This is a genomic window from Cupriavidus sp. UYPR2.512, from assembly GCF_000379565.1.
Taxonomy (GTDB): Bacteria; Pseudomonadota; Gammaproteobacteria; order Burkholderiales; family Burkholderiaceae; genus Cupriavidus.
On the sequence record NZ_KB902853.1, the window covers coordinates 55986 to 112388 of the forward strand.

Below are 56403 nucleotides of genomic sequence, written 5' to 3' on the forward strand. Positions count from 1 at the left end.
CCGAAGAAATGGTGATTCGCACCATGGGCCCGGTCAGCTACGTCTGCGGCGGCGTCGCCGAGGACGAACGCCAGGCGCTGGCGGCCAAGGAGAAAGACTTCAATATCGGCATCCTGTTCACGCAGGGCGCCAACGGTGAATTCCTGTCCGACGTGGACGTCAAGCTGGTGCGGGACGAACAGGAAGTCGCCACCTTCCGCGCCGCCGGCCCGCGCTGCCTGATACGTGCGCCCGAAGGCAGCTACAATATCGAGGCCAGTTACAAGGGCCAGGCCAAGTCCGTCAAGGTCAGCACCGGTACCCGCAACGCCCAGCTACGCTGGTAGCGGCAAGGCTTCCGGTGCGCCGGCAGGCCGGCGACCGGAAACCCAGGATGCCATTGCGCCGTACCCGTCTTTCTTCCCATCCGCTGCGCCTGCAGCGCCTGCTTGCCCAGGCGCGGCTGCCGCTGCTCTGCGCCACCGCCGCGCTGCTGGCGGCCTGCGCCAGCTCCCCGCCTTCCCGCCACGCCGGCCTGCCGCGCACGCCGGGCAAGCCCATGATCGATCCCAGCGCCGGACTGGAAGAGATTTCCATCCAGGCGATGTCGCTGGTGGGCACACCCTATCGCTACGGCGGCAATACGCCGGACTCCGGCTTCGACTGCAGCGGGCTGGTGCGCTACGTGGTGTCGCGCGCGGCCAATGTAAGCCTGCCGCGCACGACCGAGGCAATGGGCGCCCGCGGCAGCTCGCTGGACCGCAGCGAGGTGGCGTCCGGCGACCTGGTGTTCTTCAACACCACCGGCCGCGCCAATTCGCACGTGGGCATCTACGTCGGCCAGAACCGCTTTGTCCATGCACCGTCGTCCGGCGGCACGGTCCGGCTCGAAGACATGGGCAAGCCTTACTGGGCCTCGCGCTACGACGGCGCGCGCCGCGTGGTCGCGGCGGTCAACCAGCCGACTGCGCCGCCAGCATCGGTGGCACCCCCGGCCGCGCCACCGCTGCCTGAGCCCACGCCGGCCCCGGCACCGCTTCCGGTCGACGACGATCCCATCGCGGCCTTCGCCAACCAGTGAAGCACCCCAACAAAAAGCCAGGCATCAGCCTGGCTTTTTGTTGGTACGGCGGCCCCTGCCTTACAGGATATGCCGCCCGATCCACCACGCGATCGCCGCCATGAAGGCCGACGCCGGGATCGTCAGCACCCAGGCCCAGACGATATTGCCGGCCACGCCCCAACGCACTGCCGACATCTTCTGCGCCGAGCCGACGCCGACGATGGCCCCCGTGATCGTATGCGTGGTCGATACCGGCACGCCCAGCGCCGAAGCGAAGAACAGCGTCATGGCCCCGCCCGTCTCGGCGCAGAAACCGCCGACCGGCTTGAGCTTGGTGATCTTCTGGCCCATGGTGCGCACGATGCGCCAGCCGCCAAACATTGTACCCATGCCGATCGCCACGTAGCAGCTGACGATGACCCAGGCCGGCGGCTCGCCGCCGGCCGCCACATGGCCGCTGGCAATCAGTAGCATCCAGATGATGCCGATGGTCTTCTGCGCGTCATTGCCGCCATGGCCCAGGCTGTACATCGAGGCCGAGACCAGTTGCAGCCGGCGGAACCAGCGGTCCACGCGCGACGGCGGCGTACGGAAGAAGGTCCAGCCCACGATCACCATCATCATCGAGCCGAGGATGAACCCCAGCAGCGGCGAAATCAGGATGAAGGCCACGGTCTTCAGCAGGCCGCTGCCCACCAGCGCGCCGGTGCCGGCCTTGGCCACCGCGGCACCCACCAGCCCGCCGATCAGCGCGTGCGAGGACGACGACGGGATGCCGTAGTACCAGGTGATGATGTTCCAGGCAATCGCCCCGACCAGGGCGCCGAATATCACGTAGTGATCGACGATCGCGACATCGATGGTGCCGGTCCCGACCGTGGCAGCCACCTTCAGGTGGAAGATAAAGATGGCAACGACGTTGCACATGGCGGCCATGGCCACCGCGTGGTGCGGCTTGAGCACGCCGGTGGACACCACCGTGGCGATCGAGTTGGCCGCGTCGTGGAAGCCGTTCATGAAGTCGAACAGCAGCGCGAGCGCCACCAGCAAGGCGATCACCCACAGGCTCATTTGTATGGTCTGCATGCCGATTGCCGCCTCAGGCGTTTTCCAGGACGATGCCTTCGATGATGTTGGCGACGTCCTCGCACTTGTCGGTGATCGTCTCGAGCTGTTCGTAGATGGCCTTCAGCTTGATCAGGCGCTTGACGTCGGTCTCGTCGCGGAACAGCTTGGACATCGCCGAGCGCATCACGCGGTCGGCTTCAGACTCAAGCTGGTCGATCTGCTGCGCGGTCTTCAGGATGGCGCTGGCGTTGCCCATGTCCTCGAGCAGGCCCACCGCGATCTTGACCTGGTCGCAGCACTGCACGCAGATGGCCGCCAGGCGCAGCGCCTCGTCGGTGAGGTTGGTGACGTCGTACAGCGAGATGGTCTCGGCCACGTCTTCCATCAGGTCCAGGATGTCGTCCATGGTCGTGATGAGCTTGTGGATCTCGTCGCGGTCCAGCGGCGTGATGAAGGTCTTGTGCAGCAGGTCGATGGTGTCGTGCGTGATCCGGTCGGCCTTCTTTTCGGTGGCCTGGACGCGGCGGGCATGTGCCTCGGCGTTGGGCAAATCGTTGACCAGTGCCTGGAGCTCATGGGCGGCGGTCACCGCGCAGTCGGCGTGCTGGTTGAAATATTCGAAGAACTTGCCCTCCGTGGGCATGAATCGGCCGAACATGGAATGTTCCTTGTGGCAGCGTGGTGACGCTGCTGATTGTGTTGCAGGATTGAGCGGGCGCGTTGCATGACAGTCGCGGGCAGCGGCTGTCATCAAAGCGCAATATTTTACAGGGTTACAGGGACATTGCCCGCGAATTTGGCGCAAAAGACGGCGCCGCACAGCCTATTGCAGGCTGGCTTGACTTCGTCAGGTGTCGTTGTCGAAGAAAGCCGGGCCGCCGCTGAAGTTGTCGAACTTCGTGAACTGCCCCAGGAAGGTCAGGCGCACCGTGCCGATCGGGCCGTTACGCTGCTTGCCGATAATGATTTCGGCCGTGCCCTTGTCCTGGGAGTCCGCGTTATAGACTTCATCGCGGTAGATGAACAGGATCACGTCGGCATCCTGTTCAATAGCGCCGGATTCGCGCAGGTCGGACATGACCGGGCGCTTGTTGGGGCGCTGTTCCAGGCTTCGGTTCAGCTGCGACAGCGCGATCACCGGGCAGTTGAGTTCCTTGGCCAGGCCCTTGAGCGAACGGGAAATTTCGGAAATTTCCGTGGCGCGGTTCTCGCCGCCGCCGGAACCCGACATCAGCTGCAGGTAATCGATGATGATCAGGCCAAGTTGCCCGCACTGGCGCGCCAGGCGCCGCGAACGGGCACGCAGCTCCATCGGGTTCAGCGCCGGCGTTTCATCGATGAACAACTGCGTGTCGTTCATGCGCTGGATCGCATGCGTCAGCCGCGGCCAGTCCTCATCCAGCAGGCGGCCAGTGCGCAGCCGGTGCTGGTCGAGGCGGCCTACCGAGCCGAGCATACGCATGGCCAGCTGGGTGCCCGCCATTTCCATCGAGAACACTGCCACCGGCAAGCCCTGCTCCACCGCCACGTGCTCGCCGATGTTCAGCGAGAACGCTGTCTTACCCATCGACGGGCGGCCGGCCACGATGACCAGGTCGCCCGGCTGCATGCCGCTGGTCATCTTGTCCAGGTCGATGAAGCCGGTCGGAACGCCGGTGACGTCGGTGGTGGAATCGCGGTGATACAGCTCGTCGATGCGCTCGACCACCTGGGTCAGCAGCGGCTGGATTTCCTGGAAACCCTTCTGGCCGCGCGAGCCTTCTTCGGCAATCGCAAAGACCTTGGACTCGGCCTCATCCAGCAGCTCGCGCACCTCTCGGCCCTTGGGCGCGAATGCGGCCGAGGCGATATCGTCGGCCGCCGTCACCAGCTTGCGCAGCACCGAGCGCTCGCGCACGATCTCCGCGTAGCGGCGGATGTTGGCCGCGCTGGGCGTGTTCTGCGCCAGCGAATTCAGGTAGGCCAGCCCGCCCACCTCCTCGGCCTTGCCGGCCACCTGCAGCATCTCATAGACCGTGATCACGTCGGCCGGCTTGGTCGCCGAGATCAGCCGGGCGATGCTCTGGAAGATCATCCGGTGGTCAAAACGGTAGAAATCCGCCTCGGAAATGAAGTCCGCAATGCGGTCCCAGGCGGCGTTGTCCAGCAGCAGGCCACCCAGCACCGATTGCTCGGCTTCGATGGAATGCGGCGGGACCTTGAGGTTCTCGAGTTGGGGGTCGGCGACGGGCGCGTTCATGGGGAGGGATTATAACGGCGGGCGGACGCACTTCGCCGGACATTTAGCGACGGCGCCTGCAAAGACAAGCAGGCAACAAAAAAGGCAGGAGCCAGGGCTCCTGCCTTTCTTGCTTGCGGTGCTTGCGGTGCTTCAGCCGGCGCAGCGCGCCGGCGAGGCGGCACGTCCTTAGACGCTTTCGCCCACGACCGACACGGTCACGTCGACCACGACGTCCGTGTGCAGCGCAACGCTGACCGGGTGGTCGCCCACCATCTTCAGCGGGCCGTTCGGCATGCGAACCTGGGCCTTTTCCAGCTTGAAGCCTTGGCCAGCCAGGGCTTCAGCGATGTCGGCGTTGGTCACGGAACCGAACAGGCGGCCGTCCACACCCGACTTCTGGCTGATCTGGACGGTCAGGCCGTTCAGCTTCTCGCCTTCGGCTTGCGCGGCAGCCAGCTTCTCGGCAGCGGCCTTTTCCAGCTCGGCGCGCTTGACTTCGAATTCGGCGATCGCGGTTTGCGTAGCGCGGCGGGCCTTCTTGCCCGGGATCAGGAAGTTACGGGCGTAACCGTCCTTCACCTTGACGATGTCACCCAGGTTGCCCAGGTTGACGACTTTTTCCAGCAGAATAATTTGCATCGTATTCTCTCCTTAACGGACCTAGGGCCTGATCAGTTCTTGTGCAGGTCGGTGTACGGCATCAGCGCGAGGAAACGCGCACGCTTGATGGCCGTATCCAGCTGACGCTGATAGTGAGCCTTGGTACCGGTCAGGCGGGCCGGCGTGATCTTGCCGTTGTCGCCGATGAAGTCCTTCAGGGTGTCCAGATCCTTGTAGTCGATCTGTTCCACGCCAGCCACGGTGAAGCGGCAGAAGCGCTTGCGCTTGAACAGCGGGTTCTGTTGCTGGAAGCGCTTCTTGTTCTTGTTGTCACGTTTGACGAATGCCATGATTCAATCCTTTTCGAATGCTTTACATCCAGTGATGTGAAAGACGAGAGCCTTGCTGTTGCGGTGCCTGCGGGCCAGGAATCCTTCGCAGTCGAGCAGCGTGCCGAGCGGTAACCGCTCCAGACGCTGGCCAACCTGTCCGATGCCCATCGCTGCGATTGCAAACTCGACCTGCCGCGGCGTTTGCGCCTCGACGGCCTCGCCGCTGTACTGCAGAATGCAGTTCACGACGGGGACCCCGGCCGGGGTATAGCGCAGGGCATCGCGTTCCGCCAGGGTGGCGGCAAGCCGAAGCTGGTTCAACGCGGGGCCTCTTGCTGGTTGCAATCCGTGCTGCCGTGGCCGACGCTGTCAGCCATGGCGCGCACCGCAGTCCGCACTCAGGCGGCCTGGCCTTCGGTGGTCGTTTGCGCGGCCTTGCGGGCTTCTTCGCGCTGCACTTCCTTCATCATCGGCGAAGGTGCGGTCTCGGCCTTCTTGGTCTGCACGATCAGGTGGCGCAGGACGGCATCGTTGAACTTGAACGCGTGTTCCAGTTCAGCCAGCGTTTCCTTGCCGCATTCGATGTTCAGACAAACGTAGTGAGCCTTGGCCAGCTTCTGGATCATGTAGGCCATCTGGCGACGGCCCCAGTCTTCCACGCGATGAACGTTGCCGTTCTGCGAGGTCACGAGCTGCTTGTAGCGCTCGATCATGGCCGGCACTTGTTCGCTCTGGTCCGGGTGGACGATGAAGACGATTTCGTAATGACGCATTGACGCTCCTTTTGGATTAGCCACCCGGGCGTCACGAGTCCGGTGTGGCAAGGTTGAATAGCCTTAAATTATAGCGCGCATGGCAGCAAGTGCGCAAGCCGCTGTTTACACAGGCAAATCAGGCGTTGGCAAACAAGGCCTGCAGCCTTGCCGGATCCTGCGCCAGCCCTGCATCGGCTGCCAGCGCCAGGACCAGCAGCACGCGCGCCTTATAGGGATTGAGGTCCGTTGCCGAGACAAAAGCCCCATCCGCCGGGCTTAGTTGGGGCGGAATCGCCACATGGCCGGCCCCGGTGCGGGAACTGCGCACCACGGCCACGCCCGCGGCAGCAGCATCGGCCAGCGCCTCGGCCAGCACCTCATGCACCGAGCCATTGCCGGCGGCAGCCACCACCAGTCCGGCAACGCCCGCACGGACCAGCGCATCCACAGCCACCCTGCCCGGCTGGGCGTAGCTCGGCACAATCTCCACCATCGGCCACGCCGCCGGCATCGGCCCGATCACCCACGCCGCGCGCGGCGCGCGGGCGAAGCGCACGTAGTCATCCTGCACGAAACCCAGCGGCCCGCAGGCCGAGACAAAGGCATCAACCGCCGATGTGTGGGCCTTGGCCACATCCCGCGCAGCGTGGATCTGCTGATTCAGCACCACCAGCACACCCTTGCCGCGCGCATCGGGGTGGGCGGCCACGCGCACCGCATCCAGCAGATTCAGCGGACCATCGGCCGACAGCGACGTCGACGGGCGCATTGCCGCCGTCATCACCACGGGCACCGGACACGATTGCGTCACGTGCAGCGCCATCGCGGTTTCCTCCAGCGTATCGGTGCCGTGCGTGATCACGATGCCGGCCACGTCGGGCTGCGCGGACCAGTGCTCAACCCGTGCCGCCAGCGTTTGCCAGAGCATGAAGGTCATGTCCTTGCTGTCGACCTGGGCCACCTGCTCGGCCTCGATGCGGGCCGCCGACTGCAGCGCGGGCACCGCTGCCAGCAACGACGACACCGGCACGGTCGCCGCCTGGTAGCGTGCGCTGCTGGCGGAGTTGCCGGCCGCGCCAGCGATGGTGCCGCCGGTGGCCAGTACGACGATGCGAGGCAATTGGGTCATGGGGCGTGCAAAGAATGTGGGAAGACGGGAATGCCGATTGTAACGGGCGCGCCCCGCCTCGCCGCCGGCCCGCGCTGGCGATCCATATTCCGTCGATGCGGCACGCCCCAAAAATTCTGCTTGCGCTCAGGCCGATACTGTATAAAATCACAGCATACTGTTTAAACATACAGTGCCTGGCCAGCCGGATACAGGATAAAGGATCGACCGATCCTTACCCGGAATCCCCGCGGCCCCGCACGGAACGGCGATCCCATGGCGACCCTGACACCCCGGCAGCAGCAGATTTTCGATCTGATCCGCAACACGATCCGCCGCACCGGCTTTCCGCCCACGCGCGCCGAAATCGCCGCTGAATTCGGCTTCTCCTCGCCCAATGCCGCAGAAGAACACCTGAGGGCGCTGGCACGCAAGGGCGTGATCGAACTGACCCCGGGCGCCTCACGTGGCATCCGCCTGAAAGTAGCACGCAGCGATTCGGAAATGCCCGACCAGTTTTCGTTGCCGATGGCCGGCGTGATGCAGCTGACGCTGCCGCTGGTGGGCCGCGTTGCTGCCGGCAGCCCGATACTCGCCGCCGAGCATATTGACCGCCAGTACCAGGTCGACGCCTCGGTCTTCGACGAACGCCCAGATTACCTGCTGCGCGTGCGCGGCCTGAGCATGCGCGATGCCGGCATCCTCGATGGCGACCTGCTGGCCGTGCGCCGCGCCAGCGAAGCCGCTAACGGCAAGATCGTGGTGGCGCGCCTGGGTGATGACGTGACCGTCAAGCGCCTGCAGCGGCGCGGTGGCCATATCGAACTGATCGCAGAAAACCCGGACTTCACCAACATCATCGTGGAGCCTGGCGAGGAGTTCTCGCTGGAAGGCATCGCCGTCGGGCTGATCCGATCTTCCGGCTTCTAGCCGGGCACCACAGGCCAACCGCCTGCGCGGGCCCACCCGCTTCCATTGCTTTGCAGACGCCGCCCGGCTTGCCGGGTGTTGACCCCGCTTTGCCTAAAAGAGGTGCCACCATGCCGCAAATCCACCAAGTCGCCGCCCGTCGCCCGGTCAAGCCCGTGCCGTTCCGCCAGAGCAAGGGCGTACGCGTCTACCAGGGTACGCAGCGCCGCACCATGGTCGGCAGCATGGCGGCGATCTGCCGCATGCTTGAACTCGAAACCGCCGAAAAACTGGCCGCCTGACCTGACCTCTCGGGCGCAGCCGGCGTAGCCCCGGGGCTGCCCTCAGCTACGCGCGCACGCCTTGGTTTCGGCTTCCAGCTCTTGCGGCGTCAGCTGCGGGAACCAGGTATCGCTCTTGCGCAGCTCCAGCGCCGTACCATCCGGCTTTGCCGTCAGCGAAATCAGATAGGCGTATTGGTATTCACCGCCAGACGTGGTCTGGCCGATGCGGATCTCAGTCTGGTTCCTCGCCGGATAGTTGACGACCGCGGCATCATCGCCCAGATTGTTGCGAAGGCATTTCGCAACATCACCCATCTTGGCGGGCGTGAACAAGCGCATAGGCGCACGCGCGCGAATGTCTTTTTCAGAAGTACCGGTGGCACACCCTGCCACCATGGCTGCCATCGCTACGCCAAGCACTGCTGCTCGAACAGACATACCACCCCCGGGAATGCAAAACGGCGCCCTCGCGAGGCGCCGTTCTGGAAAATGCTTTGGGGTGGCTGATGGGACTCGAACCCACGACGACAGGAATCACAATCCTGGACTCTACCAACTGAGCTACAGCCACCGTAGAGGTCATCAGCGCGTTTCATTGCTGATCGACGAAAACCAAGATTATACAAACAGTTTTCCGGGATGGCTAGTATCCCGCACAATTTTTTTTGAGAGGAAAGCTCAGGTCCGGGACGGGCTCCACTTTGCCTCAAGCAGCACTGCCTGCTTGATGGCTTCGACAGTCTCGGCTTCGGTATCGAACTGCCCCAACAGGCGGCGCGACTTGCCGTTCAGCACAGCTTCCTGCAAGGCCTTGCCAGCGGCTTCCGAAGTGCCGGGGTGCCAGCAGTAGCGTGCCGTCCATTTGCCGTCCTGCAGTTGCTCGGCAACCCAGACCACCCTGAAATCTTCATAGACAACGCCGAACGGCGGTTCGTTTTCCACGTTTGCTTTTTCCACGCTGCTCCCCTGCCGGCATCGGTCCGCACACCATGCCTTGTCTCGCCTGGGGCAATGCGAGGGATCGTATCACGGCCGCCGGCCAGGGCGCCCAGCCCGGCTGACACCTTAGCGCATGCCGTCGATCGCTCGCGGAAATATGCTGTGCACAGCCCCTACCTCTGCAGGGTTCATGCCGCAAATGCGCGAAGCGATACTTGTGCCTGAGGGACATTGACCCCCCTCGACCTTCCCGTCAGGCGGCCCGCCCCATCGGGCCGCCTGCCTCTTTTTGGCCACCCTGCCCTCTCATTGCCGTGGCGCCAGCACCTGGCGATGGAACCTCACGAGCATATGCGAGCCAAAACGACGTCATCGACAAAATCGACACGACAACGAGCGCAGGGAACGGGAATGCAAATTAAGTGTAGATGGCCTGCGCGAATTCTTGCGCTGACAGCATTGGCAGCCTTGCTCGGCGGATGCGCCGGCGGCGGGGTCGACGGCAGGGAATCCAGCATCACGACATATGGCACGCTGGACGTAGGCATCAGCCATACGCGCTAGTCTGCTGGCGTGACCGATGGAACTCTTTACGAGGGCAACCGTCTAATTTCCTCGTCTGGCGCATGCAAAGCGAGCGCGCAAAAAAAGAGTCCGCAGCGCGGACTCTTAAATTTAGCGATCTCAAATGCCCTGAAGGCGGTTGCACTGTAACTGTCATCCCGGGAATGCACCATTCGGGTAAACGAAGAGCAACAAGCCTGGCGTAGCAGCAGAAAGCGCCGACAAAAAAAAGCCCGCCGAAGCGGGCTAATAATCAGTTGAAGAAAGCCCTGTATTCGAGGGCAGGCACAGTGTATGAAAGTGCCCTGCCTCAGCGAATTAGGGGAATCCCTTTCCTGGCGCCAGTTTCCGGGCGATCAGGCATTTCAAGTGAGGCGCGCGGTACCCCCGCGCAGCCATGCACATTTACACGATTCGGAGTTAGAACGCGGCCTCGGCAGCGCGCGCACGGCCCACGCTCGCTTACGCGGCCAATGGCACTTGCGCCTGCGGCCGCAAGTGCGCGCGTGCCTCTTCGAACAGTGCATCGACATCGGCACGCGTGCGTACCGCATTCATGCGCTTGGCATCCGACAACACGCGGCGCCAGCCGCGCCCGCCCGCAATGCCACGATGCAGGCCAAGCATGTGGCGCGTGACCGCGCCCATATAGCCACCCCGCTCCACCAGATCGCCGATATAGCGCTGCATCGCCAGCTCGACATCGAGCCGCGACGGTGCCGGCGCACTCGCATCGCCATAGAAACGCGCATCCATTTCGGCCAATACATAGGGCTGATGGTATGCCTCGCGGCCGATCATCACGCCATCGACGTGCTCGAGATGGGCCGCCATCTCGTCATAGCTGACGATGCCGCCATTGATCAGGATCTCCAGGTCCGGAAACTCCCGCTTCAGCTGGTACGCCACCTCATAGCGCAGCGGCGGAATCTCACGGTTTTCTTTCGGGCTCAGGCCCTTCAGGATCGCATTGCGCGCGTGGACGATAAACGTGCCGCAACCCGCCTCGGCCACCCGGCCGACGAAATCCCGAACGAAATCATAGTGCTCGATCTTGTCGATGCCGATCCGATGCTTGACGGTGACCGGGATATCCACCGCATCGCGCATCGCCTTCACGCAGTCGGCCACCAGTTGCGGCTCGGCCATCAGGCAGGCGCCGAAGGCCCCGCGCTGCACGCGCTCGGACGGGCAGCCGCAGTTCAGGTTGATTTCCGCATAGCCCCATTGCTGGCCCAGCTTGGCCGCCATGGCAAGGTCGGCCGGCTCACTGCCGCCCAGCTGCAGCGCGACCGGGTGCTCCGCCGCATCGAAATCCAGATGGCGCGGGACGTCACCATGCAGCAGCGCGCCGGTGGTCACCATCTCGGTATACAGCCAGGTGTGGCGGCTGAGCTGGCGGTGGAACATGCGGCAATGGCGGTCGGTCCAGTCCATCATGGGAGCGACCGAAATGCGGCGGGGATTTACGTTCATGGAAATACGGCTGTTGGCGTGGCGGCGCGACCAGGAAGGGCCACTGGAAACCGGGGCACACGGCGTCGGCATATGGCGATCGCGGCACCCGGTAGCCGGGGACTGCACCTCTGGCGAAGCGGCCGGCCCACGGAAAAACGAGAGTATAGGCTACCGCGTCAAGGATCGCTGCGCCCCGCCCTGGCAGCCTCAGCGCGGCGCAGTCCGCTCGATCCAGCTGGCAAAAGCCGTCAGGTATTTGCCGAGAAAACCCTTGGTCGATTCATTGGTAATACCGCCCTCCCCGTCGACCAGCTTGTCGACGCCGCTGATATAGGCCTCAGGCTGCTGCAGCATGGGAACATTGAGGAACACCATCGACTGGCGCAAGTGTTGGTTGGCACCGAACCCGCCAACGGCGCCGGGCGATGCACTGACGATCCCACCGGGCTTGCCGTCCCAGACGCTGCTGCCATAGGGGCGCGAGCCCACGTCGATGGCGTTCTTCAGCGGTGCGGGCACGGACCGGTTGTATTCCGGCGTCACGAACAGCACCGCGTCGGCACGGCGGACGCGGTCGCGGAACGTGGTCCAGGGCTGAGGCGGCTTGTCTTCCAGGTCCTGGTTGTACAGCTGCAGTTCGCCGATCTCGACGATTTCCAGCCTGAGCTGCGGCGGCGCCAGTGCAATCAACGCCTTGGCCAGCTTCCGGCTGTATGCCTCCTTGCGCAGGCTCCCCACCAGTACAACGACATCACGAGGATTACTCATTGCGGCTCCTTTGACTGCGTGGACGGAATGACGCGGACGGCGCACGCGGCCAGGGTTGGCCTGGCCATGTGTGCCGGTCCAACCGTCACTCTACCCGAGTCGGTGCCGGCATGTCCTGCGCAGGGAACGTCAGACAGCCTTGCCCAGCGCCGCCAGCGGATGCTCCTCGGCGCGCCACGGACTATCGAAGAACGACAGCACCTTCTCGTGGCTGACATCATCAAGCCGCGCATGCTGCCAGCGCGGCTTGTGGTCCTTGTCGACAGCCAGTGCGCGGATGCCCTCCACACCGTCGCCCTTGCGGAACACGTAGTACATCATGTCCAGTTCCATGCGCAGTTCATCTTCCAGCGACATGCTGCGCGCGCGGCGGATCTGCTCCAGCGTCACGCACAGCATCAGCGGCGAGCGGCTGCGCAGCATGGCGGCGGTCTGCGCGGCCCAGTCACCCGGGGCGTCGCTGACAGCGGCAATGATGTCCGGCATGGTGTTGCCCGCGAACAGGCTGTCGATCTGCGCCGACAGCCCGCCCAGCGTGCTTTGCGCCGGCACGCAGTCATCGCGGTGCGCCGCAGTAAAACCATCGATGTGCGCCAGCACGGCGTCGCCGCTGGCAAACTGCTGCGTGCGCAGCGAATCGACCAGCTCGGCCAGCCGGTTGCCCGGCAGATAGGCGTCGGCCAGCCCGGCGTAGAGCGCGTCGGCGGCATGGATCACGGCGCCGGTCAGCCCCAGGTACTCGCCGATGTGGCCCGGCGTGCGCGCCAGGAACCAGCCGCCGCCCACATCCGGGAACAGGCCGATATTGGTTTCCGGCATCGCCATCTTGGTGCGATCGGTGACCAGGCGCAGCCGCGCACCTTGCGAGATACCCATGCCGCCGCCCATCACCACGCCGTCCATCAGTGCGATATAGGGCTTGGCGTAGCGATGGATCAGGAAGTTCAGCGCGTATTCCTCGACAAAGAACTGGTCGAGCAGCGGATCGCCTTCGTGCGCGGCCTTGTGGAAATAACGGATATCGCCACCAGCGCAGAATGCCTTGCCGCCGGCGCCGGCGGCGACCACCGCCACCACCTCGGGCGCGGCGGCCCAGGTCTGCAGCGCCTGGGTGATGGCGCGGATCATGTCGAGCGACAGGGCGTTGAGCGCCTGCGGGCGGTTCAGCGTCAGGTATCCGATGCCACCGCGGACCTCTGTCGTGACGAATTCAGTCATGTCGTACTCCTCCAATGCAACTCGCGATTTTACGCCAGTCGCATTGGCAAGCGCACCCCTGCGGGCAGCTTGCGGCGCATGCGCTGGCCCTGCGCATGCGCCCTGCACCGTCAGGCCAGCCGGAACGTCGCCACCAGCGAGGTCAGGCGCTGCGCCTGGTCTTCGAGCGCCACCGCCGCTGCTGCCGCCTGCTCCACCAGCGCCGCATTCTGCTGCGTCATGCTGTCCATCTGCGACACCGCCACGTTGACCTGCTCGATGCCATTTGACTGCTCGTCCGAGGCCGCGCTGATATCGCCGATGATGGCGCTGACGCGCTGCACCGCATCGACGATGTCCTGCATCGCCCGGCCGGCGTCATCGACCAGCCCCGAGCCTTCACGCACATTGGCCACTGAGGCGCCGATCAGCGCGCGGATCTCCTTCGATGCGCCGGCGCAGCGCTGCGCCAGGTCGCGCACATCGCCGGCCACCACGGCAAACCCCCGGCCGTGCTCGCCGGCACGCGCGGCTTCCACGGCCGCGTTCAGCGCCAGGATATTGGTCTGGAACGCCACCTTCTCGATCACGTCGATGATGTCGACGATCTTGCCCGAGCTGGCATCGATCGATTGCATGGTATTGACCACGCGCAGCACGGCCTCGCTGCCGCGCTCGGCCAGGATCGCGGCATCCGTTGCCAGCCCGCGGGCCTCGCGCGCGCTGTCGGCATTCTGGCGCACGGTACTGGTCAGTTCCTCCATGCTGGAGGCGGTTTCTTCCAGCGAGGCCGCCTGCTGCTCGGTACGCTGCGACAGGTCGGCGTTGCCGCTGGCGATCTGCTTGCTGGCCGAGGCGATCGCGTCCGCGCCGCCACGCACGTCGCCCACCATGGCCACCAGGCTGGCCTGCATCCGGCCCAGCATGCCGAGCATGCGCGCGGTCTCGTTGCGCGCTGACTCATCGGCCAGCACCTCGCCGCCGGCAGCCGCGACGCTCAGGTCGCCACCCGCGATTTTCTCGAAATGCCCGATCGCCGTCTCCAGCGGCTGGACGATCGAACGGCGCAGGCGCCATGCCACCACGGTGCTGAAGGCCAGGCCCACTGCCAGCACGCATGCCGACAGCGTGAACAGGTTGCGATAGCGTTGCTGCGACGCCTCGTAGACCTGCTTCGCGCTGGCCACCTGCAGCTTGTTCAGTTCGGTATTGACGGCGGTGAAGGCGATGTCGAACTGTGGGATGGTTTCAAGCACGGCCTTCATCACGCCATCGCGGTCGCCGGCATGCAGCGCGGCGATCATTGGCGCGACGCCCTGCTTGAAGAGCGCATCGCGCTTGGCGGTGACATCCTCCACCGCCCTGGCTTCATCAGCCGAGCGCGGCACGGCGAGATAGGCCTTCCAGGCTTTCTCGGAATCGCGCGCAAAGCCTTCCGCGGTCGCGGCGCGCGCCCTGGCATCGGCGGGGTCCGTGGCGAAGGTCGCCTGGTCCAGCAGTACACGCACGAGCAACTGGTTCGAACGCGCTTCGGCCAGGTTGACCGCGGCCGACAGCTGCTGCTCATAGATCTGGTGCGTCGCCTCGTTGCTGCGCGACATGCCGAGCCAGCCCACTGCGCCGACAACCAACAACAACAAGTTTGTGACGATAGTGAGGAACCACAATCTGGCTCCAATGGTAGTGTTTTTGAACATGAAGGCTCCGGGGGAAGAGGAATCAGGGAAATCGGGGGCGCACGCCGCGCCGCCACCCTGTTCAACTACGGCGCCCTGGCCGCGTCCTTTACCGGTATTGACCGCCTTCCCACGCGTGACAGAATTGCGTGGCAGTACAGCAATCCACCATGTGGCGGATGCGCCGCGATACCCCGCGCGGCGCCGTTTGGAGGAACCCCTCGTGGCAATTCCATGCGGAATATGCAAACTGGCGGGATGAACACTGAATCGGTCGATCCCGGACTCGTGCTGCTGGCCTTTGCGCCAGTGTTCCTGCTGACCATCGGCGCCGAGGCCTGGTACTGGGCCCGCCGCGACCCGACCGTCTACAGCCTGCGCGACACCGTATCCAACGCAGCGCTGGCGCTGATGCACCAGGCGTCGGATGCGTTCTTCCTCTGGCTGATGATCCGCACGGTCTACACGTGGTGCTACCAGCACGGCCTGCACGCCATGCCTGAGACCCTGTGGTCATTCGCGCTGTTATTGCTGCTGCAGGACTTTCTCTATTACTGGTTCCACCGCGCCAGCCACCGCGTGCGCTGGCTGTGGGCTTCGCACGTGACGCACCATTCATCGGAAGGCATGAATTTCTCGACGGCGTTCCGTCAGAGCCTGACGTATCCGCTCTCAGGCATGTGGCTGTTCTGGATTCCGCTGGCGTGGATCGGCTTCACGCCGGACTGGGTGATCCTGGCCGTAGGCGTGAACCTGGCCTTTCAGTTCTTTGTGCATACACGGCTGGGGCAACGCTGGCCGCTGATCGAGTCGCTACTGAATACGCCATCGGTTCATCGCGTCCACCATGCGAAGAACCCGCAGTACCTCGACCGCAACTACGCCGGGGTGCTGACGATCTGGGACCGCCTGTTTGGCACCTTCATCCCCGAGCACGAGGCACCGGTGTACGGCATCACGCGTCAGGTGTGTACCCATAACCCGCTGACGCTAACCTTTCACGAATGGCGCGACATGTTCGCCGATGCCTGGCGCGACCGCGACCCGCGCTATCTCTGGAAACCGCCCGAATGGCGCAGCCCGCGCGCGCCGGCGCTGGCGCCGCTGCCTGGCACGCAAGAAAAAAACCGCGCCCGGTAGGCGCGGTTTTTTTGGCTGGCGTCAGCGCTTATGCGCCTTCGCGCGAAGCACGCTTGCGCTCGTGCTCCTTCAGGTGACGCTTGCGCAGGCGGATGCTCTTGGGCGTGAGCTCGACCAGTTCGTCGTCGGCGATGAATTCCACCGCATACTCGAGCGACATCTGGATCGGCGGCACCAGGCGCACGGCTTCATCGGTACCCGAAGCGCGCACGTTGGTCAGCTGCTTGCCCTTGATCGGGTTGACCACCAGGTCATTGTCGCGGCTGTGGATGCCGATGATCATGCCTTCGTACAGCGCATCGCCCGGCTTGACGAACATGCGGCCGCGGTCCTGCAGCTTCCACAGGGCGTAGGCCACGGCGTCGCCGTCGTCCTGCGAGATCAGCACGCCGTTGTGGCGCTCGCCCAGGCCGCCTTCGCGCACCGGCGCGTAGTCGTCGAAGATATGGCTGATCAGGCCGGTGCCGCGCGTCAGCGTCAGGAACTCGCCCTGGAAGCCGATCAGGCCGCGGGCCGGGATGCGGTATTCCAGGCGGGTACGGCCCTTGCCGTCCGACGCCATGTCGAGCAGTTCACCCTTGCGGCGGCCCAGCTCTTCCATCACGCCGCCCTGGTGGCTGTCTTCGACGTCCACGGTCAGCAGTTCGTACGGCTCGTTCTTGACGCCGTCGATTTCCTTGAACACCACGCGCGGACGCGACACGGCCAGCTCGTAGCCTTCGCGGCGCATGTTTTCCAGCAGGATGGTCAGATGCAGTTCGCCGCGGCCCGACACTTCGAAGATGGTGTCGTCGCCGGTATCGGCCACGCGCAGCGCCACGTTCGACTTCAGTTCGCGGTCCAGGCGCTCGCGCAGCTGGCGGCTGGTCACGAACTTGCCTTCACGGCCGGCCAGCGGCGAGGTGTTGACGCAGAAGTTCATGGTCAGCGTCGGCTCGTCCACCTTCAGCATCGGCAGCGCGTCCTGGGCGTCCGGCGCGCACACGGTGCAGCCGATACCCAGTTCTTCGATGCCGTTGATCAGCACGATGTCGCCGGCTTCGGCCTCGGACACGATCTCGCGCTCCAGGCCCTGGAACTTCAGCACCTGGTTGATGCGGCCCTTGATCGGGTTGCCTTCCGGACCGAACTTGACCACCACGTCCTGCAGCGGACGGGCGCGGCCACGCGAGATGCGGCCCACGCCGATCTTGCCGACGTAGCTGGAGTAGTCCAGCGAGATGATCTGCAGCTGCAGCGGGCCGTCCCGATCGTCGTCACGCACCGGCACCTTGTCCAGCACGGTCTCGAACAGCGGCTTCATGTCGCCGTCGCGCACGTCTTCGGTCAGGCCGGCAAAGCCGTTCAGGCCCGAAGCATAGATCACCGGGAAGTCGAGCTGCTCGTCGGTGGCGCCCAGCTTGTCGAACAGGTCGAAGGTCTGGTTGATGACCCAGTCCGGACGCGCGCCCGGACGGTCGATCTTGTTGACCACCACGATCGGCTTCAGGCCCAGCGCCAGCGCCTTGCGCGTGACGAAGCGGGTCTGGGGCATCGGGCCTTCGACTGCGTCGACCAGCAGCAGCACGCCGTCGACCATCGACAGCACGCGCTCCACTTCACCGCCGAAGTCGGCGTGGCCCGGGGTGTCGACGATATTGATATGGGTGCCGTTGTATTCGACGGCACAGTTCTTCGCGAGAATCGTGATCCCGCGTTCCTTTTCCAGGTCGTTCGAGTCCATCACCCGTTCGGCGACTTGCTGGTTGTCGCGGAAGGTGCCTGCCTGGCGCAGGAGCTGGTCGACCAGGGTGGTCTTGCCATGATCGACGTGGGCGATGATGGCGATATTTCGGATGGCGCGGGTCATTGCTGCGTCTCGCTTTGGAGAATCTGAGGTAACCCAATATTCTAGCATGTTGCAGCGCAAGACGCGTTGATCGGAACCGTCACTTACCAAGGGAATATCATTGCAAAAAATGGAATAACCAATTTCCGTTCTTGCGCATCGTTAAACGTGAACATATATTTGCCTCAGCAAAGATTGCAAAGGCAAAGATGTCACGGCTCCCTTCCTCCGATCCGCCAGCCGAATCCACGGCCGGCCAGTTCGATCCCGCCCAGTACCAGATGTGCGACAGCGTCGGCTACCTGATGCAGCGCGCCAAGAACATGCTGGCGCACGGCGTCGAGCAGGAAGTCAGCAACCTGGACATCACGCAGGCGCAAGCCAGTTGCCTGATGATGCTGGCCACCGGCCGCGCCGCGACCGTCACCGATCTGGGCCGCGAACTGAATACCGACATGGGTTCGGTCACGCGCCTGCTCAGCCGCATGGAAAAGCGCGGCCTGATCGAGCGCCGGCGCCGTGACGCTGACCGCCGCGTGGTCGACCTGTCGGTGACGCCGCAAGGCCAGGAACTGGTTGAACAGCTGCCCGCCATCTTCTGCAAGGTACTTTCACACCACTTCCGCGGTTTTTCCGAGGACGAAATCCAACTGCTGCGCAGCATGCTGCGCCGGCTCATTGATAACAACAGCGGGTAGCGGGCTGTGCGCCGGCCTCCGGCACGCCAGATCGTCCGGTCAGTCCGGCCTCAACCTGACACCGTATCAGCCCGTAGAAACCGTAAGGCTCCGGCAACGGAGCAACACCATGACACAAGCCCTCCCCCCCCAATCCCCCCAGCGCGCCACCCCACGCGAGCTGGCGCGCCGTGCCAGCTCGCTTGCGCTGACTGCCATGGCCGCGGCGGTGCTGGCTGGTTGCGCGGCCCTTGGCAATTCGCACAGCACGCAGACCGTGGCCGACCCGGCTGCGATGGCCACCTCGCAGATCTTGCCCGACGAGCACGGCCAGTGGCCCTCGCAGGACTGGGTCGGGCAGTTCAAGGACCCCCAGCTGAGCGCCCTGGTCGATGAGGCGGTCAAGGACAACCCGAGCCTGCAGGCCGCGTTCGCCCGCGTGGAAGCCTCGCGCGCCATGGCCGATGCCACCCGCAGCGCGCTCTATCCGCACCTGGAGTTCGAAGGCAGCCTGATCCGCCAGCGCTTCTCCGAGAAGGACCTGTTCGAAGGCACCCCGCTGGCGGGATCGTGGCAGAACCAGTCGCGCCTGCAGGTGGGCCTCTCCTATGACTTCGATTTCTGGGGCAAGAACCGCGATGCGCTTGAAGCCGCGCTCTCCGACGACCGTGCCGCCGAGGCTGAAAGCCAGGCCTCGCGCCTGATCCTGGCCACCTCGATCGCCCGCAACTACGCCCGCCTGGCGGCGCTGTACGCCCAGCGCGACGTGGCCGAGCGTGCCATCGCCCAGCGCAGCGACCTCACCGAGCTGTCGCGCCAGCGCCTGGCCGCCGGCCTCGACACCCAGGTCGAGACCACGCAGGCGCGTGGCACGGTGGCTGCTTCGCGCACCGATCTGCAGCGCGTGGACGAGGAAATCGCCCTGGCGCGCAACCAGCTTGCAGCGCTGCTGGGCAAGGGCCCGGACCGCGGGCTGCAGATCCAGCGCCCGGTGCTGCTGGCGCAGGCCACGCCGACGCTTCCCGACAACCTGACCATCGGCCTGCTGGGCCGCCGGCCGGACCTGGTGGCGGCACGCTGGCGCGTGGAGGCGGCGTCCAAGGACATCAATGTCGCCAAAAAGGAGTTCCTGCCTGACGTCAGTCTGACCGCCTTCGCCGGCCTGGCGGCGCTGGATCCGTCCCACCTGCTGATGGGCATCAGCCGTACCTTTGGCATCGGCCCGACCATCCGCCTGCCGATCTTCGAAGGCGGCAAGCTGCGCGCCAACCTGAAGGGCAAGTACGCCGGCTACGACATTGCCGTGGCCAACTACAACCAGGCCCTGGTCGATGCGCTGCGCGAGACCGCCGACACCATGACCAGCATCCGCAGCGTCGACAAGCAGATCCAGACCCAGCGCGAAGCCCTGGACCTGGCCGAGCACGCCTATGCCCTGGCCACCACCCGCTACAAGGCCGGCCTGGGCACGCAGCTGACCGTACTGAATGCCGAAAGCAATGTGCTGCAGCAGCGCCGCCTGGCAACCGACCTGCAGGCGCGGCGGCTGGACCTGCAGATGGGCCTGATGAAGGCGCTCGGCGGCGGCTACCAGGAGCCTGCGGAAGGCCACGAGAGCGCCAGCCACGATCCTGCGCAGCAACAGCACAACACCCAGGCGGGCGCCCGCGGCTGATCCGCGCACCCAGTAATTGCAGACAAGATTCACCAGAGAACATCATGAGCAACAACCAGCAAGCGGCCGGCACCACCACCACCCAGCACCCTGCCCAGCAAGCGCCGGCCACCACCAACAACAACGGCAAGCGCAAGCGCATGCTGCTGTCGCTGACCGCGGCAATCGTGGTCGCCGGCATCGGCTATGGCGTTTACTGGGGCATGTACGCCCGCCACTTTGAAAACACCGACGACGCCTATGTCGCCGGCAACGTGGTCCAGGTCACGCCGCTGGTGGGCGGCACCGTGGTGTCGATCGCCGCCGACGACACGCAACTGGTCACCGCCGGCCAGCCGCTGATCCAGCTTGACCGCGCCGATTCGCAAGTGGCGCTCGAACAGGCCGAAGCCCAGCTGGCACAGGCCGTGCGCGAAGTGCGCACGCTGTACGTCAACAACGGCTCGCTCTCCGCCAACGTGGCGCTGCGCGAAGCCGACGTGGCCAAGGCCCGCGACGACCTGCGCCGCCGCCAGGCCATCGCCGGCTCGGGCGCGGTCTCCAATGAAGAGATCTCGCACGCGCAGTCCGCGCTGAAGGGCGCGGAATCGGCGCTGCTGGCCGCGCGCGAACAGCTGGCGTCGAACAAGGTGCTGACCGACCAGACCACGGTCGAGAAGCACCCCAATGTGCAGCGCGCTGCCGCCAACCTGCGCTCGGCGTACCTGTCGTTCGCGCGCTCGGCCATGCCTGCGCCGGTGACCGGTTACGTCGCCAAGCGCTCGGTGCAGGTCGGCCAGCGCGTGGCCGCCGGCGCACCCCTGATGGCCGTGGTGCCGCTGGACCAGGTTTGGGTCGACGCCAACTTCAAGGAAGTGCAGATCACGCATATGCGCATCGGCCAGCCCGTGACGCTGGAAGCGGACGTGTACGGCTCCAAGGTGGAATACCAGGGCAAGGTCGCCGGCTTCTCGGCCGGCACTGGCTCGGCCTTCTCGCTGCTGCCGGCGCAGAACGCCACCGGCAACTGGATCAAGGTGGTGCAGCGCCTGCCGGTGCGCATCGCGCTTGACCCGCAGCAGCTCAAGGACCACCCGCTGCGCGTGGGCCTGTCGATGACCGTCAAGGTCGATGTGCGCCGCGAGGAAGGCGCCGCCATGGCCGCCGCCGCGCCCGCCAGGCCGATGCAGACCGATGTCTATGACAAGGTTGCGCAGGACGCCGACCAGCTGATCGCGCGCATCATCGCCGCCAACAACGGCGGCCGCAGCACCGGCCTGCCCTCGGCCAGCGCCGCCAACGCCAAGCCTGCCAACACCTGATCATGGCGAACTCCCCATCCGCCGCACAGGCCGCACAGGCCGCGCACGGCGTGCAGCCCGGCGCCAGCCACGCGCCGGCGCGGGCCATGCCGCAGCAGCCGCAGCCGCTGAGCGGCGGCAAGCTGGTGGTCGGCACCATCGCGCTGTCGCTGGCCACGTTCATGAACGTGCTGGACTCGTCAATCGCCAACGTGTCGATCCCGGCGATTTCAGGCGACCTGGGCGTGGCACCCAACCAGGGCACATGGGTCATCACCTCGTTCGCGGTGGCCAATGCGATCTCGGTGCCGCTGACCGGCTGGCTGACCACGCGCTTCGGCGCGGTGCGGCTGTTCATCACCTCGATCCTGCTGTTCGTGCTGGCATCGTGGCTGTGCGGGGTCGCGCCCAACCTGGAAACGCTGCTGGCCGCGCGGGTCCTGCAGGGCGCGGTGGCCGGGCCGATGATCCCGCTGTCGCAGTCGCTGCTGCTGTCGAGCTATCCGCCGCAGAAGAGCACCATGGCGCTGGCACTCTGGGGCATGACCACGCTGGTGGCGCCGATCATGGGCCCGCTGCTGGGCGGCTGGATCTCCGACAACATGACCTGGCCGTGGATCTTCTACATCAACGTGCCGGTGGGCATCATCACTGCCTATGTCACCTGGGCCATCTACAAGGACCGCGAAACCCCGACCAAGGTACTGCCGATCGACCGCATCGGCCTGGCGCTGCTGGTGATCTGGGTGGGCTCGATGCAGCTGATGCTCGACAAGGGCAAGGAGCTGGACTGGTTCCATTCGACCGAGATCGTGGTGCTGACGCTGGTGGCGATTGTCGGCTTCCTGTTCTTCCTGGCGTGGGAAACCTATGAGAAGCATCCCATCGTCGACATCAGCCTGTTCAAGGGCCGCAACTTCAGCTCCGGTGTGGTGGCGATCTCGGTGGCTTACGGGCTGTTCTTCGGCAACCTGGTGATCCTGCCGCTGTGGCTGCAGACTATCGTCGGCTATACCGCGACGGATGCGGGCATCGTGATGGCGCCGGTCGGGATCTTCGCGATCCTGCTGTCGCCGGTGATCGGGCGCAACCTGCCGAAGATGGACGCGCGCTGGGTCGCCACCGCAGCCTTTATCACCTTCGGCATCGTCAGCCTGATGCGCTCGGGCTTCACCACGCAGGTGGATACCTGGACGCTGATGGTGCCCACGCTGATCCAGGGCGCGGCCATGGCGATGTTCTTTATCCCGCTCACCTCGATCATCCTGTCGGGCCAGCCGCCAGAGAAGATCCCCGCCGCCTCGGGCCTGTCGAACTTCGTGCGGATCACCTTCGGCGGCATCGGCGCCTCGATCTCGACCACCGTGTGGGAAAACCGCTCCGCCCTGCACCACGCGCAACTGGTGGAACAGGTCAACCCGTACAACCCCGCCTACCACGACCAGCTCAGCCACCTGATGCAGATGGGCATGAGCCAGGCCCAGGCAATGGGCGTAATCGAGCGCAACATCTCCCAGCAGGCGGCCATGCTCGGCGCCAACGATATCTTCTGGATCTCGGGGATGCTGTTCTTCGTGCTGATCGGCTTTGTCTGGCTGACGCGGCCGGCCAAGGGCGGCGGCGGGTCGGCGGATGCGATGGCGGCGCACTGACCCGACCTCTCCGGTTTTCAAGACTTGGCCCCTGATCGGGGCCATTTTTTTTGCTTCGCCGCCGGGTTGCTGCGCCGGGGATGCCCCCCTTGTGTTCCTGTCTTCGTCCCTCTATTATTTGAAAACCGAATTACGGAACCGTGGTTCCTAAAAACGGAACCCAACGAGTAAAAGAGACGAGCGTGGAGTGGCTGAGTGAGCATTCTTGAAGGCGTGGAAAGCGTGCTGGACATGTTCGGGCATCACCGGCACGAGATCACTTTTAACGATGTTCTGGACGAACTGGGCCTTGCCAAGAGTTCGGCCTCGCGCCTGCTCGCCCAGATGGTGCGCTACCGCCTGCTGGAACTGCAGCCATCCACGCGGCGCTACCGCCCTGGGGCGCTGCTGATCCGCGCAGCGCAGGCTGCTGCGCAGGCGCATCCCTTCGACGAGCAATGCCGCGAGATCCTGGCCACGCTGTCCGATGCCACCGGCTTCACCGCCTATCTGTCGATGCTGGACGGCACCGACACGGTCGTGCTGCAACGCCTGAACGGCAGCAACCCGGTGCAGGTGCTGTCGCCGCCCGGCGCACGCCGGCCGGCATTCACGACGGCAATGGGCCGGGTGCTGCTGTCGCGCCTGCCCAAGCCTGAATTCAGCGCGCGCTACGGCGCCGCCGGCGCCCGCAAGCTGCCGGATGCACCCGCCGGCTGTCCCGCCACGGTTGCCGAGCTGCGCGAACGCGTGGCCACGGCCCGCGCCGAGCGCAGCGCCATCGCCGTGAATGAAGGCATGCCGGGCATCGGCGCGGTGGCCACCACACTGGCAGACCCGCTTTCAGGCGACGTGCGCGGACTGTGCCTGTCTTTCACCGCGATGCAGGTCAGCCAGGCCCAGGCCCAGGCGCTGCGCGCGACGCTGATGCAGGCCGTGGCACCCGTGGGACAGCGCGTCGGCGACCCCCTGTGGCTCGACGCCGCCCCACTTACCTAGACTTCGCCGCAACGACCCATGGAACTCCTGTTACTCAGCAACTCCAGCAGCGACGCCGGCTACCTGGTCCACGCCCAGGCGGCAATCCGCGACTTGGCCGCCGGCCGCAAGACTGCCTGCTTCATCCCGTTCGCCGGCGTCACGCGCGACTGGGACACCTACGAGACGCTGGTCCGCGACGCCTTCGCACCGGTCGGCATCGCGGTGCAATCACTGCACCGGCTGGCCGAGCCGGCTGCAGCCGTGCGCGCCATCGAGGTGGCCGAACTGATCGTCGTCGGCGGCGGCAACACGTTCCGCTTGCTGCAGTGCCTGCGCGAGCGCGGCTTGCTGGCGGCGATCTCAGCGCGGGTGCGGTCCGGTTCGGCGCGCTATATCGGCTGGAGCGCCGGCGCCAACCTGGCCTGCCCGACCATCCGCACCACCAACGACATGCCGGTGGCCGACCCGGGCGGCCTCGACGCCCTGGCGCTAGTCCCCTTCCAGATCAACCCACACTACTTCAACCTGGTCGTGCCCGGCTTCCGCGGCGAAACGCGCGACCAGCGCCTGGCCGAATTCACCGTGCTGCAGCCCGACATGCCGGTGCTCGGCCTGCCCGAAGGCAACTGGGTGCGGGTCTCGGACGATCGCCTTGAAATGGGCGGCGCCCATGCGGCGCGATGGTTCAGGGGCGCGGACATTGCCGACGTGCAGCCCGGCGCGCTGTCGCTGCCGCGCTAATTTGCTGGCCTGAGCCCAGCGTACGGCCCCCCAACCCAGGAATTGGAGCAAGATGTCTATCAAGCAGGTTATTGAATCGATCGAGCTGCTGTCGGCAGCGAATGTCGACGGCGAAGCTGTCGCCTCACTGCTGCGCTCGCGCGGCCTGGACGATGTCACCGTCACGCGCGTGGAAGAGAGCGGCCTCTACACCGATTTCCTCGCCTGCACGATCCCCGGACAAAACCCGGATGCGCCAGCACTTGGCGTGGTGGGCCGGCTGGGCGGCGTCGGCGCGCGCCCGGCCGTGACGGGCCTGGTGTCCGATGCCGACGGCGCCATCGTGGCCGTCGCCAGCGCGCTGAAGCTGGCCGACATGGCCGCCACCGGCGACGTGCTGGCCGGGCCGGTGCGCATCCACACCCATATCTGCCCGCATGCCGCCACGCGGCCGCACCAGCCGGTGCCGATGATGAAATCGCCCTTTGCGATGCGCAAGATGATGTCGCATGAAGTGCACCCGCGGATGGCGGCGATCCTTTCGGTCGACACCACGCGCGGCAACCGCTTCGTCAACCGCCGCGGCGTGGCGCTGACGCCGGTGGCCAAGGAAGGCTGGCTGCTGCGCCTGCCGGAGCGGATGCTGGACCTGATGGGATGGGTCAGCGGCGAACTGCCGATGGTGTTGCCGTTGACCACCCAGGACATCACGCCGTATGAGAACGGCCTGTGGCATGTCAACTCGATCATGCAGCCGGCCATCGTGACCTCTGCCCCGGTCGTGGGCGTGGCGCTGACCGCGCAGACCACGGTGCCAGGCTGCGCAACCGGCGTCACCAACGCCTTCGACATCGACGTGGCGACGCGCTTCTGCATCGAGGTGGCAAAGCAGTTCGGCCAGGGCCAGTGCGACTTCTACGACGCTGCCGAGTGGGCCGAGCTGCAGCGCCGCTATGGCTCGCTGGCCCATCTGCAGACCGTGGGAACCGAGGCATGAACACGCCCGCCGCACGCCAGCCACGCTTGGCCTTCGTCACCATCGGGCAGGCGCCCAGGACAGATGTGGTCCCGCAGATGATTGCCGACCTGGGCCTGCCGGCCACTGTGGAAGAGTTCGGCATCCTGGACGCGCTGGGCCCGCAAGACATTGCCGCGCTGGCGCCGGCGCCCGGCGAATACCGCTTTGCCAGCCGGCTGCGTGACGGCACGCAGGCGGTGATGGGCAAGCCGGTGGCCGAGGCGATGCTGGCCCGGTTGATGACCTCGCTGGACGACGGCCGCTTCGACGCCCTGGTGCCACTGTGCACCGGCACCGCCGTGCCGCCGATGCAGACCCTGGTCATCGAACCGCAGCAGGTGGTGGACCACCTGACCGTGGCGTTGGCGCAGGGCTGCCAGCGGCTCGGCATCGTGTTGCCGCTGGAGGCGCAGGTGAGCGGCTTCCATCTGATCCAGCCGGTGCCCTGCGAACTGCGCGTCACGCATGCCTCGCCTTATACCGACACCAGCACCGCCCGCTTCGCGCAGGCGGGCGAGACACTGCGCGGCTGCGACCTGGTGGTGATGCACTGCATGGGCTACACCGAGGCCATGCGGGCCGAGGTGGCGCGCCATGCCGGCGCCCCGGTGCTGCTCTCCAACCGCATGGTGGCAAGGCTGCTGGGGCAGGTGCTGGCCGGTGCCGCGGCCTGAATCAGGGCGCTAAGCGAACGCATTTCCGGGTAAGGGCAAGCCCGCTTACAGATTGCCCATGACACTGCTGGAGTGGAAGTAACAATGGAAAAGGTGGCGAAGTGGATGGGGCCGCTGGTGCGCGGCATGATGTGGATGAGCGTGGGCGCGGCGGTGATCCCGGGTGCGCAGGCGCAGGAGTGGAAGCCGGCCAGGCCGGTGCGCCTGCTGGTGGGCTTTGCGCCCGGCGGCTCGGCCGATCTGCTGGCGCGCCTGGTGCAGGCGCCGCTGTCGGAAAGCCTGGGGGTGCCGGTGGTGGTGGAAAACGTGCCCGGTGCGGGTGGCAATATCGCCGCCGACAAGCTGGCCAAGGCCCCGGCCGACGGCTACACCATCGGCATGGGCGCCGCCGGCGCGATGGCGGTGACTCACCTGCTCAACCCCAAGGGCACACCATACAAGGCGGATGATTTCACGCCCATCGCCATGCTGGCCACTCAGCCGAATGTCGTGATCATCAATCCGGCCCTGCCGGTCAAGACCATGGCCGACTTCGTCGCCTACGTCAAAAAGACGCCGCAGGTCACCTACGGCACCGCAGGCGTCGGCACGTCGAATCACCTGATTGCCGAAACCATGCTGCACCGCCTTGGCATCGACATGGTCCATGCGCCGTACAAGGGTGCCACCCCGGTGATCACCGACCTGATGGGCGGGCATATCGCCATGACAGTCGACAACATCACCACCGCGGCGACGCTGGCCAAGACCGGCAAGGTCAAGGCGCTGGCGGTCACCAGCAGCAAGCGCTCGCCCTTGTTGCCGGAGGTGCCGACGCTCGCCGAGAGCGGCCTGAAGGATTTCAACATGCCGACCTGGCAAGGCATCTTCGGTCCGAAGGACCTGCCGAAGGCGATCGTGGTCCGCTACAACCAGGCGCTGGTCAAGGCCTTGGCGAACCCGGAAGTCAGGAAGAAAATGGCTGAATTCGGCTCCGAGCCCGTGGGCGATACACCGGAGCATTTCGCCGGGTTCGTCGCCCAGGATCGCAAGATGTGGGCCGATGTCATCAAGACGGCCAACATCACGCTGGAGTAATTGCTGACGGGGCGGCCGCTTACGCCCCTCACGCAAATTACAGCTTGACCAGCCGCTCCGGCCGCAACGCGCCTTCGCGCATACGCGCCACGCCCAGCAGCCGGGCCGGCTCGCCGGCATAGACGCGCGCCAGCGCATCCTCGGCCAGCCCGGTGCCGGCCGGCAGGTCGCGCTGGGCGATGCGCTGGCCCTGCAGGAAGCGCGCTGCCGCGGCCTCATCCAGATGCACCGGCGCACACTTGTGCAGCAAGGCGTCCACGGGTGCCAGCATGGCCGGGCGTTGCGCGTCGTCCTGCTGTTCGATCTGTTCCAGCGTCACCGCGCCGTCCAGCGTCAGGTCGCCCACGGCGATGCGGCGCAATCCGGTCAGGTGCGCGCCGCAGCCCAGCGCTTCACCGATGTCCTCGGCCAGCGTGCGGATATAGGTGCCCTTGCTGCACATCACCCGCATCGTGAACGACGGGGTATCGGGCAAGGCGCAGTCCAGCAGCGCGATCGAACGGATGGTGACGCGGCGCGCCGCACGCTCCACGGTCTGGCCGGCGCGCGCGTATTCATACAGCGGGCGGCCGTCCTTCTTCAGCGCCGAATGCATCGGCGGCACCTGTTCGATCTCGCCGAGGAAGCTTGCCAGCGCCTGCTCCACCGCGGCGCGGTCGCAGGTGACCTCGCGCACGTCGAGCAGCTCGCCTTCGGCGTCGCCCGTGCTCGAGCGTGCGCCCAGCCGCACTACGGCGTCATAGGTCTTGTCCGCTTCCAGCAAGTCTTGCGAAAACTTGGTGGCTTCGCCGAAGCACAGCGGCAGCAGCCCGGTGGCAAGCGGATCCAGCGTGCCGGTATGGCCGGCCTTGGCCGCGCGCAAGAGGCGCTTGGCGCGCACCAGCGCGTCGTTGGACGAGAGGCCCAGCGGCTTGTCGAGCAGCAGCACACCATGGACCTCGCGGCGCGGCAGGCGCGGCGGACGGTTGGCGTTGGAATCGGTCATCGGAAAATAAAGCGGGAGGCGACGGCGCGGCGCGGATGGCTGCAACAATCAGGTCGCGGTCAGGCCGCGAAGCCCATGCCTGGCGGCATGGGCACCGGCTCAGTCGTCTTTCGAACGCGTGGCGTTCGCTTCGTTGATCAGCCTGGACATCTCGATCGCGTGTTCGACCGAGGTGTCATGATGGAAATGCAGCGTCGGCACGGTATGGATGTGCAGGCGCTTGAACAGCAGCGAGTGCAGGTAGCCAGCCTTCTCCTTGAGAATGGCGGCGGCCACTTCGGGCTCCGCACCCAGCACGGTGAAATACACCTTGGCGTGCGCGTAGTCCGGCGTCAGCGCCACAGACTGGAGCGTCACCAGCCCCAGACGCGGATCACGGATTTCGCGCTGGATCATTTCGGCCAGTTCTTTCTGGATCTGGTCGGAGATGCGCAGATTGCGGGAGGAGATATTGCCTTTCTTGGCCATTCAATGCTGTCTAGTTCCAAAGTGAAAACGGCAGGCCGGAGCCTGCCGTTTTGCGTATCGCCTTACAGCGTACGCGCCACCTCGGTGATTTCGTACACTTCGAGCTGGTCGCCTTCCTGAACATCATTGAAGTTCTTGATCGACAGACCGCACTCGAAGCCTTGCTTGACTTCCTTGACGTCATCCTTGAAGCGCTTGAGCGAATCCAGCTCGCCGTCGTGGATGACCACGTTGTTGCGCAGCACGCGCACCAGCGAGTTGCGCTTGACCATGCCGTCGGTGACCATACAGCCGGCCACCGCACCGATCTTCGGTACGCGGAACACCTGGCGTACCTCGACCGTGCCGATGGTGGTTTCGCGCTTCTCCGGCGCCAGCATGCCCGACATCGCCGCCTTGATCTCGTCTACCGCATCGTAAATGATGTTGTAGTAGCGGATATCGATGCCGTTGTGCTCGGCCAGCTTGCGCGCACCCGCATCGGCACGCACGTTGAAGCCGATGATGACTGCCTTCGAAGCCGTCGCCAGGTTGACGTCGGACTCCGAGATGCCGCCCACGCCGCCGTGCACGATCTGCACGCGCACTTCGGCGGTCGACAGCTTCTGCAGCGACTGCACCAGCGCTTCCTGCGAACCCTGCACATCGGCCTTGACGATCAGCGGCAGCGTCTGGACTTCGCCTTCGGCCATCTGCTCGAGCATGTTCTCGAGCTTGGCGGCCTGTTGCTTGGCCAGCTTCACGTCGCGGAACTTGCCCTGGCGGAACAGCGCGATTTCACGTGCCTTGCGCTCGTCCGGCAGCACCAGCACTTCTTCACCGGCGGCAGGCACTTCCGACAGACCCTGGATTTCCACCGGGATCGACGGGCCGGCTTCCTTGGTCGGCTTGCCGTTCTCGTCCAGCATGGCACGCACGCGGCCGTAGGCGCTGCCAGCCAGGACCACATCGCCACGCTTGAGCGTGCCGCTGCTGACCAGGATGGTTGCGATCGGGCCCTTGCCCTTGTCGAGCTGGGCTTCCACCACCAGGCCCTTGGCCGGGGCATCCACCGGTGCCGTCAGTTCCAGCACTTCGGCTTGCAGGAGCACTTGCTCGAGCAGGTCTTCCACACCGGTACCCATCTTGGCGGACACCGGCACGAACGGCGAATCGCCGCCGTATTCTTCCGGCACCACCTGCTCCGCCACCAGTTCCTGCTTGACACGGTCCGGGTTGGCATCGGGCTTGTCGATCTTGTTGATCGCCACCACGATGGGCACGCCGGCAGCCTTGGCATGCGCAATCGCTTCCTTGGTCTGCGGCATCACGCCGTCGTCGGCGGCCACCACCAGGATCACGATGTCGGTTGCCTTGGCACCGCGGGCACGCATGGCCGTGAAGGCCTCGTGACCGGGGGTATCCAGGAACGTAATCACGCCGCGGTCGGTTTCCACATGGTAGGCACCGATGTGCTGCGTAATCCCGCCGGCTTCGCCCGCGGCCACCTTGGTGCGGCGGATGTAGTCCAGCAGCGAGGTCTTGCCGTGGTCGACGTGACCCATCACGGTCACCACCGGCGGACGCGGCAGCAGCTCGGCGTCGGTGTGTTCCTCACCGCCCACCACCAGCAGCGCTTCCGGATCGTCCAGCTTGGCGGCATACGCCTTGTGGCCCATTTCTTCCACCACGATCATGGCGGTTTCCTGGTCCAGCACCTGGTTGATCGTCACCATCTGGCCGAGCTTCATCATCTGCTTGATGACCTCGGACGCCTTGACGGCCATCTTGTGAGCCAGGTCGGCCACCGAGACGGTTTCCGGCACGTGCACTTCACGCACGACCGGCTCGGTCGGCGCCTGGAAGCTGCTGCGGCTGTCGTCATGCTGCTGCTGCCTGCCGCCGCGGCCACGCGGACCACCGCGCCAGCCGCCTACGCCGCCCGACGAATCGCCGCGCGTCTTCAGGCCGCTGCCCTTCTTGCGGCTGCTGTCGTCCTGCCAGCCCGCCTTCACGACCTTGCCCTTCTTGTCGGCGGTCGCCGTAGTCGTGGTCGTGGTGGCCGGCTTCTTGTCGTCCTTCTTCGCTTCCGTGGTCGCACCAGCCGGCTTCACCGGCTTGTGCAGCGTACCGGTCTGCTCGGCCTTCTTCTCTTCAGCCTTGCGCTCGGACGGCGCCTTCAGCACGCGGGGCGGGGCGTTCAGCATCTGCTGGATCGCACGGGCCTCGGCTTCGGCAGCCTCGCGGCGCTTGCGCGCAGCGACTTCCTGCTCGGCGCGGGCCTTGTCGGCCGCAGCCTTGGCCTCGTCGGCAGCCTTCTGCGCCTCGGCGCGTTCGGCGGTGACGCGTGCCTTCTCGTCCTCTGCCTTCTTGCGCGAGGAATCCTCGTTGGCCTCGGTCACGGCGCGCGATGCGGCAGCCTCTTCCTCCGCCTTGCGGGCGGCGAGTTCGGCCTGGCGGCGCTGTTCAGCCTCCAGGGCTTCCTGGCGGGTGCGGCGCTCGGCTTCCTCACGCTCGGCTGCCTCGCGGGCGGCCTTGGCTTCAGCTTCCTGGCGCGCCAGCAGTTCGGCCTGTTGGCGTTCTTCCTCGTCGCGGCGCGCCTCATCGGCAGCATCGACGACAGGCGCGTGGGCTTCGGCCGCGTCGGCCTGGGCATCGGGCGCAGCTTCGTCGCGCTTGATCAGCACGCGCTTCTTGCGCACTTCCACCTGGACCGTACGGGTCTTGCCGGTACCATCCGACTGGCGGATCTCGGAGGTTTCGCGCTTGGTCAGTGTGATCTTCTTGCGGGAGCTGTCGTCGGACTGGCCGTGCGAACGCTTCAGATAGTCCAGCAGCCTGGTCTTATCCGATTCCGTGATGATGTCTTCTGGCGTCGCTTTGCCCACCCCAGCCGCCTGCAATTGTTCCAGCAGGGCAGCTGCGCTGCGACTCAGTTCTGCGGCCAGTTGGGCAACTGTTGTGCTTGCCATTCAAACCCTTTCAATGCTTGGTTTCTACGTCGGGACAAATCGTTGCGGAAAGCGCGCCCGGGCCAGGTGTAGGCCGGCCCGGCCGTGTCCCTCAGTTGAACCAATGTTCCCGTGCTTTCATGATCAGCGACTTGGCTTCATCCTCGCTGACACCGGTCATCTCGACCAGCTCGTCCACGGCCAGTTCGGCCAGGTCGTCACGCGTATGGATATCGCCTTCGGCCAGCTTGCCGATCAGTTCCGGGTTGAGGCCGTCGAGCGAGCGCAGATCCTGCGACACCTCTTCCACCTTTTCTTCCCGGGCCAGTTCCATCGTCAGGAGCGCATCACGCGCGCGATTGCGCAGCTCGTTGACGGTGTCTTCGTCAAAGGCCTCGATCTCCATCATTTCACTGATGGGGACATAAGCCACTTCTTCCAGCGTGGAGAAGCCTTCCTCGATCAGGATGTCGGCAACTTCCTCATCCACGTCCAGCTTGGACATGAACAGCTTGCGCACGACATCGCTCTCTTCGGCCTGCTTCTGCGCCGACTCTTCCTGCGTCATGATGTTGATCTGCCAGCCGGTCAGCTCGGACGCCAGGCGCACGTTCTGACCACTGCGGCCGATGGAGACCGCGAGGTTTTCCTCGTCGACCACCACGTCCATGCTGTGCTTCTCTTCATCCACAACGATCGACTGCACCTGCGCCGGCGCCAGCGCGCCGATCACAAATTGCGCCGGGTCTTCCGACCACAGCACGATGTCCACGGCCTCGCCGCCGATCTCGTTACGCACCGCGGTGACGCGCGTGCCACGCACGCCCACGCAGGTGCCGATCGGGTCGATGCGCTTGTCATGCGCCACCACGGCAATCTTGGCACGCACGCCCGGATCACGGGCAGCCGCCTTGATCTCCAGCAGGCCCTGCTCCATTTCCGGCACTTCGTTCTCGAAGAGCTTGATCAGGAACTCAGGCGCGGTGCGCGACAGTTCAATCTGCGGGCCGCGCGCGGCGCGGTCCACATTCAGGATATACGCACGCACGCGGTCACCGGTGCGCAGGTTTTCCTTGGGGATGATCTGGTCGCGGGCCAGCAGCGCTTCCACGCGGCCGGACTCGACGATCAGGCCCTTCTTGTCGGCGCGCTTGACCGTGCCGGTCATGATCTTCTCGCCGCGATCCAGGTAGTCGTTCAGGATCTGCTCGCGCTCGGCGTCGCGGATGCGCTGCAGGATCACCTGCTTGGCAGCCTGCGCACCGATGCGGCCGAACTCGACCGACTCGATCTGCTGCTCGATAAAATCACCCAGCTCGATGCTGGGGTTTTCATCGCGGGCCTCGAACAGCAGGATCTGCTTGTCCGGCTCTTGCAGGCCCAGCTCGTCGGGAACGACCAGCCAGCGGCGGAAGGTTTCATGCTCGCCCGACTCGCGATCGATCGCGACACGGATATCCACGTCTTCCTCGAAACGCTTCTTGGTGGCCGAGGCGAGCGCCGCCTCCAGGGCACCGAATACCACATCCTTGTCGACGTTCTTCTCACGCGCAAGCGCATCGACGAGCAACAGAACTTCGCGGCTCATTGCTTGTTCCCTTTTCTTTGATTTCCTTTGAAGTCGATCACCGGCACCAGGCGTGCCTTGTCGACATCGGATACGGCAAATTCCAGCAGCGCCGGGCCATCTTTGCCCTCGAACTCCAGGCCAATCTTCTCCTCGCCCGCCGCGCCGGTGGGCTCGCGCAGGATGCCTGTGAAGTTCTTCTGTCCATTGACGGGCAGGCGCAGCGTCACGCGCACCTCCACGCCGGCAAAGCGAACGTAGTCGGCCAGCTTCTTCAGCGGCCGGTCCAGTCCGGGTGACGAGACCTCGAGGCGTTCGTAATCCACGTTCTCGACCGTGAACACGTGGGTGAGCTGGCGGCTCACCTTTTCACAATCCTCGATGGCAATGCCGGTTTCAGGCTGATCGATATAGACACGCAGCAATCCGGCCGGGGCACGCTCGAGCTCGACCAGCTCATATCCCATGCCGCTTAGGGTGGTTTCGATCAAATCTGCCAGATGCACTGTTATCCCGAGTAATGGCCATCAACACCGTGGCAGGCAAACCCGCCGGTGCCGTCCGGGACGACCCTGCTGCAGCCCTGCCTGTCCGCCATCCCCCCGCCCCAGCGGAGAGAACCGAAAAACGGGCGAACCAAAAAAAAATGGGCGCAATGCCCATCATTCGCCCATCCTCGACGAGGATGGCTTTTTGAATAGACTTGAATTATACGCGGATTATGTCGAAAACGCAAAAGCCAGACATTTCCGCGCCCTGAACCCGGCGCCGGCAGGCATTCAGCCCGCCGTACGCCGCAAGCAGCGCTTATCGGTTGCCGCCGCGGCTGCCACCACGGTTGCCGCCGCCACCGCCACTACCGCCGCGCGGGGAACGGTTACCACCCGGTTTCGACGCCTTCGGCATCACATTGCCGTTGGCTTCGCCACCGCCGCGACGCGGCTTGCCCTGACCCTGGCCACCCAGACCACCCTGGCCACCCTGACCGCGCATGCCACCCATGCCGCCCATGCCGGCGCCACCGCGCCCCTGGCGCGCGCCAGTGCCGCGCCCGCCGCCCAGGTTGGCCGCGTGCGAGGTCAGCAACGTGGGACCGTGGCTGATATAGCCCATCGAGGTCTTCATCGGATCCGGCTGGCTGCTGCGGCCACCGCCACCACCCCGGGCACCGCCCTGGTCGAAGCGCGGCAGGCCGTCCATGCCCGTGGGCATCGGCATGCCGGCAATCGCGGCTTCGGTGCGCTGCTTGCGCCCGCCCACCTTGGTGGCACCCTTGGGGGCCTGCTCGCCCTTGCCGGGCACCTTCAGGCCGACACCGGCCATCAGCGCCTTGACGTCATTCGGCTCGACTTCCTGCCAGCGGCCGCGCTTGAGGCCGCGCGGCAGCAGGAACTGGCCGTAGCGGGTGCGGATCAGGCGCGACACGGTCAGCCCGACCGCCTCAAACATGCGGCGCACTTCACGGTTGCGGCCTTCGGTCAGGGCCACGTGGTACCACTGGTTGACGCCTTCGCCGCCGCCGTCGGCAATGCGCAGGAAGTTGGCTTCGCCGTCATCGAGCTTGATGCCGTGCAGCAGGCGCTGGCGGTCGGCCTCGGCCAGCTCGCCCAGCGTGCGCACCGCGTACTCGCGCTCCACGCCATAGCGCGGGTGCATGAAGCGGTTGGCAATGTCACCCGAGGTGGTGAAGATCAGCAGGCCTTCGGTATTGAAGTCCAGGCGGCCCACCGCGACCCACTTGCCGGACTTGATGCGCGGCAGGCTGTCGAACACGGTCGGACGGCCTTCCGGATCGGACTGGCTGACAATCTCGCCGGCGGGCTTGTGGTACAGCAGCACGCGCGGCGGCTTGGTCGACACCTTGCGGTGGATCAGCTTGCCGTTCACGCGGACCTGGTCCGCCGGCAGGATGCGCTGGCCGATATGGGCCGGCAGGCCGTTGACCGAAACGCGACCCTGCAGGATCAGTTCTTCCATCTCGCGGCGCGAGCCCAGCCCGCCTTCGGCCAGCACCTTGTGCAGCTTGGGCGCGTCGTCGTCGGCCGACAGCTCGCGCACCGGCTTGGCCTTGGTGCGCGGGATGACGGTGTCTTCGCTGTCGTACTGCTCGGAGATCACAAAGCGGAACAGGTCTTCACTGCTCGCCGCGGTCTTGTCCCCGCCGCCCTGGCCCTTGCGGGGCGCCTGCGGCTTGCCGCCGTCCTTGCGGCGGCCCTGCTGCCGCGCGCCGGCGCCCTGCGCCTCGCCCGGCACTGCCGCCTTGCCTGAACGCTGGACCGGCTTGCGCTTGCGGCCGGGCTGCTCGGGCTTGTCGGTGCCTTCGGCCCTGGCCGCGCGGTCCACCTTGTCCGCCTTGCTGGCGCCCTGGCCGCCCTGGCTACTCTGGCCGCCCTCGCCCGGCCCCGTCTTGCGCTTGCCGCGGCCGCGCTGGCCACCGCGCGCACCGCCCGCCGCCTGTGCGGCGCCCGGTTCACCGGCATCGGCCTGGCCGCCGGCGCTGGCGCCTTCGGCGCCCTCGCCACGGTCCTGCGCCGCCTGGCGGCGCGATGCCACCAGGTTCCTCAGCCCGCGGCGCAGCCCCTTGCGGCGCGGCGCAGCTTCGCTGCCCGATCCGGGTTCTGCGGCGCCGGTATCGGCGGGTGCGCCCGCATTGCGGGTGTCTTGCTCAACGGAATCAGACAAGATATTCACTATCGGATGTTGCATGTTGTTCAGTTCGGCACGCGCTCGTCGTGCTCGCTCGGGTGCGGCGGGGTGCCGTTGTCCGGCAAATCGCCCCGCGCCCCGTCCGGATTGGGTGCGGCTGGTTCGGTGGAAGCGGCCTCGGCGGCATCGTCGGCTGCAGCTTGCAGCGGCTGCACGTCAGAGCCATTGGCGCCTTCGTCGGCCGGGTCGGTCGTCTCGGCTTCGTTTGCGACGGATGCTTCGGCCGCATCCGCCGCCTGCACTGCGGGCGGCCCGCCCTGCGCGGCGGAGTCGGCAAATGCCTCTTCGTCGGCGCTGGCCGCCTTGTTTGCCGCCAGGTCTTCAAAATTGATGGCCTGCTGTTCCAGCAGGGTTGCCTGCGCCTGCGCCTGGGCATCTTCCAGCGGCGGCAGCTCATCCAGCGTGCGCAGGCCAAGATCGTCCAGGAATGCCTTGGTGGTTGCATACAGCGCCGGCCTGCCCGGCACGTCGCGGTGTCCGATCACCTCGATCCAGCTGCGGTCCTCAAGCTTCTTGACGACTTCCGTGCCGACCGTCACGCCGCGGATTTCCTCGATATCGCCGCGGGTCACCGGCTGCCGGTAGGCAATGATTGCCAGCGTTTCCATCACGGCGCGCGAATATTTTGGCGGCTTTTCAGGATTCAGACGATCGAGGTATTCACGCATTTCCGGGCGGCTCTGGAAGCGCCAGCCGCTGGCCAGGGCCACCAGTTCCACGCCGCGCGGCCGCCAGTCCTGGCGCAGTTCCTCAAGCAGCACGCGGATGGTGTCTGCGCCGACGTCGTCGTCAAACAGCCGCCGCAGATCGTTGACGCGCAACGGTTCCTGCGCGCAGATCAGCGCCGTCTCGAGGACGATCTTCGCCTCTTGGGTATTCATGTTGATGGTGTGCAGCCTGTCTTTGCACCTGCTCCCGGACGAATCCGGGGCACCGGAGATTTTGGATACAGCGGTGCGAAAGCCACCGCCATCTCATTGCGCAGCTAGCCGGATACCTGCTGCATCCAAGCCGTGCACTTCCCTATCTTTGCATCGAGTTGCCGTTCCGGCAGAAGATCGTTCGCATGCCGTTATGGGCCGGCCAGCGAACCTCTTGCGTAGCGCGTCCGCACATCGGACGTCGCTGTCAGCGAACTGAAGGCCTCGGACGCAAGAAAAACGGGTATCGGGAGCAAGGCCGGCATCGCCAACACCGCAGTGCCAGCCGGACTTTTGAACCAGATCTTTTGAACCGGATGGACTGTGGGGACGGGACGGGCATCGAAAACCTTCCGCTTCCCCTGCCCTGAACGCGCCTTCTGGTATGAAGGCCGCCTGGCGCTGCTCGCCCGCTGCTTACCGCGGCTCATATTACACCGCGCGATACCGCAATGTTGGCGATTGTATGGCATTCCCGCCTCCGCCTGCAACCATCATCCGTTGCCCGGGTGTCGCCGGCGCCTCAGAACACCAGGCAGAACCCATGCTCGGCCAGCGAATGTGGCAGCAGCACCGCTCGGGCAATGCCAAGGGCGCCGAATGCCATCACCGCCAGGCCGGCCCCCAGGCGCATGCCGCGACGTCGCGACAGCGTACGCAAGTAGCCCGACAGGCCGGAAAGCACCAGCAGGTTGGGCAGTGTGCCGAGCCCGAACACGCCCATCACGAGTGCCCCAGACGCCGCGTTGCCCGCCAGCAGCGCCAGTGTAAGCGCCCCATAGACCATGCCGCAGGGCACCAGGCCCCATGCCAGGCCCACGCCATAGCGCCGCGCCAGGCCGCCGCGCGCCCGCATGAAGGCTGGCATGCCACCTGCCAGGCCGTCCAGCCGCCGCGCCACCGCGGCGCCGGCATGCGCCGCCAGCCGCTCCAGCCAGTTGACGGTAAAGGTGTTGCCGCGCAGCAACCGCCAGCCCGACCACAGCAGCATGACACTGCCCGCGCCAAACAGCCAGCGCTGCACCGGCAGGTAGTCCTGCTTCCACGCCGAGGCGCCGACCGCGCCGAGCGCGGCACCAAGCAGCATGTAGGTCGAAATCCGGCCCACGTGCATTGTCAGCAGCTCGCCCAGCCAGGCGGCGCGGCTGGGCACCAAGCTGATCGTCGCCGTCGCGCCGCGGCGTTGCTCCACGGCCAGCGCCACGCCGCCGCACATGGCGGCGCAGTGGACCCCGCCCAGCAAAGCCAGCAGAAAAACGCTGATCAGCACGCCAAATGTCAATTCTCACTCCCTACCACATCACATCGCACGGTAAAATGTCCCAATCGCGCCCTCGCTGCCATTTCTAGCAGGTTCCAATTGCTTACCTCCATTCCCATTACCGAGATGTCACCCCGCTGCTCCACCTGTGCGATGGGGCAGTTGTGCCTTCCGGTTGGCATGTCGCAGCAAGACCTCGCCAAGATGGACACGCTGGTGCAGGAACGCATCCGCGTGCACAAGGGTGAAACCCTGTATCGCATGGGCGATCCGCTCACCGCGGTCTATGCCGTGCGCTTTGGCACGCTCAAGACCCACGTCACCACTGAAGACGGCCGCTCGCAGATTACCGGCTTCCATCTGCCTGGCGAAATCGTCGGTCTCGACGGGCTGGGCGAGATGCAGCACGCCTCCGATGCCGTCGCGCTGGAAGATACCGAAGTCTGCGTGGTCCGGATGAGCGAACTGCAGACGCTGTCGTCAGACCTGCCGTCGCTGCAGCAGCAGTTCCTGCGCCTGATGGGCAAGGAAATCACGCACGACCAGCTGATGCTCGTGACCTTGGGCTCAATGCGTGCCGAGGAACGCCTTGCTGCCTTCCTGATCAATCTCTCTGAGCGCCTGTCGGCGCGCGGCTATTCGGCGTCCGAGTTCGTGATGCGCATGAGCCGGGAAGAGATCGGCAGCTACCTGGGCCTGAAGCTCGAAACCGTCAGCCGCCTGTTCTCTCGCTTTGCCGAAGCCGGCCTGATCCAGATTCGCCAGCGCCACGTCAAGCTGGTGGACATCGACGGCATCAAGCAACTCTACACCCGCTCCTGCTAAGCGGCCAAGCGCTGCCAGTGCCGCATCCGGCCATGGCAGCGCAGACCTCACGCCAGTCCGCTCATTCCAGTTCGTCGGTATCGCTGAGCCGCGTTGGCATGGTGTAGAGCGTCAGTCCGCTGGACAACGCGCAGAACGCCCAGGCCATCAGGAAGCCGACGGTGTAGACCGATTCGCGGGACGCTTCGATCGGCTGGCCGAAGAAATTCAGGTCACCGGGATCCACCACCGAAAACACCGTTGCGGTCGCAAACCCAGCCATCAGGAACGCCGGCCAGAGTACCCACATCAGCCAGCGCAACCTCATGGCTGCCTCGCTGCAGCAGCCCTGGGCGGCGCGGCATCGGCCTTCTCCACGACCAGGCCATGGCGCGTTGCACCCTGCACCGGCATGTCCGGATGCGTGGATGCCAGCCAGATCGTCACGCCGCATGCCACCATCGCAACCAGCGGGCCGCTCATCAACAGCCACGGCCACGGCTCCTTCCACCACGGATTGCCTTGCTGACTCATCTTGCCCCCTTCATCTTGACGACTACGTCTACGCCTGCCTAGCTTCACAAATCGCGCGGAACGATGAAACTGGTGGATTGCCGGATTTCGGCATGCCCCCGCTCCGTGCCCTCGCTCGTCACGGTCACGTCGATCCTGTGCGTGCCCTGCGCCGCGGCCTCGATCGGCACGCGGATCCGGATCGGCAGCAACCGGTTGGACGTCGGCGCCAGCGATTCGGCCTGCTTGTCGTACTCCACCTTCAGGTTCTTCAGCTCGTCGCTGTCGGCGCGCACGGTGATCTTCATCGGCGCTTCGGTGGTGTTGATCAGCTGCAGGCGATAGACGTTCTCGATCCAGCGGCCTTCCACTTCACGGCCGAGCGCACCACGGTCGCGGATGATGTCGACCTTCAGCGGCGTGCGCAGCGCGATCGACGCCATGAAGCCGGCCAGCAGCACCACCCAGATCACGGAATAGATGATGACGCGCGGACGCAGCAGGCGCTTGCGCGATGCCGCCGCGGACAAGGCCTTGCGCATCGCGTTTTCCGAGGTGTACCGGATCAGGCCGCGCGGGTAGTCCATCTTGTCCATGACCTGGTTGCAGGCGTCGATGCAGGCGCCGCAGCCAATGCACTCGTACTGGAGGCCGTCGCGGATATCGATGCCCGTCGGGCACACCTGCACGCAGATGCTGCAGTTGACGCAGTCACCAAGCCCCGTCTTGTGGTGGTCGGTCTTGCGCGATCGGCTGCCGCGCGGCTCGCCGCGGCCGACGTCGTAGGTCACGACATAGGTATCGCGATCCACCATCACGCTCTGGAAGCGCGCATACGGACACATGTACTTGCACACCTGTTCGCGCATGAAGCCCGCATTGCCCCAGGTGGCGAACGCGTAGAACAGCATCCAGAACGACTGCCACGGCCCCAGCGACAGGCTGAGCACCTCGCCGCCCAGCCCGCGGATCGGCGCGAAATAGCCGATGAAGGTAAAGCCGGTCCAGAGCGCAATCAGCACCCACAGGAAATGCTTGGTCGCCTTGAGACGGAGCTTGCGCAGGCTCCACGGATCGCCATCGAGCCGGATGCGGGCGATGCGATCGCCTTCGACCCGTCGCTCGATCCACATGAAGATCTCGGTGTAGACCGTCTGCGGACAGGCATAGCCGCAGAACAGCCGTCCCGCGATCGCCGTGAACAGGAACAGCGCCAGCGCCGAGATCACCAGCAGCACCGCCAGGTAGATGACGTCCTGCGGCCACAGCACCAGCCCGAAAATGTAGAACTTGCGCGCGCCAAGGTCAAACAGCACGGCCTGGCGGCCATTCCATTGGAGCCAGGGCGTGCCGTAGTAGATCAGCTGGGTCAGGATCACCAGCCAGACCCGCCAGCTGGAGAAGGCACCCGTCACCGAGCGCGGGTAGATCTTGCGGCGGACCTCGTAGAGCGTTTCGTCAGAGGTCTCGCCCGGCGCAGCGGCCGACCGTTGCAGGTCGGCCGCCCGGGCCATTTCTTCGGTCCCGGGTGCATTCATGGACATGCTCTCCCGCGAGCCACCAGCGCCCGCTCACATGAGTCGTCGATCATTGCCCGGCTCCGCCCCCGGTGTTCGACAAACCCCAGACATAGGCCGTCAGCATGCGGATGCGTTCAGGCGTCAGGATCTCCTCATGCGCGGGCATGTGGTTGTTGTGACCCTTCAGGATGGCGTCGACGATGCTGCCTTCCGAGCTGCCATACAGCCACACGTTGTCCGACAGGTTGGGCGCACCGAGCGCCTGGTTGCCCTTGCCGCCGGCGCCGTGGCATGCCACGCAGGTCGTCTTGAAGGTGCCCTCGCCACGCGACGCACGGATCGGGTCCGACGACAGCCCCGACAGCGAGCGCACGTATTGCGCCACGTCGCCCGCCTGCTTGGCGTCGATGGTCGCGGCAAACGGCGGCATCACGCCATTGCGGCCCTTGGTGATGGTCTGCCGGATGGTGTCGGGTTCGCCGCCATAGAGCCAGTCGCTGTCCGTCAGGTTCGGGAAGCCGCGGCTGCCACGTGCGTCCGAGCCATGGCACTGTGCGCAGTAGTTCAGGAACAGGCGCTGGCCGATCTCGCGCGCCTGCGGATCCGCCGCCACCTGCTTGACGTCCATCTTCAGGTATTTGGCGTAGATTTCGTTCTGCATCTTCTCCTGCGCTGCGCGATGCGCGGCGAGTTCGCCCTGCGTGGAGACCTTCAGCAAACCGGCATACGAACCCAGCCCCGGGTACAGCACCAGGTAGGCCAGGCTGAAGATGCAGGCCAGCAGGAACATCCACATCCACCAGCGCGGCAGCGGGTTGTTCAGCTCACGCAGGTCACCGTCCCAGACATGGCCGGTGTCTTCAGTGCCGCCGGCGGTCTTGGTGACCTTGCGTTGCGAGAACAACAGCCACACGCACCAGACGATGCCGATGAGCGCGATGGCGGCAATGTAATAACTCCAGAATTCGGAAATGAAATCGCTCATGGCTAGGTGTTCCGGCTCGATGTTGTCGTAGTTTCGTCAGGCAGCGCGAACGGCAGCATGGCGGATTCCCGGTTGGCGGCCTGCCGGCCGGCGGACCAGGCCCACCAGCAGATTCCCAGGAAGACAACCATCGACACGACGGTCGCAATGGCAGTGATCATGGCCATGGTTTACTCCTTGGGTGCCGCGGCGGCGGCGGAATCCACGCGGACGTTGCGGCGGTTGGTGCCCAGGCCTTGCAGGTAGGCAACCAGCGCATCCTCTTCGGTCTTGCCCTTGAGCTCGTCCGGTGCCTTGGCGATCTCGGCATCCGTGTACGGCACGCCCAGGCGCACCAGCGCGCGCATGCGGGCCTGGATATCGTTGGTGGGCAGCTCGGCCTTTTCCAGCCAGGGGTACGATGGCATCACCGATTCCGGCACCACGTCGCGCGGATTGCGCAGGTGGATGCGCTGCCAGTCCTCCGAGTAGCGTCCGCCCACGCGCGCCAGGTCGGGACCGGTGCGCTTGGAGCCCCACAGGAACGGGTGGTCGTAGACCGACTCGCCCGCCGTGGAGAAGTGGCCGTAGCGCTCGGTCTCGGCCTGCAGCGTGCGGACCTGCTGCGAGTGGCAGCCGACGCAGCCTTCACGGATATAGATATCGCGCCCCATCAGCCGCAGCGGCGAATACGGCGTGATGCCCGGATCCGGCTCGGTGGTGGAGTGCTGGAAGAACAGCGGCACGATCTGGACCAGACCCGCGATGCTGACCACGAGGATCGTGCAGATGATCAGCCAGCCGATGTTCTTCTCCAGCGTTTCGTGGGAAAAGAAGCGTTGTTTGTCGGACATCTTTCTATCCTGGAATGATCAGTGGGCAGCGGCAGGGATGCTGGCCGGGATCGGCGCATCCACGGCGGGCTTGCCGACGATGGTCTTGAGCACGTTGTAGGCCATCAGCAGCATGCCGGACAGGAAGCACAGGCCACCCAGCAAGCGAATCAGGTAGAACGGGTACTTGGCCTTGACCGCTTCGACGAAGGCATAGGTCAGCGTGCCGTCAGGCTGCGTGGCGCGCCACATCAGGCCTTCCATCACCCCGGCGATCCACATCGAGGCGATATACAGCACCACGCCGATGGTCGCGATCCAGAAGTGCCACTCGATCAGGCGGACGCTGTACATCTGCTTCTCGCCGAACAGACGCGGGATCAGGTAGTAGAGCGAGCCGATCGAGATCATCGCGACCCAGCCCAGCGCGCCCGAGTGCACATGCCCGATGGTCCAGTCCGTGTAGTGCGAGAGCGCGTTGACGGTCTTGATCGACATCATCGAGCCTTCGAACGTGGCCATGCCGTAGAACGACAGCGCCACCACCAGGAACTTCAGGATCGGGTCGGTGCGCAGCTTGTGCCAGGCCCCCGACAGGGTCATGATGCCGTTGATCATGCCGCCCCACGAGGGCGCCAGCAGGATCAGCGAGAACACCATGCCCAGCGACTGCGCCCAGTCCGGCAGCGCGGTGTACTGCAGATGGTGCGGGCCGGCCCACATGTAGGTGAAGTTCAGCGCCCAGAAGTGGACGATGGACAGGCGGTAGGAGTAGATCGGGCGCTCGGCCTGCTTGGGAATGAAGTAGTACATCATCCCCAGGAAGCTGGTGGTCAGGAAGAAGCCTACGGCGTTATGGCCATACCACCACTGGATCATTGCGTCCTGCACGCCGGCATAGGCCGAGTAGGACTTCCACAACGACACCGGCATCTCGATGTTGTTGACGATATGCAGCAGCGCGATGGTCAGGATGTAGGCGCCGAAGAACCAGTTTGCGACGTAGATATGCCGGGTCTTGCGCTTGACAATGGTGCCGAAAAACACGACCGCGTAGGCCACCCAGACCGCGGTGATCAGCAGGTCGATCGGCCATTCCAGTTCAGCGTACTCCTTTGAGCTGGTGATCCCCAGCGGCAGCGTGATGGCGGCGGCGACGATGACCAGTTGCCAGCCCCAGAACGTGAACGCGGCCAGCGGGCCGCAGAACAGGCGGGCCTGGCAGGTGCGCTGGACCACGTAGTACGAGGTCGCGAACAGCGCGCTGCCGCCGAAGGCAAAGATCACCGCATTGGTATGCAGCGGTCGCAGCCGGCCAAACGACAGCCAGGGTGTGTTGAAGTTGAGTTCGGGCCAGATCAGCTGTGCTGCCAGCAGCACGCCGACGGCCATGCCGACGATCCCCCATACTACCGTCATGACAGCGAACTGTCTTACGACGCCGTAATTGAAGGTGTCGACGCGTGAAGACGCGGCAGTGACATCCATTCAGACCCCCAAAGCTTAGAGAAGAGAAAAAACCTACTGACAGTGTGACTTTAGAAAAACCATGCTGCGCGTGCGTTGATCTTTATCAAGTCGCTCAGAGCATGCATGGAACCTGCGTGCGGGGCCCCGGTCGGAGGGCACATCGCCCGGCGGGTTCAGGGCTTGTCGTTGTCCAGCAGGATCGATTCGGCGGGCCGGTCCAGGTCGTCGTACTGCCCGGCATGGAGGGCCCACCACAGCGCGCCCGCGATGACCACGACCAGCACCAGGCTCATCGGCACCAGCAGGAAAAGCGTTTCCATCAGTCAGACTCCCTTGCGCCGCGGCTTGCCGGCGCGCAGCAGGCGCCAGGCATTGGCCACTACCAGCAACGACGACAACGACATGCCGATGCCGGCCATCCAGGCCGTGACCAGCCCCGTCGCTGCGAGCGGGATGGCAACCACGTTGTAGAAGAAGGCCCAGCCGAGGTTCTGGCGCACCACCCGGCGCGTCTGGCGCGACACCGCCAGCGCGGTGGCGATCTCGGCCACGCCGCCGTGCGTCAGCACCGCGTCCGCGCCGGCCTGGGCCAGCGGCGCGCCGCTGCCGATGGCGATCGACACCTGGGCCTGCGCCAGCACCGGCGCATCGTTGATGCCATCGCCCACGGCCAGCACCACCGCCCCGCCCTGCTGCAGCCGCGCGACGTAGTCGCGCTTGCCTTCCGGGGTGACCGCGCCGGCCACGCAATCGATGCCGAAGTGCGATGCCCACCAGTGGACCGCATCGGCGTGATCGCCCGACACCAGGTGGCAGCGCACGCCCAGTTCGCTCAGCCGCGCGAGCAGCTGCGGCGTCTGCGTTCGCTCGGCATCGGCCAGGACGAAGCGCGCCAGCGTGCCCGCTGGCGCGCCCAGCCACACCACGGTGGCGCCAGGATGGTCTGCGTCGCTGCGCCCGGGGTCCGGCGCGTGACCGTTGTCGGGCCTCAGCGCTGCGACAAAGTCGGCGCGGCCAAGCCGCAGGCGTCGGCCATCGACGATCGCCTCCAGGCCCTGGCCCGGGACGTTGCGCATGTCGGACACCTGGAGCGGCATGCCGGCGTTGCCCTGCGCCGCGGCCACCAGGGCGCGCGCGATCGGATGTTCGCCACCGCGCTCCATCGCGGCGGCCAGTGCCAGACATTGCACCCGATCGGCGTCAGCCAGCGGCTCGACCGCGGCCACGGCAAAGCGGCCTTCGGTCAGCGTGCCGGTCTTGTCGAGCACCACGTCGGTGACACGCGCCAGCGTCTCCAGCGCGTGGCCGCGTGTCAGCAGCACGCCGCGGCGCGACAGCGCCGCACCAGCCGCGGCCAGTGCGGCCGGCGTGGCGAGCGACAAGGCGCACGGGCAACTGACCACCAGCACCGCAATCGTCACCAGCAAGGCGCGCGACGGATCGATCCAGAGGCCCCAGACCAGCCCGGTCAGCGCCGCCAGCACCAGCAGCGTCGCCACGAACCAGCCCGCGACGCGATCGGCCAGCGTGGCCAGGCGCGGCTTTTCAGCCAGCGCGCGGTCCAGCACGGCGACGATCTCGGCCAGACGGGTGCCGGCGCCGACGCGCGTGATCCGCAGCTCAAGCGGGCTTGCCGTATTGAAGCTGCCGGCCAGCACGGTCTCGCCGGCGGCGCGGCGCACCGGGCGGCTCTCGCCGGTCAGCATGGATTCATCCAGTTCGCTGGCGCCCGCCACCACGGCGCCATCGGCGGGGACGATCTCGCCGGCCTTGACGCGGATGAGATCGCCCGCACGCAGGCGCGCGACCGGGACACGCTCGCCGGCGGCACCGGTGGCGGCCAGCCGTTCGCAGGTGGCCGGCAGCTGGCGCGCGAGCATCTCTGCGCCGCTGCGCGAAGCCTGGCGCACACGCAGTTCCAGGTAGCGTGCCAGCAGCAGGAAGGCGACGAACATCGTCACCGAATCGAAATACACCTCGCCCACGGCGCGCACCGTGGCCAGCGCGCTGGCGGCAAAGCCGGCGCCGATGCCGATCGCCACCGGCACGTCCATGCCCATATGGCGATGGCGCAGGCTGCGCCAGGCACCGGCAAAGATCGGCGAGGCGGCATAGAACACGACCGGCAGCGTCAGGGCAAAGCTGGCCCAGCGCATCAGCTGGAGCTGGCCAGGGTCGATGGTGGCCTCATGGGTGTAGATCGGCCACGCGTACATCATGACCTGCATCATGCCGAGCATGGCCACCGCCATGCGCATCAACAGCCCGCGGCGCGCGCGGCGGTCCTGCTGGTCAGTGCGCGAGACTTCGAACGGCCAGGCCATGTAGCCGATCCCGGCCAGCGCGGCCAGCAGCCCCGCCACGGTCTGGGCGCCATCGCGCCAGCGCACCACCACGCGCCGCGTGGCGACATTGGCGACCGCGGACTCCACGCCCGGCTGGCGGCTCAGGTGCTGTTCGATCAGCCACGCGCAGGCGGCGCAGCGGATGTTCTCGGGCGCCAGCGTGATCTCGGCGCGGCCGCCGTCAAGCGGGCGGACAAACTGGGAGCGCAGCTCAGGGGTGTCGTAGGCGGCCCAGATCGGCTCGGCCTCGCGCCGGGCATCGTCGTCGATGGGGCGGGCGAAGCGGGCTTCATCCCCGTACAGGTGGGCAAAGCCCGCCGCATGGAGGGTCTGCGCCAGTGCCTGGCAACCGCCGCAGCAGAACACCCGGCGGCTGCCGTCCAGCTCGGCGGCAAGCGGTTCGGTGTCCATGACGGGCAGGCCGCAATGGAAGCAGGCCAGCCGCGCACCGGCACCGGACGCAGCCGGGCCCACGGCGTCACGGAGCGCGGCCGGCGGGTACGGTGCCAGCAAGCTGGCTGAAGGACTGGTGACTGGGGGCGACGACATGGGGACCTTTTTCTACCCGATGGAGGGTATATGCGGCTCCCCGAATCGACCTTGATATAGGTCAATGCGGCCCGGCTATCGTCGCGCCGGGCCGGAAAACAACGCTCAGGTGAGCGTGGTATCCATGGTGCGGCGCTCGGATTCCAGGTATTCGCGCGATTGCATCTCGATGATGCGCGATACGGTCCGATGGAACTCGTTGGCCATCTGGCCTTCGGTGTAGAGCTCGTCCGCGGGCACTTCCGCCGACATCAGCAGCTTGACCTTGTGGTCGTAGAAGACATCGATCAGCCAGGTGAAGCGGCGTGCCTCGGACGACATGCGCGGCGTCATGCGCGGCACGTCGGACAGGATCACGGTATGGAACTGGGACGCCAGTTCCAGGTAGTCGTTCTGCGAGCGCGGGCCGCCGCAGAGCGTGGCAAAGTCGAACCACACCACGCCGTTGGCCTTGCGCAGCGCACGCAGCTCGCGGTGCTCAATATGCAGCAGCGGCGACTCGTCGGCCACACCGGCGATCGAGGTGAAGGCGTCGCGCAGCGCGGAACTCGCCTTGGCGCCGAGGGGCGTGTGGTACGCCTGCACCTGCTCCAGCGCGCGCTTGCGATAGTCGATGCCCGCGTCGACGTTGAGCACGTCGAGCTTCTGCTGCAGCAGCGCGATAGCCGGCAGCACGCGGTCGCGGTGCAGGCCATCCGGATACAGCAGGTCCGGGCGGTAGTTGGAAGTCATCACGAACTGCACGCCGTTCTCGAACATCTGCTGCAGCAGGCGATGCAGGATCATCGCGTCGGCGACGTCGCTGACGTGGAATTCATCGAAACAGATCAGCCGGAAGCGGCGCGCGATACGCTTGGCCAGCTCATCCAGCGGATCGGGACGGCCGCGCAGCTCTTCGAGCTGGCGATGGACCTCGCGCATGAACTCGTGGAAATGCAGCCGCGTCTTGCGCACCACCGGCACGCAGGTATAGAAGCTGTCCATCAGGAAGGACTTGCCGCGCCCCACCCCACCCCACAAGTAGACGCCCTTGGGCACGTCGGGACGGACCAGCAGCTTCTTCAGGGCATTGTTGCGGCGGCTCTTGTAGGCCACCCATTCGTCGTAGCACTGCTGCAGCCGGGCCACGGCGCGCAGCTGCGCCTCGTCAGACTGGTAGCCGCGCTCCTTCAGTTCCTTCTCGTAGTACTCAGTGACGTTCATGCTGGCTGGGTCGTGCGGCCGGGCCGCAAGTGAAAACGGCGCGCCACTGGTGCGGCGCGCCGGTACTCAGGCTATGTGAGCCATCGGGCTTACATATTGAGCTGACGCTTGTCGACGGCCAGCGCGGCTTCGCGCATGACTTCCGACATCGACGGGTGCGGATGGCAGACGCGGCCGATATCCTCGCTGGCGGCCTTGAACTCCATCGCCACCACGGCTTCGGCGATCAGGTCAGAGGCATTGGCGGCAACGATGTGCACGCCCAGGATCTCGTCGGTCTTGGCGTCGGCCAGCATCTTGACGAAGCCGTCGGCATGGCCCATGCCCAGCGCACGGCCGTTGGCCATGAACGGGAACTGGCCGGCCTTGTACTCGCGGCCTTCGGCCTTGAGCTGGGCTTCAGTCTTGCCTACCCATGCGATTTCCGGGAAGGTGTAGATCACCCACGGAACGCAGTTGTAGTCGATGTGCGGCTTCTGGCCGGCGATGCGCTCGGCCACGGCCACGCCTTCGTCCTCGGCCTTGTGCGCCAGCATCGGGCCGCGCACCACGTCGCCGATGGCCCACAGGCCCGGCACCTTGGTGGCGCAGTGGTCGTCCACCTCGATGAAGCCGCGCTGGTCCGCGGCCAGGCCGACGGCATCCAGGCCCAGGTTGTCGGTGTTGGGCACGCGGCCGACCGACACGATCAGGCGATCGACTTCCAGGGTCTGGGCTGCGCCGTCCTTGTCGGTGTACTTGACGGTCACGCCCTTCTTGCCGGTCGTCACTTCGTCAACCTTCACGCCGAGGCTGAACTTCAGGCCCTGCTTGGTCAGCTGCTTCTGCGCTTCCTTGGCCACGCCTTCGTCACAGGCGCCCAGGAACGCCGGCAGCGCTTCCAGCACGGTCACGTCGGCACCCAGGCGGCGCCACACCGAGCCCAGCTCCAGGCCGATCACGCCGGCGCCGATCACGCCCAGCTTCTTCGGCACGGTCGGGAACTTGAGCGCGCCCTCGTTATCGCTGACGAGGTCGTTGTCCACGGCGATGCCCGGCAGGTGGCGAGCCTTCGAACCGGTGGCGATGATGACCTGCTTGGCGGTCACCACTTCACCGGCGATGTCGACCTGGAAGCCGTCGGCGGTCTTGCCGACGAACTTGCCGTAGCCCTTGAGCAGCGTCACCTTGTTCTTGCGGAACAGGAACTCGATGCCCTTGGTCATCTTGCCGACGATGTCGTCCTTGCGCTTGAGCATCTTGGCCACGTCGACCTTGACGTCGCCCACGGTGATGCCGTGGTCGCCGAGGTGGTGCTGGACGTTCTCGAACTCTTCCGAGGAAGCCAGCAGCGCCTTGGAGGGGATGCAGCCCACGTTCAGGCAGGTGCCGCCCAGGCGGGCTTCGCCCTTGGGATCGTCATACGGATTGCCTTCGCAGCAGGCCACGTTCAGGCCCAGCTGGCCGGCGCGGATGGCGGCGATATAGCCGCCGGGGCCGGCGCCGATCACCAGCACGTCGAATTGTTTGCTCATGGGAATTCCTTATTGGGCGCCGGCGGCAGCTCGTGCCGGCGCGCCGTCATCACGGGGAGTGCGCTCCCCGCGCACGGCAGCGCGTGCGCGGGGGGACCGTTTATTACAGGTCCAGCAGCAGGCGGGCCGGATCTTCCAGCGCGTCCTTCATGGCGACCAGGCCCAGCACGGCTTCACGGCCGTCGATGATGCGGTGGTCGTAGGACATCGCCAGGTAGTTCATCGGGCGGATCACGATCTGGCCGTCTTCCACCACCGGGCGGTCCTTGGTGGCGTGCACGCCCAGGATGGCCGATTGCGGCGGGTTGATGATCGGGGTCGACAGCATCGAGCCGAACACGCCGCCGTTGGAGATCGAGAACGTACCGCCGCTCAGTTCTTCCAGCGACAGCTTGCCGTCACGGGCCTTGACGCCGAACTCGGCAATCTTCTTCTCGATGTCGGCCAGGCTCATCTGGTCGGCGTTGCGCAGGATCGGCACCACCAGGCCGCGCGGCGAGCCCACGGCGATGCCGATGTCGAAGTAGCCGTGGTAGACGATGTCGTTGCCGTCGATCGAAGCATTGATCAGCGGGAACTTCTTCAGCGCGTGCACCGCGGCCTTGACGAAGAACGACATGAAGCCCAGCTTCACGCCGTGTTCCTTCTCGAAGCGGTCCTTGTACTTGTTGCGCAGGTCCATCACCGGCTTCATGTTCACTTCATTGAAGGTGGTGAGGATGGCGTTGGTCGATTGCGATTGCAGCAGGCGCTCGGCGATACGGGCGCGCAGGCGGCTCATCGGCACGCGCTCTTCCGGACGGTCGCCCAGCGCGGCGAAGTCGACCGGAGCGGAAACCTGCTGCAGCGCCGGCTTGGCCGCGGCCGGGGCCGGGGCAGCCTTGGCGACCGGAGCAGCGGCGGCGGCAATCGCGTCGCCCTTGGTGATGCGGCCGTCCTTGCCGGTGCCGGCAACCTGGCCAGCCGACAGGCCGGCTTCGGCCATCAGCTTGGCAGCCGACGGCATCGCCACGGCGCCAGCGGCGGCCGGAGCAGCTGCGGCGGCCGGTGCCGGAGCAGCGGCGGCGGGAGCCGGTGCGGCAGCGGCCGGTGCGGCGGCGCCAGCGGTGGCTTCGGTGTCGATCTTGGCGATGATTTCATCGGCCACGACGGTGTCACCATCGTTCTTGACGATGATCGACAGCACGCCAGCCGACGGGGCCGGCACTTCCAGCACGACCTTGTCGGTTTCGATCTCGATCAGGATTTCGTCCTGGGCAACAGCCTCACCCGGCTTCTTCTTCCAGTTGAGCATGGTCGCTTCGGCGACCGATTCGGAGAGTTGCGGAACCTTGACGTCAACGATAGCCATGGTTGTGAATTCCTCGTGTTATGCGTGTTGTCTTTATGCTGGCTATGCCACGGCGGCCATCTGCGCGCGCCGCCGCGGCTGCCGCTTGATTACTTGGTCAGAACAAAGCCCTTGAGCTTGGCGAAGGCAGCATCCAGCAGTGCCTTCTGTTGCTCGTTGTGCTTTGCGTAGTAGCCCACTGCCGGCGAAGCCGAAGCGGGACGACCGGCATAACCGAGCTTCTGGCCATCCGTCATGTTTTCCATGATGTAGTGCTGCACGAAGAACCAGGCGCCCTGGTTCTGCGGCTCGTCCTGGCACCACACGATTTCGGTGGCGTTCGGATACTTCTTGAGTTCTGCTGCCACGGCCTTGTGCGGGAACGGATACAGCTGTTCCAGGCGGATGACCGCCGTATCGTTGGCCTCGCGTTCCTTGCGCGTATTGACCAGGTCGTAGTAGACCTTGCCCGAGCACATGATGACGCGCTTGACCTTGCCGGCGTTCAGTTCCTCGTGGTCACCGATCACCGTCTCGAAGTGGCCCTTGGCCAGATCGGACAGCGGCGACACAGCGTCCTTGTTACGCAGCAGCGACTTCGGCGTCATGATCACCAGCGGCTTGCGGAACAGACGGATCATCTGGCGGCGCAGCAGGTGGAAGATCTGAGCCGGCGTGGTCGGCTGGCAGACCTGCATGTTGTGGTCCGCGCAAAGCTGCAGGAAGCGCTCGATACGGGCCGAGCTGTGTTCCGGGCCCTGGCCTTCATAGCCGTGCGGCAGCATCAGCGTCAGGCCGGAGGCACGGCCCCACTTCACTTCGCCGGACGAGATGAACTGGTCGATCACCACCTGGGCGCCGTTGACGAAGTCGCCGAACTGGGCTTCCCAGATCACCAGCGCGTTCGGTTCGGCGGCCGAGTAGCCGTATTCGAAACCGAGCACGGCTTCTTCGGACAGCACCGAGTCGATCACCGTGAACGGTGCCTGGTTTTCCGACACGTTCTGCAGCGGCACATAGCTGCCGGCATCCCAGCGCTCGCGGTTCTGGTCGTGCAGCACCGAGTGGCGGTGGGTGAAGGTGCCGCGGCCGGCATCCTGGCCGGTGATGCGCACCGGGTAGCCCGAGGACACCAGCGAGGCGAAGGCCAGGTGCTCGCCCATGCCCCAGTCCAGCGGCTGGTCGCCGCGGCCCATGTTGGCGCGGTCCTTGACGACTTTTTCCACCAGCGGGTGCAGCTTCAGCGTCTCAGGCGTGGTGGTGATGCGTTCGGCCAGGCGCTTGAGCTCGGTCACCGGCACGGCAGTGTCGGCGGCGTCGGTCCACTTGCGGTTCAGGAACGGCATCCAGTCCACGGCGAACTTGTTCTTGAAGTTCGACAGGACGGGGTCGGCGGTGTGCTTGCCGGCGTCCATCGCGGCGCGGTATTCCTTGACCTTCTCGTCGCCGAACTCGGCCGGGACCAGGTTCTGCGCGGCCAGCTTGTCGGCGTACAGCTTGCGCGTGCCGGGGTGCTGGGCGATCTTCTTGTACATCAGCGGCTGCGTGACTGCCGGGGTGTCCTGCTCGTTATGGCCCAGCTTGCGGAAGCAGATGATGTCGACCACGACATCCTTCTTGAACTCCATGCGGAAGTCCACGGCCAGCTGCATGGCGTACACCACGGCTTCGGGATCGTCGCCGTTCACGTGCAGCACCGGGGCCTCGATCATCTTGACCACGTCCGTGCAGTACAGCGTCGAACGCGCGTCGCGCGGGTCGGAGGTGGTGAAGCCGATCTGGTTGTTGATGACGATGTGCATCGAGCCGCCCGTGCCGTAGCCGCGGGTCTGCGCGAGGTTCAGCGTCTCCATCACCACGCCCTGGCCGGCAAAGGCCGCGTCGCCGTGCACCTGCACCGGCAGCACTTCCTTGTGGCCGACTTCGCCGCGGCGTTCCTGGCGGGCCTTGGCCGAGCCTTCGACCACCGGGTTGACGATTTCCAGGTGCGACGGGTTGAACGCCAGCGACAGGTGGACCGGGCCGCCCTCGGTCGAGACATCGCTCGAGAAGCCCTTGTGGTACTTGACGTCACCGGCCGGCAGGTCGTCGACGTGCTTGCCTTCGAATTCGGCGAACAGATCGGCGGGCATCTTGCCCAGGGTGTTGACCAGCACGTTCAGGCGGCCGCGGTGGGCCATGCCGATCACAATTTCCTGCACGCCCTTGCTGCCGGCGTGCTGGACCAGTTCGTCCATGGCGGCGATAAAGCTTTCGCCGCCTTCCAGCGAGAAGCGCTTCTGGCCGACGTACTTGGTGTGCAGGAAGCGCTCCAGGCCTTCAGCCGCGGTCAGGCGGTCCAGGATGTGCTTCTTCTTTTCCAGCGTGAACACCGGCTTGGAACGCGTGGTTTCCAGGCGCTCCTGCCACCAGCGCTTCTGCGCCTGGTCGCTCACGTACATGAATTCGAAACCGATGGTGCCGCAGTAGGTTTCGCGCAGGTTGTTGAGCAGCTCGCGCAGGCTCATCGACTCCTTGCCAAAGTACGTATTGCTGGCATTGAAGACGATGTCGAGGTCTGCTTCGGAGAAGCCGTAGAACGCCGGGTCCAGGTCCGGCAGGGGCGGACGCTCCTGGCGCTTGAGCGGGTCCAGGTCGGCCCAGTGCGAACCGATGTTGCGGTAGGCAGCGATCAGCTGGGTGGCAGCGACACGCTTGCGGCCCATGTCGGAATCGGCCGAGGCAACGATGGTCTTGATGGGGCCTTGCTTGGCGCGCTCGGCGAACGAGGCAACGATGGGCGCGTGGGCGATGTCCCGGGCGCTGGTGCCGTCGACCGCAGGAACGTTCTGCATGGCGTCGAAATACGCGCGCCAATTGTCGGGAACCGAGGCGGGGTTCTGGAGGTAGGCTTCGTACAGTTCTTCGACATACGGGGCGTTACCGCCGAAGAGGTACGAGTTGCTCTGATACTGCTGCATCATGGGACGCTCACTATTCTCCGGGAATGCCGGAGTTCAGCGGGTTATTCAACCTTCCGCGACACGGCTTGACCGGTTAGCGGATCGCAAACAACTCTTGGGAGCCCGACTGAGGCGCCTACGCAAACGGCACCGCTCGGGTGCCGCATGTGATGGCTTCCTCACGAAGGCCCGAAAGGGCAAGTTGTGCGGGGAAGGACCTAAAGTCTTCACGGCGCTAAGAATAGCATGAATTGCCTTGGATCAATGTGGACTTTTCGCGATACGAAACAGTCTCCCACCACAATTCAGCGCGCAATCAGCAAGTTAGCAACATCCGCACAACAATTTGCATCAAGGCGCTATCTGGTCGACGGCGTCGGTGATCAGCCCGTCCAGGCCCCAGGCCAGCAACTGCTCAGCACGCTCCGGGTCATTGACCGTGTAGCTGAGGACCCTGAAGCCGGCAGCATGCGCGTCGGCAATCACCTTGGCATTGAGCACACGGTGGTTGGCATCCAGCGCCACCCAATCGAGCTCGCGCAGCCGGTCCAGCCAGTCCATGGGCAGCTTGTCGAGCAGCAGCGCCCGCGGCAGGTCCGGCGCAACCCGGCGCGCCGCCGCCAGTGCGTCTTCGGAAAAGGATGACAGCAACGGGGGCACCGGCGCGCCGCGCCACAGGCTCTGTGCGTCCAGCGCCACGGCTGCGCCGGTCAGGGTCTCCCGGCCCGGGACAGGCTTGATCTCAATATTGATGCAATACCCGTTGGCGCAGGTGTAGCGCGCGATCGCCCTGAGTGTTGGCACGGGTTCGCCCGCAAAGGTGGCGCTGTGCCAGCTGCCGGCGTCCAGCTGCGCCACTTCGCCCAGCGTCAGGCTGTCCACCCGTCCGTTGCCGGAGGTGGTGCGGTCCAGCGTGGCGTCATGCATCAGCACCGGCTTGCCGTCAGCCGTCAGCTTCACGTCGAACTCGAACATCCGGTAACCGAAGGACGCACCGTGGCGGAAGGCCGCAAGCGTATTCTCCGGCGCCAGCTTGCCCGCGCCACGGTGCGCGATATGGCGCGGATACGGCCAGTTGTCGGTGGTCACCGCGCCTGGCCAGTTGGTCTGTTCGTCTGCCATGATCAGGCCTCGATGCGCTTGCCCGTATCGGGCGCAAAGAAATGCAGGTGCTCCGCCGACGACGTCACCGGCAGCCGGTCGCCGGCGCGCACGTGCGCATGGCTGTCCAGCCGCACCACCACTGGCTGCCCGCCGAGCGCGCCATAGGCGAAGGAATCCGCGCCCAGCGCCTCGACCACGCGCACATCGACTTCGGCGATGGCCTCATGCGCGGCACACGGCTCGATATGTTCCGGGCGCAGCCCCAGCAGTGCCTGCTCCGGCAGGTGCAGCCCCATCGGCAGGTGCCCCAGCGTGGCGTTGGCGGCCTCGCCCTCCTTCGCCACCACGCGCATCTGCGCGCCAGTGTCGCCGCCGGCGTTGCGCGCCACCGGGATCAGGTTCATCGGCGGTGAGCCGATAAAGCCAGCCACGAAGGTACTGGCCGGCCGCGAATAGACTTCCAGCGGCGTGCCGATCTGCTCCACGCGTCCGGCATTGAGCACCATCATGCGGTCGGCCAGCGTCATTGCCTCGACCTGGTCGTGCGTGACGTACAGGCTGGTGGTGCCCAGACGCCGGTGCAGCTCCTTCAGTTCCAGCCGCATCTGCACGCGCAGCTTGGCGTCCAGGTTGGACAGCGGCTCGTCAAACAGGAACACCGCCGGCTCGCGCACGATGGCGCGGCCCATGGCCACGCGCTGGCGCTGCCCGCCGGAGAGCTGGCGCGGCTTGCGGTCCAGCAGCGGCGCCAGCTCCAGGATGCCGGCGGCATGGTTCACCCGCTGCGCGATCTCGGCCTTGGCCATGCCGCGGATCTTCAGGCCGTAGGCCATATTGTCGTACACGCTCATAT

53 protein-coding genes and 1 tRNA gene (2 of these 54 running past the window's edge) are annotated in these 56403 nt (G+C 65.6%); 15 read left to right on the forward strand and 39 right to left on the reverse strand.

Features of this window, described 5'->3' with window-relative positions; translation table 11 throughout:
- Together A3A5_RS0102925 and A3A5_RS0102930 are read left to right on the forward strand one after the other, a co-directional pair.
- Positions 1–326: the 3' portion of a hypothetical protein gene (locus A3A5_RS0102925; RefSeq protein ID WP_018309171.1), read on the forward strand. 136 nt of this gene lie to the left of the window's left edge; the window shows 326 of its 462 coding nt (coding positions 137–462); its start codon lies beyond the left edge, outside the window; its stop codon occupies positions 324–326.
- Between the two features lie 47 nt (positions 327–373).
- Positions 374–1060, forward strand: coding sequence for a C40 family peptidase (locus A3A5_RS0102930; RefSeq protein WP_018309172.1), 687 nt, complete (start codon positions 374–376; stop codon positions 1058–1060).
- Between the two features lie 60 nt (positions 1061–1120).
- Here A3A5_RS0102930 and A3A5_RS0102935 read toward each other — a convergent pair whose 3' ends face one another.
- The 8 genes from A3A5_RS0102935 to A3A5_RS0102970 all read right to left on the reverse strand — a co-directional run bounded on the left by A3A5_RS0102935 (position 1121) and on the right by A3A5_RS0102970 (position 7147).
- On the reverse strand, positions 1121–2128 hold the full coding sequence (locus A3A5_RS0102935; RefSeq protein ID WP_026200388.1) for an inorganic phosphate transporter: 1008 nt from the start codon (positions 2126–2128) through the stop codon (positions 1121–1123).
- 13 nt (positions 2129–2141) lie between these two features.
- Entirely contained in the window at positions 2142–2768 is a 627-nt protein-coding gene (locus A3A5_RS0102940; protein WP_018309174.1) for a DUF47 domain-containing protein, read from the reverse strand.
- 189 nt (positions 2769–2957) lie between these two features.
- Positions 2958–4349: a replicative DNA helicase gene (locus tag A3A5_RS0102945; RefSeq protein WP_013957138.1), complete on the reverse strand. Its 1392-nt coding sequence runs from the start codon at positions 4347–4349 to the stop codon at positions 2958–2960.
- A gap of 168 nt (positions 4350–4517) precedes the next feature.
- Positions 4518–4970: a 50S ribosomal protein L9 gene (gene rplI / locus A3A5_RS0102950; protein WP_013957139.1), complete on the reverse strand. Its 453-nt coding sequence runs from the start codon at positions 4968–4970 to the stop codon at positions 4518–4520.
- A 32-nt stretch (positions 4971–5002) separates the two neighbouring features.
- Positions 5003–5281 (reverse strand): 30S ribosomal protein S18, encoded by a 279-nt coding sequence (rpsR, locus tag A3A5_RS0102955; RefSeq protein ID WP_006163606.1) that lies wholly within the window; start codon positions 5279–5281, stop codon positions 5003–5005.
- Between the two features lie 3 nt (positions 5282–5284).
- The gene (priB, locus tag A3A5_RS0102960) at positions 5285–5584 is read right to left on the reverse strand and encodes a primosomal replication protein N (RefSeq protein WP_013957140.1); all 300 of its coding nucleotides are present in this window, start codon (positions 5582–5584) and stop codon (positions 5285–5287) included.
- A gap of 77 nt (positions 5585–5661) precedes the next feature.
- Positions 5662–6036 (reverse strand): 30S ribosomal protein S6, encoded by a 375-nt coding sequence (gene rpsF, locus A3A5_RS0102965; protein ID WP_010809513.1) that lies wholly within the window; start codon positions 6034–6036, stop codon positions 5662–5664.
- A gap of 118 nt (positions 6037–6154) precedes the next feature.
- Positions 6155–7147, reverse strand: a complete 993-nt coding sequence (locus tag A3A5_RS0102970; protein WP_018309175.1) for an asparaginase — start codon at positions 7145–7147, stop codon at positions 6155–6157.
- A gap of 255 nt (positions 7148–7402) precedes the next feature.
- Here A3A5_RS0102970 and lexA point away from each other — a divergent pair, with 255 nt between their 5' ends.
- Both lexA and A3A5_RS43950 read left to right on the forward strand, forming a co-directional pair.
- The gene (gene lexA / locus A3A5_RS0102975; RefSeq protein ID WP_013957143.1) at positions 7403–8056 is read left to right on the forward strand and encodes a transcriptional repressor LexA; all 654 of its coding nucleotides are present in this window, start codon (positions 7403–7405) and stop codon (positions 8054–8056) included.
- A gap of 110 nt (positions 8057–8166) precedes the next feature.
- Positions 8167–8337: a hypothetical protein gene (locus tag A3A5_RS43950; protein WP_010809510.1), complete on the forward strand. Its 171-nt coding sequence runs from the start codon at positions 8167–8169 to the stop codon at positions 8335–8337.
- 42 nt (positions 8338–8379) lie between these two features.
- On the opposite strand, the gene A3A5_RS0102985 is transcribed toward A3A5_RS43950, so the two are convergent.
- The 7 genes from A3A5_RS0102985 to A3A5_RS0103020 all read right to left on the reverse strand — a co-directional run bounded on the left by A3A5_RS0102985 (position 8380) and on the right by A3A5_RS0103020 (position 14942).
- The gene (locus A3A5_RS0102985; RefSeq protein WP_232431254.1) at positions 8380–8724 is read right to left on the reverse strand and encodes a hypothetical protein; all 345 of its coding nucleotides are present in this window, start codon (positions 8722–8724) and stop codon (positions 8380–8382) included.
- Positions 8725–8814: 90 nt separating this feature from the next.
- Positions 8815–8890, reverse strand: a tRNA-His gene (locus A3A5_RS0102990).
- Between the two features lie 107 nt (positions 8891–8997).
- A complete protein-coding gene (locus A3A5_RS0102995; protein WP_232431255.1) occupies positions 8998–9276 on the reverse strand; it encodes a hypothetical protein in 279 nt (92 codons plus the stop codon).
- A gap of 1008 nt (positions 9277–10284) precedes the next feature.
- Positions 10285–11298, reverse strand: a complete 1014-nt coding sequence (dusA, locus tag A3A5_RS0103005; protein WP_026200390.1) for a tRNA dihydrouridine(20/20a) synthase DusA — start codon at positions 11296–11298, stop codon at positions 10285–10287.
- A gap of 189 nt (positions 11299–11487) precedes the next feature.
- Positions 11488–12048, reverse strand: a complete 561-nt coding sequence (locus tag A3A5_RS0103010; RefSeq protein WP_026200391.1) for an NADPH-dependent FMN reductase — start codon at positions 12046–12048, stop codon at positions 11488–11490.
- Positions 12049–12177: 129 nt separating this feature from the next.
- Complete coding sequence (locus tag A3A5_RS0103015) at positions 12178–13266, reverse strand: enoyl-CoA hydratase/isomerase family protein (RefSeq protein ID WP_018309180.1); 1089 nt, start codon at positions 13264–13266, stop codon at positions 12178–12180.
- 110 nt (positions 13267–13376) lie between these two features.
- Positions 13377–14942, reverse strand: a complete 1566-nt coding sequence (locus A3A5_RS0103020; RefSeq protein ID WP_026200392.1) for a methyl-accepting chemotaxis protein — start codon at positions 14940–14942, stop codon at positions 13377–13379.
- 237 nt (positions 14943–15179) lie between these two features.
- Here A3A5_RS0103020 and A3A5_RS0103025 point away from each other — a divergent pair, with 237 nt between their 5' ends.
- Complete coding sequence (locus tag A3A5_RS0103025) at positions 15180–16061, forward strand: sterol desaturase family protein (protein ID WP_018309182.1); 882 nt, start codon at positions 15180–15182, stop codon at positions 16059–16061.
- Positions 16062–16089: 28 nt separating this feature from the next.
- On the opposite strand, the gene typA is transcribed toward A3A5_RS0103025, so the two are convergent.
- A complete protein-coding gene (gene typA / locus A3A5_RS0103030; RefSeq protein ID WP_018309183.1) occupies positions 16090–17910 on the reverse strand; it encodes a translational GTPase TypA in 1821 nt (606 codons plus the stop codon).
- A gap of 188 nt (positions 17911–18098) precedes the next feature.
- Between typA and A3A5_RS0103035 the strand changes: the two genes are divergently transcribed.
- The 9 genes from A3A5_RS0103035 to A3A5_RS0103075 all read left to right on the forward strand — a co-directional run bounded on the left by A3A5_RS0103035 (position 18099) and on the right by A3A5_RS0103075 (position 27622).
- Positions 18099–18587 (forward strand): MarR family winged helix-turn-helix transcriptional regulator, encoded by a 489-nt coding sequence (locus tag A3A5_RS0103035; protein WP_018309184.1) that lies wholly within the window; start codon positions 18099–18101, stop codon positions 18585–18587.
- A 109-nt stretch (positions 18588–18696) separates the two neighbouring features.
- Positions 18697–20241 carry an efflux transporter outer membrane subunit gene (locus A3A5_RS0103040; RefSeq protein ID WP_026200393.1) on the forward strand — a complete coding sequence of 515 codons (1545 nt, stop codon included), beginning with the start codon at positions 18697–18699 and terminating at the stop codon, positions 20239–20241.
- 44 nt (positions 20242–20285) lie between these two features.
- On the forward strand, positions 20286–21542 hold the full coding sequence (locus tag A3A5_RS0103045) for an HlyD family efflux transporter periplasmic adaptor subunit (RefSeq protein WP_018309186.1): 1257 nt from the start codon (positions 20286–20288) through the stop codon (positions 21540–21542).
- 2 nt (positions 21543–21544) lie between these two features.
- Positions 21545–23173, forward strand: coding sequence for a DHA2 family efflux MFS transporter permease subunit (locus A3A5_RS0103050; protein WP_018309187.1), 1629 nt, complete (start codon positions 21545–21547; stop codon positions 23171–23173).
- A gap of 195 nt (positions 23174–23368) precedes the next feature.
- On the forward strand, positions 23369–24151 hold the full coding sequence (locus A3A5_RS0103055) for an IclR family transcriptional regulator (protein ID WP_018309188.1): 783 nt from the start codon (positions 23369–23371) through the stop codon (positions 24149–24151).
- Positions 24152–24169: 18 nt separating this feature from the next.
- The gene (gene pepE, locus A3A5_RS0103060; protein ID WP_018309189.1) at positions 24170–24874 is read left to right on the forward strand and encodes a dipeptidase PepE; all 705 of its coding nucleotides are present in this window, start codon (positions 24170–24172) and stop codon (positions 24872–24874) included.
- 52 nt (positions 24875–24926) lie between these two features.
- On the forward strand, positions 24927–25850 hold the full coding sequence (locus A3A5_RS0103065) for a DUF1177 domain-containing protein (protein ID WP_018309190.1): 924 nt from the start codon (positions 24927–24929) through the stop codon (positions 25848–25850).
- The gene (locus tag A3A5_RS0103070; RefSeq protein ID WP_018309191.1) at positions 25847–26545 is read left to right on the forward strand and encodes an AroM family protein; all 699 of its coding nucleotides are present in this window, start codon (positions 25847–25849) and stop codon (positions 26543–26545) included. The genes A3A5_RS0103065 and A3A5_RS0103070 overlap by 4 nt, the downstream gene beginning before the upstream one ends.
- 84 nt (positions 26546–26629) lie before the next feature.
- Complete coding sequence (locus tag A3A5_RS0103075) at positions 26630–27622, forward strand: tripartite tricarboxylate transporter substrate binding protein (protein ID WP_018309192.1); 993 nt, start codon at positions 26630–26632, stop codon at positions 27620–27622.
- A gap of 37 nt (positions 27623–27659) precedes the next feature.
- On the opposite strand, the gene truB is transcribed toward A3A5_RS0103075, so the two are convergent.
- The 8 genes from truB to A3A5_RS0103115 form a co-directional block, all read right to left on the reverse strand.
- Positions 27660–28607: a tRNA pseudouridine(55) synthase TruB gene (gene truB / locus A3A5_RS0103080; protein WP_018309193.1), complete on the reverse strand. Its 948-nt coding sequence runs from the start codon at positions 28605–28607 to the stop codon at positions 27660–27662.
- 99 nt (positions 28608–28706) lie between these two features.
- On the reverse strand, positions 28707–29075 hold the full coding sequence (gene rbfA / locus A3A5_RS0103085; RefSeq protein ID WP_018309194.1) for a 30S ribosome-binding factor RbfA: 369 nt from the start codon (positions 29073–29075) through the stop codon (positions 28707–28709).
- A gap of 62 nt (positions 29076–29137) precedes the next feature.
- Positions 29138–32026: a translation initiation factor IF-2 gene (infB, locus tag A3A5_RS0103090; protein ID WP_026200394.1), complete on the reverse strand. Its 2889-nt coding sequence runs from the start codon at positions 32024–32026 to the stop codon at positions 29138–29140.
- A 91-nt stretch (positions 32027–32117) separates the two neighbouring features.
- Positions 32118–33593 (reverse strand): transcription termination factor NusA, encoded by a 1476-nt coding sequence (gene nusA / locus A3A5_RS0103095; RefSeq protein ID WP_018309196.1) that lies wholly within the window; start codon positions 33591–33593, stop codon positions 32118–32120.
- Positions 33590–34078 (reverse strand): ribosome maturation factor RimP, encoded by a 489-nt coding sequence (rimP, locus tag A3A5_RS0103100; RefSeq protein ID WP_026200395.1) that lies wholly within the window; start codon positions 34076–34078, stop codon positions 33590–33592. Before rimP ends, nusA begins: the two co-directional genes overlap by 4 nt.
- A gap of 301 nt (positions 34079–34379) precedes the next feature.
- Entirely contained in the window at positions 34380–36278 is a 1899-nt protein-coding gene (gene rluB, locus A3A5_RS0103105) for a 23S rRNA pseudouridine(2605) synthase RluB (RefSeq protein WP_026200396.1), read from the reverse strand.
- A 5-nt stretch (positions 36279–36283) separates the two neighbouring features.
- Positions 36284–37159 (reverse strand): SMC-Scp complex subunit ScpB, encoded by an 876-nt coding sequence (gene scpB, locus A3A5_RS0103110; protein ID WP_018309199.1) that lies wholly within the window; start codon positions 37157–37159, stop codon positions 36284–36286.
- A 562-nt stretch (positions 37160–37721) separates the two neighbouring features.
- A complete protein-coding gene (locus A3A5_RS0103115) occupies positions 37722–38480 on the reverse strand; it encodes a sulfite exporter TauE/SafE family protein (RefSeq protein ID WP_018309200.1) in 759 nt (252 codons plus the stop codon).
- 78 nt (positions 38481–38558) lie between these two features.
- Between A3A5_RS0103115 and fnr the strand changes: the two genes are divergently transcribed.
- A complete protein-coding gene (gene fnr / locus A3A5_RS0103120) occupies positions 38559–39284 on the forward strand; it encodes a fumarate/nitrate reduction transcriptional regulator Fnr (RefSeq protein ID WP_026200397.1) in 726 nt (241 codons plus the stop codon).
- A 61-nt stretch (positions 39285–39345) separates the two neighbouring features.
- Here fnr and A3A5_RS0103125 read toward each other — a convergent pair whose 3' ends face one another.
- The 15 genes from A3A5_RS0103125 to A3A5_RS0103195 all read right to left on the reverse strand — a co-directional run.
- Positions 39346–39591: a hypothetical protein gene (locus A3A5_RS0103125; RefSeq protein WP_018309202.1), complete on the reverse strand. Its 246-nt coding sequence runs from the start codon at positions 39589–39591 to the stop codon at positions 39346–39348.
- On the reverse strand, positions 39588–39797 hold the full coding sequence (locus tag A3A5_RS0103130; RefSeq protein WP_026200398.1) for a membrane protein: 210 nt from the start codon (positions 39795–39797) through the stop codon (positions 39588–39590). The genes A3A5_RS0103125 and A3A5_RS0103130 overlap by 4 nt, the downstream gene beginning before the upstream one ends.
- 44 nt (positions 39798–39841) lie before the next feature.
- Entirely contained in the window at positions 39842–41314 is a 1473-nt protein-coding gene (gene ccoG, locus A3A5_RS0103135) for a cytochrome c oxidase accessory protein CcoG (RefSeq protein ID WP_018309204.1), read from the reverse strand.
- Positions 41315–41363: 49 nt separating this feature from the next.
- Positions 41364–42281, reverse strand: coding sequence for a cytochrome-c oxidase, cbb3-type subunit III (ccoP, locus tag A3A5_RS0103140; RefSeq protein WP_018309205.1), 918 nt, complete (start codon positions 42279–42281; stop codon positions 41364–41366).
- Positions 42282–42283: 2 nt separating this feature from the next.
- Positions 42284–42448 carry a cytochrome oxidase gene (locus tag A3A5_RS0103145; RefSeq protein WP_010809472.1) on the reverse strand — a complete coding sequence of 55 codons (165 nt, stop codon included), beginning with the start codon at positions 42446–42448 and terminating at the stop codon, positions 42284–42286.
- A 3-nt stretch (positions 42449–42451) separates the two neighbouring features.
- Positions 42452–43114, reverse strand: a complete 663-nt coding sequence (ccoO, locus tag A3A5_RS0103150; RefSeq protein ID WP_018309206.1) for a cytochrome-c oxidase, cbb3-type subunit II — start codon at positions 43112–43114, stop codon at positions 42452–42454.
- Between the two features lie 18 nt (positions 43115–43132).
- Positions 43133–44581, reverse strand: a complete 1449-nt coding sequence (gene ccoN / locus A3A5_RS0103155; protein WP_026200399.1) for a cytochrome-c oxidase, cbb3-type subunit I — start codon at positions 44579–44581, stop codon at positions 43133–43135.
- A 155-nt stretch (positions 44582–44736) separates the two neighbouring features.
- On the reverse strand, positions 44737–44883 hold the full coding sequence (gene ccoS / locus A3A5_RS0103160) for a cbb3-type cytochrome oxidase assembly protein CcoS (RefSeq protein ID WP_018309208.1): 147 nt from the start codon (positions 44881–44883) through the stop codon (positions 44737–44739).
- Positions 44884–44886: 3 nt separating this feature from the next.
- A complete protein-coding gene (locus tag A3A5_RS0103165; RefSeq protein WP_026200400.1) occupies positions 44887–47457 on the reverse strand; it encodes a heavy metal translocating P-type ATPase in 2571 nt (856 codons plus the stop codon).
- Positions 47458–47562: 105 nt separating this feature from the next.
- Positions 47563–48660 (reverse strand): cell division protein ZapE, encoded by a 1098-nt coding sequence (gene zapE / locus A3A5_RS0103170; RefSeq protein WP_013957184.1) that lies wholly within the window; start codon positions 48658–48660, stop codon positions 47563–47565.
- A gap of 89 nt (positions 48661–48749) precedes the next feature.
- Positions 48750–50174 (reverse strand): dihydrolipoyl dehydrogenase, encoded by a 1425-nt coding sequence (lpdA, locus tag A3A5_RS0103175; RefSeq protein WP_018309210.1) that lies wholly within the window; start codon positions 50172–50174, stop codon positions 48750–48752.
- A gap of 103 nt (positions 50175–50277) precedes the next feature.
- On the reverse strand, positions 50278–51525 hold the full coding sequence (gene odhB / locus A3A5_RS0103180; protein ID WP_018309211.1) for a 2-oxoglutarate dehydrogenase complex dihydrolipoyllysine-residue succinyltransferase: 1248 nt from the start codon (positions 51523–51525) through the stop codon (positions 50278–50280).
- 89 nt (positions 51526–51614) lie between these two features.
- Positions 51615–54467 (reverse strand): 2-oxoglutarate dehydrogenase E1 component, encoded by a 2853-nt coding sequence (locus A3A5_RS0103185; protein WP_018309212.1) that lies wholly within the window; start codon positions 54465–54467, stop codon positions 51615–51617.
- Positions 54468–54797: 330 nt separating this feature from the next.
- Positions 54798–55568, reverse strand: coding sequence for a glycerophosphodiester phosphodiesterase (ugpQ, locus tag A3A5_RS0103190; RefSeq protein ID WP_018309213.1), 771 nt, complete (start codon positions 55566–55568; stop codon positions 54798–54800).
- 2 nt (positions 55569–55570) lie between these two features.
- Positions 55571–56403 carry the 3' portion of a sn-glycerol-3-phosphate import ATP-binding protein UgpC gene (locus tag A3A5_RS0103195; RefSeq protein WP_018309214.1) on the reverse strand. The gene runs 268 nt beyond the window's last position, so 833 of the gene's 1101 nt are visible here — the last part of the coding sequence; its start codon lies beyond the right edge, outside the window; its stop codon occupies positions 55571–55573.

Bases quoted from the DNA above. Each gene is read 5' to 3' on its own strand.
- A3A5_RS0102930 (WP_018309172.1), top strand. From the start codon at position 374: ATGCCATTGCGCCGTACCCGTCTTTCTTCCCATCCGCTGCGCCTGCAG.
- A3A5_RS0102935 (WP_026200388.1), bottom strand. From the start codon at position 2,128: ATGCAGACCATACAAATGAGCCTGTGGGTGATCGCCTTGCTGGTGGCG.
- A3A5_RS0102940 (WP_018309174.1), bottom strand. From the start codon at position 2,768: ATGTTCGGCCGATTCATGCCCACGGAGGGCAAGTTCTTCGAATATTTC.
- A3A5_RS0102945 (WP_013957138.1), bottom strand. From the start codon at position 4,349: ATGAACGCGCCCGTCGCCGACCCCCAACTCGAGAACCTCAAGGTCCCG.
- rplI (WP_013957139.1), bottom strand. From the start codon at position 4,970: ATGCAAATTATTCTGCTGGAAAAAGTCGTCAACCTGGGCAACCTGGGT.
- rpsR (WP_006163606.1), bottom strand. From the start codon at position 5,281: ATGGCATTCGTCAAACGTGACAACAAGAACAAGAAGCGCTTCCAGCAA.
- rpsF (WP_010809513.1), bottom strand. From the start codon at position 6,036: ATGCGTCATTACGAAATCGTCTTCATCGTCCACCCGGACCAGAGCGAA.
- A3A5_RS0102970 (WP_018309175.1), bottom strand. From the start codon at position 7,147: ATGACCCAATTGCCTCGCATCGTCGTACTGGCCACCGGCGGCACCATC.
- lexA (WP_013957143.1), top strand. From the start codon at position 7,403: ATGGCGACCCTGACACCCCGGCAGCAGCAGATTTTCGATCTGATCCGC.
- A3A5_RS43950 (WP_010809510.1), top strand. From the start codon at position 8,167: ATGCCGCAAATCCACCAAGTCGCCGCCCGTCGCCCGGTCAAGCCCGTG.
- A3A5_RS0102985 (WP_232431254.1), bottom strand. From the start codon at position 8,724: ATGGCAGCCATGGTGGCAGGGTGTGCCACCGGTACTTCTGAAAAAGAC.
- dusA (WP_026200390.1), bottom strand. From the start codon at position 11,298: ATGAACGTAAATCCCCGCCGCATTTCGGTCGCTCCCATGATGGACTGG.
- A3A5_RS0103010 (WP_026200391.1), bottom strand. From the start codon at position 12,048: ATGAGTAATCCTCGTGATGTCGTTGTACTGGTGGGGAGCCTGCGCAAG.
- A3A5_RS0103015 (WP_018309180.1), bottom strand. From the start codon at position 13,266: ATGACTGAATTCGTCACGACAGAGGTCCGCGGTGGCATCGGATACCTG.
- A3A5_RS0103020 (WP_026200392.1), bottom strand. From the start codon at position 14,942: ATGTTCAAAAACACTACCATTGGAGCCAGATTGTGGTTCCTCACTATC.
- A3A5_RS0103025 (WP_018309182.1), top strand. From the start codon at position 15,180: ATGAACACTGAATCGGTCGATCCCGGACTCGTGCTGCTGGCCTTTGCG.
- typA (WP_018309183.1), bottom strand. From the start codon at position 17,910: ATGACCCGCGCCATCCGAAATATCGCCATCATCGCCCACGTCGATCAT.
- A3A5_RS0103035 (WP_018309184.1), top strand. From the start codon at position 18,099: ATGTCACGGCTCCCTTCCTCCGATCCGCCAGCCGAATCCACGGCCGGC.
- A3A5_RS0103040 (WP_026200393.1), top strand. From the start codon at position 18,697: ATGACACAAGCCCTCCCCCCCCAATCCCCCCAGCGCGCCACCCCACGC.
- A3A5_RS0103045 (WP_018309186.1), top strand. From the start codon at position 20,286: ATGAGCAACAACCAGCAAGCGGCCGGCACCACCACCACCCAGCACCCT.
- A3A5_RS0103050 (WP_018309187.1), top strand. From the start codon at position 21,545: ATGGCGAACTCCCCATCCGCCGCACAGGCCGCACAGGCCGCGCACGGC.
- pepE (WP_018309189.1), top strand. From the start codon at position 24,170: ATGGAACTCCTGTTACTCAGCAACTCCAGCAGCGACGCCGGCTACCTG.
- A3A5_RS0103065 (WP_018309190.1), top strand. From the start codon at position 24,927: ATGTCTATCAAGCAGGTTATTGAATCGATCGAGCTGCTGTCGGCAGCG.
- A3A5_RS0103070 (WP_018309191.1), top strand. From the start codon at position 25,847: ATGAACACGCCCGCCGCACGCCAGCCACGCTTGGCCTTCGTCACCATC.
- A3A5_RS0103075 (WP_018309192.1), top strand. From the start codon at position 26,630: ATGGAAAAGGTGGCGAAGTGGATGGGGCCGCTGGTGCGCGGCATGATG.
- truB (WP_018309193.1), bottom strand. From the start codon at position 28,607: ATGACCGATTCCAACGCCAACCGTCCGCCGCGCCTGCCGCGCCGCGAG.
- rbfA (WP_018309194.1), bottom strand. From the start codon at position 29,075: ATGGCCAAGAAAGGCAATATCTCCTCCCGCAATCTGCGCATCTCCGAC.
- infB (WP_026200394.1), bottom strand. From the start codon at position 32,026: ATGGCAAGCACAACAGTTGCCCAACTGGCCGCAGAACTGAGTCGCAGC.
- nusA (WP_018309196.1), bottom strand. From the start codon at position 33,593: ATGAGCCGCGAAGTTCTGTTGCTCGTCGATGCGCTTGCGCGTGAGAAG.
- rluB (WP_026200396.1), bottom strand. From the start codon at position 36,278: ATGCAACATCCGATAGTGAATATCTTGTCTGATTCCGTTGAGCAAGAC.
- scpB (WP_018309199.1), bottom strand. From the start codon at position 37,159: ATGAATACCCAAGAGGCGAAGATCGTCCTCGAGACGGCGCTGATCTGC.
- A3A5_RS0103125 (WP_018309202.1), bottom strand. From the start codon at position 39,591: ATGAGGTTGCGCTGGCTGATGTGGGTACTCTGGCCGGCGTTCCTGATG.
- A3A5_RS0103130 (WP_026200398.1), bottom strand. From the start codon at position 39,797: ATGAGTCAGCAAGGCAATCCGTGGTGGAAGGAGCCGTGGCCGTGGCTG.
- ccoG (WP_018309204.1), bottom strand. From the start codon at position 41,314: ATGAATGCACCCGGGACCGAAGAAATGGCCCGGGCGGCCGACCTGCAA.
- ccoP (WP_018309205.1), bottom strand. From the start codon at position 42,281: ATGAGCGATTTCATTTCCGAATTCTGGAGTTATTACATTGCCGCCATC.
- A3A5_RS0103145 (WP_010809472.1), bottom strand. From the start codon at position 42,448: ATGGCCATGATCACTGCCATTGCGACCGTCGTGTCGATGGTTGTCTTC.
- ccoO (WP_018309206.1), bottom strand. From the start codon at position 43,114: ATGTCCGACAAACAACGCTTCTTTTCCCACGAAACGCTGGAGAAGAAC.
- ccoN (WP_026200399.1), bottom strand. From the start codon at position 44,581: ATGGATGTCACTGCCGCGTCTTCACGCGTCGACACCTTCAATTACGGC.
- ccoS (WP_018309208.1), bottom strand. From the start codon at position 44,883: ATGGAAACGCTTTTCCTGCTGGTGCCGATGAGCCTGGTGCTGGTCGTG.
- A3A5_RS0103165 (WP_026200400.1), bottom strand. From the start codon at position 47,457: ATGTCGTCGCCCCCAGTCACCAGTCCTTCAGCCAGCTTGCTGGCACCG.
- zapE (WP_013957184.1), bottom strand. From the start codon at position 48,660: ATGAACGTCACTGAGTACTACGAGAAGGAACTGAAGGAGCGCGGCTAC.
- lpdA (WP_018309210.1), bottom strand. From the start codon at position 50,174: ATGAGCAAACAATTCGACGTGCTGGTGATCGGCGCCGGCCCCGGCGGC.
- odhB (WP_018309211.1), bottom strand. From the start codon at position 51,525: ATGGCTATCGTTGACGTCAAGGTTCCGCAACTCTCCGAATCGGTCGCC.
- A3A5_RS0103185 (WP_018309212.1), bottom strand. From the start codon at position 54,467: ATGATGCAGCAGTATCAGAGCAACTCGTACCTCTTCGGCGGTAACGCC.
- ugpQ (WP_018309213.1), bottom strand. From the start codon at position 55,568: ATGGCAGACGAACAGACCAACTGGCCAGGCGCGGTGACCACCGACAAC.